The organism is Corynebacterium sp. 11A, from assembly GCF_008930935.1.
GTDB lineage: Bacteria > Actinomycetota > Actinomycetes > Mycobacteriales > Mycobacteriaceae > Corynebacterium > Corynebacterium megadyptis.
In genome coordinates this window covers 1-57,671 of record NZ_PQMR01000013.1, presented here as the reverse complement: position 1 = coordinate 57,671, position 57,671 = coordinate 1, and the positions used below count along the sequence as shown (strand labels likewise).

Genomic DNA, 57,671 nt, shown 5'->3' with positions numbered 1-57,671 from the left:
CCTCCTCCAGCGGTGCGTAGTACTGGCGCGGGCGCTCCCCAGCAGGCTGCTGCTGGCCGCCCTGCGGGCCGAGATACTGTGTCTGATCGGTGCGCGGCGGCTCACCCGGTGCGCCACGATACTCGCTCGTGGCGAAGTCCTCGGCATCGTCGTAGTGGCCATAGGAATCCCCGCGCCCTTGGGGCGAGGTGTCGCGCGGAATGAAGCGAGTGGGCTCGTCGTCGTAGTCCTTCCACGAGTCTCGGTGGCGATCGTCGGTCATCATCTGTCCTTTCCGCACGCGCCGAGGCTCTATCGGCGGCACATCGCTGTCATTAGGCTCGAAGCCATCGTCTCAAGGGTAGTGGGATACGCCAATATCTACCAAGCACCTGCCCGCCGCGAAGAGCGCTGCATTCCCTGCGGGCACGGCCGGCGCGGCTGTGGCAAGGAAAAAACCGCAGACCGGACGATGTCCGGCCTGCGGCCTCTGAAGAGTCGGACTGACAGGATTTGAACCTATTTCAGGATAAACGCAGTTGAGGACGTTGAACCTAGGTGCTTAAACTATCAGTCGATAATATCCACTGCGACCTCATCGGATAGGCTCGCTAGGATAGACTAACAGCGTTTCAATAAAAATACAAGATCGAAAAAATGGAAGAGCCAATAGTGACTTCAGACGCCGAAACTGTTCTAAATGTTAACCGTCACGAACTCGAAGAAAGGCAGGTCGAGGAATATAGAACAATGGACCTCAAAAAGATTCCATTTCGCCGTGTTATGAAAGACCCGTCCAATGTTCTACTTACCTTTCGGGGCCTTGTCGTATCATTTAATCTAGGCGACTATGTGCATGGGATGCGGTACAAAATTGACCTGTCTGCCGAAGACAGAGTTCTTTTCCAAGATTATATTGATCGATGTTCTGCCGTCGCGCAATTCGACCCTCTTTGGGATGGCTGGTCTTCCGTCTGGAAAAGTTCTTACAACAAGGCTTCGCGCAAATATTCCAACATATCGGATCAAGATATGCGTAATCTCTGCTTGTCGTTTCGGAAAATACATTCAAATAGCGAGCCTGGGGGAAATTATCGAACTTGTGCGAACCGGGTTCAAAAGTTAGTCCACGAACAGACTCCCGAGCATGTAGAGCAGATTAAATCGCAATATTTGGTGCCAATCCAAAGTGCGGTCAAGTCATTGAACTCCAAAAATTTTGAATATTTTTTTCAGAAAGAGCTGGATCCAAGCTATCCGGAAAAATTGCTGGATGCCACCATTTGTGGCTACTCGCCGGAAGAGATTATCTCTATCATGTTTTACGGTGGCTACATACATCGCGATCGCAAGCAAAAGGAGTTTCAGCGACTTGCTGCGAACCCTGAATTATTTCAACAAGTTCGGTTCAAGTTCATTGGACAAACTCGTGCACAAGCGTTGACCTATATGATTTTTGCAGAATTTATCCTTGTACTAGCAAGAGGTAATGGATTGAAGCGTCCACGCACTAGAGACCAGCATCAAACGGAGTTTGTTTTCGAGAACTAAATGGTGGGTAGAGACGCTATATATAAGGCCGCTTAGTGGGCTGCGGATCATTCAATGTCTCACTTCATCAGTATTAGGCAGTATGTAGAGATGAGAGGTTTTCCTAGCGACTGGTCGCCCCCTCGGTTTGTTACATTGTAGAGGCTGAAGTTGGAAAAACTTCTAAAACCTTCGGAAGTACGATTGGGTATTGCCAGCCCGACTGCGGTATCTTAGCTGACGGTTTTCTCTCACGTATTTCTATGTAAAACATAAATTTCCTAGAGAGTTAGAGCGGTAAACACAGCGCTCGTCGGGGCTTGATCAGGCCAGATATTACCTGGACAATACGGGGCAGATATGGAGTGTCGGGTAAAACGACTCATTGTAAATGAGTATCTCTTCAATTCGGTTCACGCATCCGGACGGTGGGATATAACGAGGGGTTTATCGGACCTGCGCCTCTTATTCTAGATATTGTGGGTTACGTCCTTGTCTGCTGTTCGACTCAGGCGTTTAGTTACTGCGTTTAGAGAGGTCCAGTCTAAGTTAAAAACTCCATGGTGATGTACCCTCTTCCCCGGCCTTAAATATGCTCGAGGAGCTCCTGCGCCTTCAACAGGTCGTTCTGCTTCTTCATAGCCTGCGCGTTTTGTGGCTTCAGCAGGAGCGTCTAGCCTGCCTTCATTTAACTTCTAATGACAATCGTCCGTTAAGGCGACGGTTCACTCATTCTCGGTGGGCTCGCGACCACTGATAGATAAGAAACGTTGCGGGGAATTGTGCTTACGCTTCAGGTGGATAGTCAAGCTGGTGGCGCCGGTGATTTTTTTGGTACCGATCAGAGCGTCGTGAAAGCCGTCATGCTGGTCCTTTTTCGTCTGGCGGTCGGCTAGCAGTTTTTTCACGGGGCTCAGCGGCGGTAATGCGCTTCAGACGTGTCCCTACCTCGTAATCGTGAGCGTAAGCGTTCTGATTGCTCGAGTCTTGCCCCATGACTCCCCCTAGATTGTCCAAGATGGCCAGTGGGCGCGGTACACGGCCTTGTGGCGGCCTCTCCGCTTGTACCGTGCGGAACTTTTATGCTGCTGAATTGACCTCGTCTAGATTTGCCACACAGGTTCAGATATTTTGCGCTAGGGGTTGAGGCGCCGGGAACGGCGAGCAAAATCTATGCCTTTGCATCCTATGGTGCTCAACTGGCTCCGTCGTAAAACCCTAGTTGACATGCGAAACCCCGTTAACCGAGACGGTTAACGGGGTTACTGGTCGGACTGACAGGATTTGAACCTGCGACCCCTACACCCCCAGTGTAGTGCGCTACCAAGCTGCGCCACAGTCCGATGTTGTTCACCCGCGCCACGGGGGCGGCGTGTTCCAACAGCGAGTAGATTACAGCAGTGTTGGCTGGAGAGTCCAATCAGCAGGTCAGAGGCATTCTCTTGGTGTAGAACCAGAGCCCGGCGCGGCGGCGGAACAGAGATCGTTCCCGTTGAATAAAGGGGCCGTTCGGGCCGCGATGATAGGCGGCAAAACTGACCGTTCCTACATCGTCCATGGGGCCGCCCTGGGTGGTCTCGAGAATGTCGAGCCGGTAGAGCCTCACCGATTCACCATTAAGCGATAAACGCGCCGGCGTATCCTCTGGTGCCCAGGTGGCGAGTAGATAGTCGCCGTGGCCTACAGCGAAGGCGGTGAAGCGGGCGCGCATGGTGGCCTCGGCCGTGGGGGCCGGCGGCGCACAGGTAACATCCCAGGAGCACCTGATTCCGTGGTAGATACCGCAGCACTCGCCGTAGTTCTGCCCAGAGCAGCAGGGGCAACGGTCATCCGCATCAAGGATGCGACCCGGCGCGTTAGTCATCGATATCCTCGATCCGGACGTGGGAGAGCATGGCGGCGACAGGGGAGTTGTCGCGCGCAGCGAGCAGTTCTGCGCGCTGCTCATCGCTGAGATTGCCGATCAGGGAGATATTGCGGCGCAGCACCGGCTGGTCGGAGTCGGCCCCGACCACCGTGGTCACGGAGACCCGGACGTCCTCCAGCTCGCGAATGCGCGACTCGCGGGCAGCGGCGCGGATTTCCTCGGAGGTGGCCGCGGCGAGCGCAGCAATGAGCAAGGAGCTGGGCGCGATACCGAGGTTTTTGCCGCCGAGTTCCTTTTCGCGGTCGGTGGTGAAGCTGCGTGAGCCGGTGTGGACCAAGTCCGTGAATGCTCCGGCGGGAATGGACTGTGCTTGGGCCACGCCCTCGGGCAGGACATCCTCGGCTTCGGAGTCGGCCGTCGATTGCAGATAAGGGCTTACCCACGTGGCGATGAGATGCGCGGCGCGCTGCGCGGCCCCAGGGCGGGTGGCCAAGTGATCGACCTTATCCAACGCCACCAGTGACTTCGGGTAGCGGGCGCAGAGGAAGATCTTCTGGGCATTATCAATGCCCACCGTCTGGTCCACGGGGGAGTGCAGCAACAGCAGGGGCACCTTGAGCCGGTGCAGGTAGCTTTCCGGATTGACCTCGGCGAGATCCTCGAGGAATTCGCGGGAAATAGTGATATCGCGCCCGCCGAGCTTCAGGGTCACTGCGCCATGCTCATCCACATCGCCGATACGGTCGGCGAAATGCAGCACGGCGTGCGCGGGGTCGAAGGGGGCGCCAATAGTGGCCACCGCGCGGATTCCGCGCATGCGCTCGATCGTGCTGGCGGATACGGCCCGCAGTGCGGCCGCCCCGCCGAGGGAGTGCCCCACTAGTAATTGCGGTGCCTCGTAGTTGCTCTCGAGCCACTCATAGGCGGCGCGGATATCGGCGACATTTGAGCTAAACGAGGTGCGGGAAAACTCGCCTTCTGATTGTCCCAGGCCCGGGAAATCGAAGCGCAGGCAGGCGATGCCCTCATCGGCGAGTGTCTTGGACACTCGAGAGGCCGCCGGGGTGAAACGGGAGCCAGTGAAGCAGTGGACAAACATGGCGAAGGCTTTGGGAGTGCCATCGGGAAGGTCGAGGGTTCCTGCCATGAGCGAGCCGGTGGAGGACGGTAGTTTCACTGAGACTGAGTGCATGCTGCCCAGTCTAATCAGTGTTCGCCGCGGCTTCACCGACGCCTCAGCGCCTCTCTATAAAGGCCTTCCGAGCTGGGTATTTAGGCAAGCAATGGGCGGCTGAGTGGTGCCGGATTTCTTGGAGAGGTGGGATGAGTGCGTCTGGGAGGCTGCCGAGAGTGTCTGGGGCGAGCGCTAAGCTGGAACACCGATAGCACGCGATGACTTCTGGGGTGGGCCCACGGCCAATCTTGGGAGCTGTTCGAGGAGGATGGCCAAAAACAGTGGCTGGCATGAAGTGGTTTTGGAAGGCGCTCGGAGCGAAGGAGACCAAGCACGAGAAGAAGAGCTTGGGTATAGCCGAGCAGGCGCAGCAGATTCTGCGCAGCGAGGGCTCCGCTCTTGGCGGCGACCATGCCGCGGCGGTGGCGGCGGAGTGTTTATCCGGCAGCCCGCGTGCCGCGGGTACCACGATCAGCGATATGCCACGGCTTCTCGCCGCCATTGGCGCCTGCAGTGCCGCTGCCCATGACGAGGAGCCGTTTATCTCGCAGTACCAGGCCGCGCAGCGGCTGCTGGCCGGCGATGTGATCCAGATGGCCACCGGTGAGGGAAAGACGCTGGCTGGGGCCATGGCGGCGGTGGGCTTTGCCCTGCAGGGCCAGCGGGTGCATGTGATCACGGTCAATGACTATCTTGCGCAGCGCGATGCCACCCGGATGGAGAGCGTGTTCCGCCCCTTTGGAGTGAGCGTGTCGTTCATTTCGGAAAAAATGACTGCAGCGCAGCGTCGTCACGCTTATGCCGCGGACGTGGTGTACAGCTCGGTCAATGAAATTGGATTCGATGTCTTGCGGGATCAGCTCATCACCCGCGCCGAGGATGCGGTGCAATCGGGTGCGGATGTGGCGATCGTCGACGAGGCCGATTCGGTGCTGGTGGATCAAGCTCTGGTGCCGCTGGTGCTGGCGGGCACGGATCAGTCCACGGCGCCGACCGGGCGGATCACCGAAATAGTGCGTCGACTCAAAGAAGGCGAACACTTCGATGTCGATGATGAGCGGCGCAATGTGTTTCTCAATGACGCTGGCGCGCACTATGTGGAAGAGGTCCTGGGCATTGACACTCTCTACGACGAGGAGCACATCGGCACTACCTTGGTGCACGTCAATCTCGCGCTGCACGCCCAAGCGCTGCTGATTCGGGATGTGCACTATATCGTGCGCGAGGGCAAGGTTTCGCTTATCGACGCCTCCCGCGGGCGCGTCGCCGACTTGCAACGATGGCCTGACGGGCTGCAAGCCGCAGTGGAGGCAAAAGAAGGTCTAGTGGTGTCTGATGGCGGGCGCATCCTCGATACCATCACGCTACAGGCGCTGATGAAGCGCTATCCGCTGGTTTGCGGCATGACCGGCACCGCGGTGGAGGCCACCGATCAGCTGCGCCAATTCTATGACCTGCGGGTATCGGTGATCGAGCGGGATACGCCGCTGCAGCGCTTCGATGAACAAGACCGTATCTATGCCACCATCGCCGAGAAGAACACGGCGATTGTGGAGGAGATCGACAAGTTGCATCGCCGGAACCAGCCGGTGTTGGTGGGCACCCACGACGTGGCCGAATCCGAGGAGCTGGCCGCAGCCCTTGCAGAGCGCGATATCCCGGTCAGCGTGCTCAATGCGAAAAACGATGCCGAGGAGGCCACCATCGTCGCTGAGGCCGGCGATCTCGGGCGGGTGACGGTCTCCACCCAGATGGCCGGCCGCGGCACCGATATCCGGCTCGGCGGCGCCGATGAGGCCGATCACGACGCCGTGGTGGAGCGTGGCGGACTTGCCGTGATCGGTACCGCGCGGCATCGCACCGCCCGACTCGATAATCAGCTGCGCGGGCGTGCCGGACGCCAAGGTGATCCCGGTAGCTCGGTGTTTTTTGTTGCCCTCGACGATGATGTGGTGCATGCCGGCGGCGGGGGCACGCAGATCCACGCCCGCCCAGATGCTGCCGGGGCTATTGATTCGAAGAAGGTGCGCGACTTTATCGAGCACTGTCAGCGCGTCACCGAAGGCCAGCTGCTGGAGATCCACGCCCAGACCTGGAAATACAACAAGCTGCTGGCAGATCAGCGGGTGATCATCGATGAGCGGCGCCAGCGCCTGCTGCATTCCGAGCAGGCACTCGAGGAGTTCCGGCAGCGCAGCCCCCAGCGCACCGCTGAGCTGGAGAAGACAGTGGAGCATGAGACGTTGGTGCAGGCTGCCCGCGAGATCATGCTCTATCACTTGGACTATGGCTGGAGTGAGCATCTCGCGCTTCTCGACGACGTCCGCGAATCCATTCACCTGCGGGCGATTGCGAAAGAAACACCCATCGACGAGTTCCACCGCATTGCCGTTTCCGAGTTCAAACAGCTCGTGCAGCAGGCCGTGGATGATGCCGTGCAGAGCTTCGAGGACGTGCTGATCGATAACGAAGGTGCGCACCTCGGCGATGAGGGGCTCGTGCGCCCCTCGGCCACATGGACCTACATGGTCAATGACAACCCCTTGTCCGGCAGCGGTAAATCGGTGATGGGCGGGATATCAGGAATGTTCCGATAACTCCCCTCATCACCGGCGTGTGATGAAGCTCATAGGCCATGTCGGCCGTGGGGGAGGCTGCCCAGCGCGCTAAGGTTTTGTTACGCAATCGTAACGGGCTCAGGCACTGGGCTTACACACCCAAGAGCTACTACGCCACGTATGATGTAGACATTACGACCCTGCAGCGACGAGCTGTGCTTGATAGATTCCGTAGGGCAGACGATTTTGTTCACCCAGCGCTACGGCAGCCACCGCACCCGCGGTGAGGGGCGAAGACACACTGTGCTCGAGCAACCGGAGGTTTTTCTCAATGAGTGACAACACTGACGTTTCCCAGAATCAGGTGGAGACTACATCTGTTTTCCGCGCTGATCTGCTTAAGGAAATGGAGTCTGGTGCTCAGGCTGCACCGGCGAATGCTGGCGCGGGCAACCTGCCCGAGGGGGCGGCATTGCTGGTGGTTAAGCGGGGCCCGAACGCGGGTTCGCGTTTCCTGCTCGACCAGGAGACCACCACCGCGGGGCGCCACCCAGAGAGCGATATTTTCCTTGATGACGTCACCGTGTCTCGTCGCCACGCCGAGTTCCGTCGCGATGGCGAGGGCCAGTTCGAAGTAGTAGACGTGGGAAGCCTCAACGGCACCTACGTCAACCGCGAGCCGAAGAACGCTGAGGCACTGCACACGGGTGATGAGGTGCAGATCGGCAAGTTCCGCCTCGTTTTCCTAGCAGGTCCGAAGAAGTAGTAGCGCCCCAGCCCTCGGCTAGGCTACAAAGGATGCATACGGGTCGTGTCGCCGGCGTAGATGCGCTAAGCGGCACCACGTGAACCGAAAGATCAAAAGAAGAAACCTAAGGGTAAAAACAACGTGAGCGCACTACGGGATTCTAAAGACGGCAGCGTGAAGCCACTGCGTCATGCGCGCCAGCAGACCATGTCCATCGGCGTGGTGCTGGAGCGCCTGCGGGGCGAGTTCCCTGATGTGACGGTGTCTAAGATTCGCTTCCTCGAATCCGAGGGCCTCATCACACCCTCCCGCACTCCCTCCGGCTATCGCCGCTTCACGGACAAGGATGTTGAGCGTCTCCGCTACATCTTGGTGACACAGCGCGATAACTACACGCCGCTGAAGGTCATCCGCCAGCAGCTCGAGGCCATGGACTCCGGCGAGGTGACCGCGCTGCTCAGCGCCACGAAGGTGGAGCCGATCATCAGACCGGAAGAGTTCCGGGCCCCAGCCATTACACGGCTGACCGACGATGACGTCGCGGCGCAGGCCGACGTAGACAAGGAATTTGTCCGCGAGCTCGCCGGCGCAGGCTTGATTAGCGCCGATCCCGCTGGTTTCTTCACCGCCGATGATGTGCGTGTGGCCTCCACCGCGCGGGCGCTCACGGAATTCGGTTTCGATGTTCGCCACCTGAAGTCGGTGCGTCATTCGGCGCGCCGCCAAGCAGATCTGATTTCCCAGGTAACCACCCCAGTCGCGCAGTCGGGCTCGGACGTGGCCAAGCACAAGGCCCAAGAGATTTCCGAGCAGCTCACCGCCTTGGTGGTGTCGCTGCATGCGAGCTTGGTGAAAAACGATCTTCGCTCCTAGCCGCACCGAGAAACACCACCATGAGAGTCACGGAGTAGCGCCGCTACATCGTGGCTCTTTTTTAGCAGTGAGTATAAGGACGCTACTCCCATGAATGATCGCAGTTTTATTGATCTCGTCTATCACGGTGTGTTCGTGATTCCGCCCGAGGACTATAACGTCATATTCCTCCGCGTCGTCGGCACCACCCGCATTCTTCCCATCTGGATTGGCGAGGACGCCGCAGCTGCCATCGCCTCGCGCGAGCAGGGGAGAGCACCGGTGCGTCCCCGCGCCCATGATGTGCTCTTACAGCTCGCTGACTCGCACGCCGGCTCCGCGATGGAGGTGCGTATCGACGGCTATGTCCGCGGTCGCTTCACCGCCAGCTTGGTCTGTGGCGATGGCACCGTGCTGGATATGCGCCCCTCGGATGCGATCTTAGTGGCTCGAGAGGAAGAGCTCCCGATCTCCGTGGCCGAGGATGTGCTGTGCCGCACGGGGGTGTTCGTCTCCGCCGATGATCTCTCTCGCGGCTTCGGCATCGACTGCGATGATGTCAGTGATACCGCGGATGAATTCTCCTCGGCCTCCGGTGATGCCCAAGCAGATGCAGACTTTGAGTCCCTGTTGCGCTCGATGGGAGTCGAAGAATCCGACCTGCGCGGCGATAGCAATGGGGACGATAAAACTGACCGCTAGTGTGACAAAAGGTGACAAAGTGATTCAGGCGGCCTAAGCTTAAACTAAAGGTTTAGAGTTTCGGCGTGTCTCCACTGTGGCTCACGGTGTTCTCAGTATTCTGAGTAAGCACTCCTGATCCGGAGGCATAAGAGCGAAACGTGTGTCTCATAATGAACGCGGGCTGTACCTGAACACTATGGGACACGTATCCTGAGAGAAAAATAACAAGGGAGAAATTACACATGTCTGAATCCACCACCCACGGCGTGCAAGAATCCCTCTTCACCATGGGGCCCGACGAAGAGGTTGGCTACCGCGTTCCTATCGCCTGCCAGGTAGCGAATATCACCTACCGGCAGCTGGATTACTGGGCGCGCACCAAGCTCGTGACCCCGTCGATCCGCAGCGCCCGCGGCTCGGGCTCACAGCGTCTGTACTCCTTCAAAGACATTCTCGTGCTGAAGATCGTCAAGGGACTGTTGGACACGGGTATCTCCCTGCAGAACATCCGCCTCGCGGTGGATAAACTCCGCGATCTTGGCGTGGACGATCTCGCCACCATTACTCTCGTCTCCGACGGCACCACCGTCTACGAGTGCCGCTCCTCGGAGGAGGTTATCGACCTTCTCGCCGACGGCCAAGGCGTCTTCGGTATCGCCGTGCCGGGCATCATGAAGGAGCTCACCGGCACCATCTCTGCATTCCCGTCCGAGCGCATCGATGGCGATGCCGAGCTCGAGGTGGAAGACGAGCTCGCTATTCGACGTCGCCGTCGCAGCTCCTAAACACTCGTTTAACGGCACACAGCCCAGGGATAGTTGGTGGATTCTATCCCTGGGCTGTGGCATGTCCGCTTATCCCAAAAGCATACGCAGTAGAGTCACTCTGCTGCGTAGTAGCCCTGATGTGTCTGTGGCTTAGGGGCGCTCGATACCGAAGGACTGCTGCAGCCCCTCGGCGATCTCGGGGGTGTCGGTGGCTGTGCCGACATGACCGCCGGTGCTGCGCGCGAAGTCGGTGACCACTGTGTCCTCTGCTCCGCCACCGACGGTGAGCACGTCGAGCTGCACATTGGCGTCCGCGTAGCGCTGCAGGATCGTGCGCAGCTGCTCATCGTTCATCGGATCGACGGTGCCGGAGGTCACGAGCACGATCTGCACGGCCTCGCCGGTGCTCGCGGCATAGTCGGCGGCGGCGGGCAGGGCGGCGGCCAGGGCCTCGCGGGTCTGGGGCTTCCCACCGGTGCCGAAGCGCTTCATGGCGTCGATGATGGCGGTGCTATCGCTGCTGAAGGCGATGTTATTGCGCCACCCCTTGGTCACACCGGGGTTGAGCGGGGACGAGTAGTTCCACAAGGCCACCGTGCCGCCGCCGCGGATCGCGGAGACCACCAGGGGATCGGCGATGCGGGCGGTTTCGGCATAGAGGGAGTGCCCAGAGGGCGAGGCATTCATCGCCTCGGAGGTATCGAGCAGTAGCAGGGTGTGGTTGATCGGCTGCGTGGTCGAGCCGGTGGATTCTTCCGGAACCTGGGCATAACGCTCGCTGAGAATATCGGCGGTGGTGGCCCAGGTGACGGACTTGTCCTCGGCGCCCTCATTGTGGGCGGTGACGAACTTGGCGAAATGCGCCCCGGCGCGGGACTGTTCCTCCGAGATGACGTCATGGGTCACCAGCGGCACCACGAAGGTAGGAACCTGGGTGTCATCGGGGGCGAAGAAGTCCATGCCCTCGGGGGTCTCAGACTCGGTCACCGCGAGGAGTTGGCTCTCGGCTGCGGGCTCGAAAGAGGGCAGGGTATTGTCCTTGAGCAGCTGTGCACCGGTATCGGGGTTTGCTTTGGAGACAGCGGCGGCGACTAACGCGGCGGCCGGATTCTGGGTCGGCTCGGGGTAGAACACACGCTCGGCGGGCTGGGCATCCCAGCCCTGAGTCGGGGCCGGGGAATCGGGCTTAAAGGCCAAACCAACCGGGGTGCTTGCAGCGATGGCCCAGGTATCGCTGGCGGGAGAAAGCCGTGCAGCATCCAGCTGACGTTGCACCTCGCCGCGGGTTCCGGTGGAGATGAACACGGCGGCGCTGGCGGGATCGTCGACGGTGTTCAGGCTCACGCAATGATCTTTGACCACGGGGCTGCTCTGCGCGTAGTCGTCGACAAGCGAGGAGACCACCGCATCGGGGGTGGAGGAGCTGACCGCTACGGGCACCGGCAGATCGCCCTCGATGCACTCTTTGGCGAAGCTACTATCAGCGCTATCGGCGGATGAGCGCACCGCAAGCCACACGACGAGAGCTATGACCAGTGCAATCATCACCGCGGCTGCGGTGATGAGCTCCTTCGATAGCCGGTAATTAGATTCTCCGGATGCGTGACGGGCCACGGGTGCACCTCTTCCTCACATTGTGATTAGTGTGAACCTTTAGCTGTGGTTCAAGACTCACTCATTAAGTGTAGTGGCAAGAGCACGCTCGACGTAGTAACGCAGACGGTGTCGGATCGGCTCGGCGGCGCGAGACAGCGCGCGCTGGCGGGCCACATACTCGGCTTTGCCCGCGGCGGTTTCCACGGCAACACTGCCGAAGCCGAGGCCGCGGCAATCATAGGGGGAGGCCTCCATGTCGAGGGTGCGTGCCTCGCAGGCCAGCTCGAAGGCGTCGATAACAAGCTCGCTGGGTACCACCGGCAGCATCTTGAAGGACCACTTATACAGGTCCATGGTGGCGTGCAGACAGCCGCGCTGTTCGCAGCTGAGTTGATCCTCGCGCTGCAAGGGCCGGATATTCAGTGGGCGCGCCGGCGGGGTGTAGAAGCGGAAGGCATCGTAGTGGGTGCACTTCAGCGGGCCATGGGCCTCGACCACCGCATCTGTGCCGGCAGCGCCCAAGCGGAGCGGCAGCTCGTGGCGGGCCTCATCGGTACGATAGACCATGGCCCACTCGTGCATGCCAAAGCAATCGAAACGGGCGGGGTTCGTCTCCTCGCGCTGCAGCAGCTCGGCGAGGAAGCGCCAGAGGCGGACCCGCTTAGGGGCAAGGGCAGACAGATTCACGCTGGTGCGGGCCTCATCCCCAGCGCCGGTGGAGCGATAGAAGGACCACTGGGCGTGCGGGGCATCGCCTATCAGCGCGCAGTCCATCCCCGGATGCCACCGGCGCATCTTGCCGGGGGAGAAGGGATAGTAGTCGAACATGAAGTCCCACACTGGGTGCTTTTCCTGCCGTGAGCGACGGCGCAGGTGCTGCTCGGTGAGCGCGTCGACGCGACGCTCATGCTCCCTGCGTCGCCGCTGCCACTCGGCAGTGGCGAGCAGATCAGGCATCTGCGGTGTCCTCGTGGGTCCAGTCACGCACGTTGCCCACGTACTCCTCGATGAGATCCTCGAGGGTGATCACGCCGATGAGCTGGCCGCGATCGCGTACTTGTGCCATGTGGGCGGAGCTACTACGCATCCGCCGAAGGGTCTGATCCAGCACGCCGGAGGCGTCGATATTGATCAGCTGTCGGATCTGGGAGCGTGGGATCACGTCCTGCTGCGAGGAACGCGAGGAGGCGAGGCGATCAAGCACGTCCTTGATGTGGACATAGCCGAGATAGTTGCCCGTGGCCCCGGTGATGGGGAAGCGGGAATAGCCGGTCTCATTGACGGCTTCCTCCAGCTGCTGCACGGTGGGGCCGCGCTCGCCGAAGGGAATAGCGTGGACATCTTCCTTCCGGATGAGCACCTCGCGCACCGAGCGCTTATCGGTGCGTAGAGCCTTGGCGAGGCGGGCATGCTCCTCGGCGTCGAGAAGCCCTTCGGAGCGGGACTCAGAGACCATAATGGCCAGCTGCTCGGTGTCCACTGCGGAATCCAGCTCGTCTTTTTGCTCGATGCCGAAGAGTCGCAGGGTGTGCCGTGCCACCCAATTCATGAAGTTCAGGATGGGCAGCATGATCTTCACAAAGAGAATGTGGGCCGGAACCAGGATCATGGCCAGAGTTTCGGGGCCGGCGAGGGCGATATTCTTCGGCACCATCTCGCCAACGAGAATGTGCAAGAAAGTGATGACCGCCAAGGCGATCGCGAAGGAAATCGCGTGCAAAAAGGATTCGGGTACACCGAGGGCACCGAAGGGGCGTTCCAAAAGGTGCGCGATTGCTGGCTCGCCAACTTTACCGAGCAGCAGCGAGGCGATAGTGATGCCCAGCTGCGCGCCGGCAAGCATGATGGAGAGATGCTCCGTGGCGTATTCCACCTTCTTTGCCCGCGTTTTTCCTTGGGCAATGAGCGCGTCGATGCGGTCCTTGCGCGAGGAGATGAGCGAGAATTCGGCGGCGACAAAGAAGCCGTTGAGAGCTAAAAGGAAAATGGCGAAGATGATTGCTTGGATTCCACTCATGAGGCGTACTCCGCTGCTTCTTCGTTGCTGATAGAGGTAAAGAATGCGCGTTCGACGCGGCGATCGTCCATGGCCGCGACCGAGGCGATCCAGCGTCCGGTCATGCCGGTTTCAAATTCATCGCGCATATCGTGCTCCGTGAGCGGGAGCAGAACGACGTCGCCCGGCTGGGGGATGCGACCCAAACACGTCATGATGAGCCCGCCGACAGTTTCATAGCGGTGATCATCGGGGGCGGCATAACCAATGGCTTCGGCGAGCTCGTCGACGCGAACCAGCCCGGCAACCTCCCAAGAATCGCCAACGCGGCGGAAGTCCTTTTCTGCCTCGGCATCGTCGTGTTCGTCGTAGACCTCGCCGAGCAGCTCCTCGACCACATCCTCAATCGTGACGATGCCGGCGGTGCCGCCATACTCATCGGCGACCAACACCATTTGGGAGCCGGCGGAGCGTACCGCATTGAGCACGGCATCCCCATCGAGGGAATCGGGCACGGTATTGACTTCGCGGGCCAGCTGCGCCACCGGCACCTCGGGGCGCCGGTGCGTGGGGATGGAGAACGCGTTTTTGATGTGCACGACGCCGATGGTGTCGTCGAGATCGTCGTCCACCACGGGAAAGCGGGAATGACCGGACTCCAGCGCCAGCTGGACCAAATCCTCCACCGAGTCCGTGCTGTGCAGGAACAAAATAGTAGAGCGGGGAGTCATAAACTCCTCGGCGGTGGCTTCACCGAACTTCAGCGCCCGATCAATCATGCGCGCCTTGGACACATCGAAGGTGCCAACTTGGGCGGAGTTACGCACCAAAGCGCCCAGCTCTTGGGCGGAGCGGGCGCTGGCCAGCTCATCGGCGGGCTCGATACCGAGCTTGCGCACAATAAAGTTGGCCGAGGAGTTCAATGCGGTGATAAACCACTTGAGTGCCTTGTTAAACCACTGCACAGGGGTGACCACCACGCGGGCGGTGGCCCACGGGTCCGTGATCGCCATGTTCTTGGGCACGAGCTCGCCATAAATCATGGACAAGAAGGTGGCCACGATCAGGGCGAGGATCAAAGCTATGGGCGAGGCCGCCCGCTCCGATAGGCCGACTAATTCCAGCAGCGGGGTGAAGAAGCGGGCTAAGACCGGCTCCGCCAAATAGCCCGTTGCCAGGGTGGTGATGGTGATGCCCAATTGGGCACCGGAGAGTTCGAAAGAGAGATTCTCGTGGGCATCGCGAACGCGCTGAGAGACAGCGTCTTTTTTGTGCGCGACGTGGTTATCGATGGTGGAGCGCTCGAGCCCGGTGAGAGCGAACTCGATTGCCACGAACAGTCCCGTGCCGGCGGTCAATGCCACAAAGCCGAGGAGAGCCAGAATGCTGAAAAGTATATCCATAATTGTTGATCGGCTAAAACAATACCGAACTGTCTATCCTACGTGGGAATATGTCGGCGTGTCGTCACAGAGCCTTTGCCCCAGGCGCCGCCCTTTTTCTTCTTCGGCCGAAACCCGCGGCGCCCACCCTGCGCGGGCTGCTGCGCGCCGCCGCGCGAATCCGCAGCAGAGCGGCGGGAGCCAGAGCTCGACTTCTTGCCCGCGCGCCCTCCTGACTGCGTACGTGCAGATTCGCTCTGGGAGGGGCGGGTCTGGCGAAGTGGACCGATCAGCGAGGCGAGCTCGGCGGAATCGAGTTCCAGCTGGCGGGGAGTAACCCCGGCGCTGCGGAATTGCTCCTCGGCGCGGCGCTGGCGGTTAGCGTCGATAATGCTCAGGCTATTGCCTGTCGCGCCGGAGCGAGCGGTACGGCCGGAGCGATGCACAAAGGACTTCGGGTCGAAGGCCAGACCGAGGTGCACCACCAGGTCAATATTGGCGATATCGATGCCGCGGGCGGCAATATCGGTGCAGATCAACACGGGCGCCTCGCCGGAGGAGAAGCGCTCCACGGCCGCGGTGCGCTGGGCTTGGGTGCGATCGGAGTGTACCGAGCAGGCGCCGGTATCGCGGGCGTAGCGATCGACGTCTTCCTTCGTGGAGCAGAAGATGATCGTGCTCGCGCTCCGGCGAGCGAGGCGATGAATGAGCGCGTCGCGTTGCTCCTTCGTGCGCACCATCACCAACCACTGGCTCAAACCCTCGACCGCGGCGGTGGCCGCGCCATCAGAGAGCTCGTGGACGCGGGCATGCGGAGCCAGCCGCCGGGTGCTCTGATCCACCGTGGCGGAAAACACCAGCCTTTGGGCGCTCTCGGGTATCCGGGCCGCGATGGCATCAAGCTGCGGGGCAAAGCCCACCTCGGTGAGGTGATCGGCCTCATCGACGACGAAGATCTCCACCGCATCTAGGCTCAGTAACTTCCGTCGGCGCAGATCGAGCAGCCGCGCGGGGGTGGCCACGGCGATATCCACTGGGGCGGCCAGCTGGGTACGGTGGGTGGCGATGGGCACTCCGCCGCTGAGCACGAGGGTGCGTAGCCCCACCGCGGCAGCAAGATCCTCGATACGATCGGTGATCTGCTGTGCTAATTCGCGGGTGGGGGCGAGAATGAGTGAGCGTGGCTGGCCAGGCACGGAGGTGCGAGAGAGCCGCTCATCGGTGGCGAGCCGCGTGATCAGCGGCAGGGCAAAGGCATAGGTTTTCCCCGATCCGGTATGGCTGCGGCCGATAACCGAGGCCCCCGCCAGCGCATCAGGGATCGTCGCCTCCTGGATCGCCGTCGGGTGGGTGAGCTCACGGCGGGTGAGCTCGTGAACGAGCTGATCGGGTAAAGCGAGATCCCTGAAGGTGCGCACAGTACTCCTAGGCTTCGACCTCGGTGCGGTCACCGCTCCAGAGGGTGTGGAAGCTGCCCGGACGGTCGATGCGCTCATAGGTGTGGGCGCCAAAGTAGTCACGCTGCGCCTGAATGAGCGCGGCGGGTAGGCGCGAGGAGCGCAAAGAATCGTAGTAGGACAGCGAGGAACCGAAGACCGGAATGGGCAGACCCAGCTGGGTGGCGATAACCACCACGCGACGCCAGGCATCCATGCTCTGCTCCATCTCTGCCCGGAAGTAGGGATCGAGCAGCAGCGAGGTCAGCTCCGGGGTGGAGTCATAGGCCTCGCGGATACGATCCAGGAACTTCGCGCGAATGATGCAGCCATCGCGCCAAATGGTGGCGAGATCGCGGGGGTCGACGTCCCAGCCGTGCTCGGCGGAGCCGGCCTTAATCTCGTCGAATCCCTGCGAGTAGGCCACCAGCTTGGAGGCGTAGAGAGCGGAGCGGACATCGTTAATGAAGTCCTCGCGCGTCACGCCGAGATCCTCGAGGGTGCGCAGGGAACCGGAGGCGAGCTCACCGGAGGTCGCGGCACGCATCGCGCGATCGCCGGAGAGGGCGCGGGCGAACACGGCCTCGCCAATACCAGTCACGGGGATTCCGAGATCGAGGGCGGCCTTGACGGTCCAGCGGCCCGTGCCCTTTTGCCCGGCGGCATCCACCACGATGTCGACCAAGGGGGTGCCGGTCTCGGCATCCACCTGCTTGAGCACCTCGGCGGTGATCTCCACGAGGTAGGAGTCCAGATCGCCGTTGTTCCACTCAGAAAACACCTCGGAGATCTCCTGGGGAGTCATTCCAGCCGCGTAGCGCAGCAGGTGATAGGCCTCGCCGATGACCTGCATATCCGCGTACTCGATGCCGTTGTGCACCATCTTCACGAAGTGGCCGGCACCATTGGGGCCGATATGGGTGCAGCAGGGCACCCCGTCCACGTGGGCCGAAATGGACTCCAGCAGCGGGCCGAGCGATTCATAGGATTCGGCGGAGCCGCCGGGCATGATGGCCGGCCCATTGAGAGCGCCTTCCTCGCCGCCGGAGATGCCGGCGCCAACGAAGTGCAGGTTGCGGGAGCTGAGCTCTGCTTCACGACGGATGGTATCGGTGTACAGCGCATTGCCACCATCGATGATGATGTCGCCTTCATCCATGGCGTCGGCAAGCTGCTCGATCACGGCATCGGTGGCCTTACCGGCCTGCACCATGATGATGGCGCGACGGGGGCGCTCCAGCGAGGCTACGAACTCCTCGATGGTGGCGGCGGGCAGAAAGTCTCCTTCATCGCCGTGGTCGGCGATGAGGGCCTCGGTCTTGTTGTAGCTGCGGTTATACACCGCAACGGTGTGACCCTTGTGAGCGAAGTTGCGGGCGAGGTTGGACCCCATTACTGCAAGGCCAACGACACCAATGGGAGCGAGTTTTTCTGCATTCGACATGTGCTCAATCGTAGACGTCACGTGACAGGAGAGTCATATCGAGCGCATCGACGCTAACGCGGAGAGAGCAAGGACGGGCATCTCCGCGCGGATTCGGTTGCAGCACCATTGACTTCACGGGGTAGGACGTGTGGCGTATAGACTGGTCGTATGTCTGTCGCAGAGTTGTTGAATACCGCTATCACCCGTCCGCTCACCGATGCCGAACTCAGCGAACTCAATGAGATCAACACGGGGCTTGATACCACCCTCGGGGTGAACTACACCGTGGTCTCCCGCAAGCAGGTGCGCGCCCAGATTTCTGTCGCCGAGGGGCATCTGCAGCCTTTCGGTCTGGTCAACGGGGGCGTGTTCTGCTCCCTCGCCGAGTCCACCGGCTCTCTTCTCGCTATGATTCTTGCCGATGGCCAGCCCGTAGCTGGGGTGAATAACACCACCGATATGATCTCCTCCGTCAAGGCTGGAGTAGTGACGGTGATTGCCGCCCCGCTGCATAACGGCGCGACCACCCAGCTGATCGGCGTGGAATGCTTCCAGCGCGATCGGCTTGTTGCCCGTACCACCCTGCGCACAATCCGCCTCGAGGGATAAACCTCTCGCGGCCGCCGCCCATTGAGTAAAGGACGCTATGCCCACCTGGCACGAGATGCTCGCCTCCAACCCTGACCATTCCGAGAACTACGCCGCCCGCTGGCGCGCCTTCGCCGCAGAGGGGCGCGATATCGTGGGCGAGGCACGCACCATCGATGCGATGGCCGAGCGCGGCTCGCGCATTCTCGACGCCGGCTGCGGCACCGGCCGTATCGGCGGCTACCTCGCGGAGCGCGGCCACACCGTCGTGGGCGTGGACCTCGATCCGGTGCTCATCGATTACGCCCGCAAGGACTATCCCGACGCCGAGTGGCATGTCGGGGATCTTACCGCCGGCGAGGTACCCGCTGGCCCCTTCGATCTCATCGTCTGTGCCGGCAATGTGATGGGCTTCCTACCGCCCGAGGGTCGTCTCCCGGCGCTTGAGGCCATGCATGGTGTTCTGGGCCCGCACGGCCGCGCCGTGATTGGTTTTGGGGCGGGCCGAGGCTATGAATTCGACGACTTTTTCGCCGATGCCCACGCCGCAGGGTTCGTCGACTCGCTGCGGCTCGAAAGCTGGGACCTCAAGCCCTTGCGCTCCACCTCGTCTTTTGTCGTGGCTGTGCTCAGCCCGCGCATGCAGCTGCCGGGATTCAGCGGCTAGCGGGTTGCTGGCTGCGGAACGATAGCGAAGGCGCGAGCAGGAAAACCCGTGCCGTGCAGCGGCTTCGGCCACGAGGCCACGATGAGCGCGCCCACCTCAGGGACCTGATCTAGGTTGCACAGCATCTCAATCTGCCAACGGTCATGCTGTAGCAGAAGTAATTCGCTGGGCAGCTCGCCGCGGCTGACCCGCGCCCCGAGGTCGGTATCGGTGGTTTCGTGCCCGAGCGCGGTGATATTCCGCGCGGTAATAAGCCACTCCACGACGGCTGGGTTCCACGCGGGATAGTGGTTGATGCCCTCCGCATCGGCGTTATTCATTGCCTTCGCATCGGGCCAGCGCTGCGACCAGTCAGTGCGTAGTGCCACAAAGCTGCCCTCTGGGATGGGCTGGTGGCGCTTCTCCCACGCCAGGATGTCCTCGACCGTGGGGCTGTAATCGGCATCCGCGGCAGCCTGCTCATGGGCGTCGATCACCACCAGCGGCAGCACCATCTGTTCGACGGGGATCTCATCCAAGGGTCGAGCTCCAGTAACAAAATGCACCGGCGGATCTACGTGCGTGCCCCATTGGCCCACAACGCTATAGCGATCGATTTCGAAGCCATGCTCCTCCACGGTGTAGAGGCGCTCGCGAGTCTCATCGGGCAGCGCCCCGAAGTGAGGCTGGCCGGCATGGAAACTGTGGGTGAGATCCACCCAGCGATAGTCCTCGCGCAGCGAGCGGGCTAGGGTCCATAGTTCAGGAAAAGTAGACATGTAGACAGCATAGTCTATTTTTCGCTGGGGGTGCAGACAGGCGACGCCCACTCACGCGGTGTGGCGCGCAGTGGGCGTCGATAAGCCTTGTGCGTAGTAGCTAAAACAGGCCGATAATTTTGTAGATCACGGCCGAGATCGCGACGATGCCGGTGACAATCACGAACCAGTTCGAGGCGTACTTTCTAAAGGGTGCGAGGGCATCGACCTTATAGATGGCCACCATCGGCATGAGGTACAGGATCGAAGCGATCACTGGGCCGGAAAGCGTCTCAATGACCTCCAAAATGGAAGGGTTGAGCACCCCTGCGATCCAGGCGGTTATGGCGATAAAGACGTTCACGGCGATCATCAGTGTGCGCTCGCCGAGGCGATCGACCATCTCGGGGCGGGCATGGCGCACAATGCCGGCGGCCCCCTCGGCGGCGCCGAGGGTATGGCCGAAGAAGGAGGAGACGATAGCCACGATGGCGATCGCCGGAGCCAGGTAGGAGATGATCGGGGCGTCGTGCACATTGCCGAGATAGGAGAGCACCGGCAGGTTTTCCTCGCGGGCGGCGGCGAGGCCGTCCGTGCCCAAAGACAGCACACAGGACCACACAAAGAGCATGGTGAACACCGTGAGCAGCATGGCGGTGCGACGCAAGACGATGGAGGCGTTCTCGGCGCTGCGGGGGCCGTGGGTACGTTGCATGGCGAGCGAGAACTGCGAGATCGCAGGGGAGTGGTTGAAGGCAAAGACCAGCACGGGAATGATCAGCCACACGGAAACGAGGAAGTCCCCAGCACCAGGCATCGCGGTGAGTCCGTCCAACTTCCAGGTGGGAATCAGATAGAGCGAAATGCCCAGCAAAGCGATGATCAGCGGGTAGACCAAGAATTGCGTGACAGCCAGCATGAGCTTTTGGCCGACGACCATGGGCACCATCATCGCGGCCACCAGCACCCCAGCGAGGATCCAGCGATCGATGGCGGGGCCGCCGAGCTGATTCTGGATAAGGCTATCGACGGAGTTGGTGATCGATACCCCGTAGATGAGCACGATGGGGTAGATGGCGAAGAAATAGAGGATGGTGATCGCCCAGCCCCACGCCGAGCCGAAGTAGTCGGTGGCGACGACAGTGATGTCCTCGCCCTGACGGGGGGATTTACAGACGAAGCGGGCGAGCGCTCGGTGGGAGAAATAGGTCATCGGGCCGATGAGCACAGTGACGATGAGCAGCGGCCAGATGCCGGCCGCGCCGGCATTGATAGGAAGAAACAGGATGCCGGCGCCGACAGCGGTACCAAAGAGGCTCAGCGCCCAGCTGTTGTTGATGCTGCGGGCCTCCGTGGCGCTCTGCGGCGCCGACACAGTAGTGGGAGCGGTCATACTCACATATCCCTTCTGGAAAAGGCCTCGCGAGGCCTTGGCGATAGGATCGTGGGCCGAACACTCACACAGCTGGGTTCAGCCCAATTGTTATAACTTTCACGCTAGCAACCCTACTGTTGCGTAGACCATGAAAATGGGGTCGTTGTGTCTTGGTCTTAAGACTTGATTGATAGTGAGCAATAGAATCGCGGATTGGGTGTATCGACGCAGCTCATAGCTCATAAAAATAACCGCCACCGCAACCGAGACGATGCCGGTTGCGGTGGCGGTAATAATGTCTACACCCGCGGGGAGTAGCGGTGCTAGTACACCGTCAGACCGCGGGAACGAAAGACTTCGCGAACCTCCTCCACGGCAGCCGCCGAAGGCGGCTTGACCCCGGAGAGCTCATAGGGCAGGCCCAGTTTTTCCCACTTGTCTTGGCCCATGTTGTGAAAGGGCAGGACCTCGACGCGCTCGACGCTGGAGGACCAGCGGGAGACGATATCGGCTACTTTCGCGACATTGTCGGGATCGTCGCTCCAGCCAGGTACGAGCACGAAGCGGACCCAGATGGCCACGCCCTTCGCGGTGAGACGATCACCGAAGTCAATGGTGGGTTGGAGTTCGCGACCACCAGTCACAGCCCGATAGGTATCTGGGTCACCGGATTTCACATCGAGCAGCACTAGGTCGATGTTGTCGAGGTCTTCATCGCTGAGCCGAGCCCCCAGATACCCGGAGGTGTCGATGGCGGTGTGGATACCGGAGTCGTGCACGGCACGCAGCACCTTGCGGGTGAACTCGATCTGGAAGAGCGGCTCCCCGCCGGAGATCGTCAGTCCGCCGCCGGAGGCGCGAAACACTGCCTTGTAGCGGCGCACCTTGGAGACGATCTGCTCCACCGTGTGCATGGTGCCTTCTTTCATCCCCATAGTGTCGGGGTTGTGGCAGTACACGCAGCGCAGCGGGCACCCGGAAAGAAACATCGTCATCCGAGTGCCGGGGCCGTCCACGGCGGTGACCAGCTCCCAGGAGTGCACCAGTCCGGCATTGCCGGTGCGGCGCGCCTCGAGCAACTCGCTGCGCTCCTCGCTATCGAGCTCGGGCATGCCCAAGCCATGGGCGCTTCCGCGGTGGCGGGGGCCCTGCTGAGGGGAGAGGGTTACTGCCGAGTTGAGGCCGTCGGCCATGGGGTGGAAGCTCCTTGGGTGCTGGATCGTGGTGTCAGGCGCGCTTAGGCGTTGTGGTGGAAGGTACGAGCCATCACGTCGAGCTGCTGCTCACGGGTGAGCTTGACGAAGTTCACGGCGTAGCCGGACACACGCACGGTGAGGTTGGGGTAGTTCTCCGGGTTGTCCATGGCATCCTGCAGGGTCTTGTGGTCGAGCACGTTAATGTTTGCGTGGTAGAGCCCAGAGCCGGCATTGTGCTGGGAACGGGCAGCCTTCATCGCAGCCATGCGCTCGTCGAAAGTCTTGGTGGACATGGTGTTACTCCTTGGATAGTGGGTGGTGAAAGGTACATTCTTGGGCCCCGCCCCAGGGGATCCGAGGCGAGGTGGGGTGGTATTAGGCGGGGCAGGTGGTGTCGTCGATGATGAAGCCGGCGTCGAGAATGCCCACCAAGTTGCCCACCTGTTCGGACTTATCGCGGCCCAAACCGGAGGGGGTGATGGTGTTCGTCAACGAGATGCCATCGAGTGCGTCCTGGTAGTCCAGCTTGCCCACCGAGAGCATGGAGGCGACCATGCCGTGGGTGTCGGCGCCGTTTTCTGGGTTGGCGCCGGGGCTAAACGGCGTACCGGCCTGGTGCCCGGAGGGGAAGGAGCCGGTGGCCTTGCCGTAGACCACGTTCGAGGTGATGGTGAGCACCGACTGCGTGGGGATGGCGTCGCGGTACATCGGGATGGACTTGATCTTGTCCATGACGGTGTGGACGATCGTGGCGGCGATATCGTCGGCACGGTCATCATCATTGCCATAGCGCGGGAACTCGCCCTCGGTGACGTAGTCCACGATCAGCCCAGTCTCATCGCGCACTGGGGTGACGGTGGCGTACTTAATCGCAGAGAGCGAATCGGCGACGATCGAGAGTCCGGCGATGCCACAGCCCATGGTGCGGATGATGTCGGAGTCGTGCAGCGCCATCTCGACAGCTTCATAGGCATAACGATCGTGGCAGTAGTGGATGATGTTGAGGGCCTCCACGTAGGTGCCCACCACCCAGTCGAGCATCTCCTCGTACTTCTGCCAGACCTCATCGAAGTCCAGCGGGCCATCGCCCTCGATCGGAGTGAACAGGCCCTCTTCGGTGACCTGCTTGCCGCTGACCTCGTCGCGGCCACCGTTCATGGCGTAGAGCAAGGACTTGGCGGCGTTGACGCGGGCGCCGAAGAACTGCATCTGCTTGCCCACGGCCATGGGGGAGACGCAGCAGGCGATGGCGGCGTCGTCGCCCCACTGATCGCGGATCTGCTCATCGGACTCGTACTGAATGGAGGAGGTCTCGATTGAGATAGCGGCGCAGAAGTCCTTATAGCCCTTCGGCAGTGCCGGATCCCAGAAGATGGTGATATTCGGCTCCGGTGCGGGACCAAGGTTACGCAGGGTCTGCAGCAGGCGGAAGGAGGTCTTGGTCACCAGCGAGCGGCCGTCGGTGGCGAAGCCGGCATCGGACCAGGTGGCCCAGTAGGGGTCACCGGAGAAGATCTGGTCATAGTCGATAGTGCGCAAGAAACGCACGATGCGCAGCTTGATCACGAGCGCATCCATGATTTCTTGGGCATCCTCTTCGGTGATGCGGCCGGCGGCGAGATCGCGCTCGAAGTAGATATCGAGGAAGGCAGAGAGGCGGCCGATAGACATAGCGGCGCCGTCCTGGGACTTCACTGATCCCAAGTAGGCGAAGTAGGTCCACTGCACGGCCTCTTGGGCGGTGGTGGCCGGCTGAGAGATATCGAAGCCATAGGCGGCAGCCATATTCTTCAGCTTCTTCAGTGCCTTGATCTGCTCGGAATGCTCTTCGCGGTAGCGGGCCCAGTGCTCGGAGAAAGGCTCATTGGCGTGAGCATCCTTCGCCCGCTGCTTCTCGGCGATGAGAGCATCGACGCCGTAGAGCGCCACGCGGCGATAGTCGCCGATAATGCGGCCGCGGCCATAGGCATCGGGCAAGCCGGTGACGATATGGGAGCTACGGGCTGCGCGGATGCGGGGAGTGTAGATATCGAAGACAGCATCGTTGTGGGTCTTACGGTAGGAGGTGAAGATCTTCTTCACGTCCTCATTAACCTCTTTGCCGGCTTCTTTGATGGCGGTTTCCACCATGCGCCAGCCACCATTGGGCATCATGGCGCGCTTGAGCGGCACATCCGTCTGCAGGCCGACGATCACATCGTCGTCCTCGCTGATATAGCCGGCAGGGAAGGCATCTACATCTGCCGGAGTTTCGGTGTCTACATCGTAGACGCGACGCTTGCGCTCCTCGGAAAGGTAGTTCTTCTCCAAGTGATTCCACACGCGCATGGTTTTATCGGTGGGGCCTGCGAGGAAGCTATCGTCCCCGTCATAGGGGGTGTAGTTGTTTTGGATGAAGTCACGCAGGTTGATCTCGCTCTGCCACGCACCGGCGGCGAAACCGTCCCAGCCAATATTGTCGGGGTTCAGGGTGTCCTGAGACACGCGTTCACCTAGCCCTTCACTATGTTGTGTTCAACGTGCCGGGAGGCCACTGCACACCTTAGTGGGATCCCGACCTTCGTTAGTGGGTATATGTCCATGTCGAATACTACGCCGGTGTAGATAGCCAGTGAGAACATATAGATGCACGCCAGTAATGGTTCCGCCTAGTGGTGGGATGTCAAGTAGACACGAATGGGGCTACCCCAACAAAGGCGCTGGCACAGGGGATTTTCTCAGATTCCAGACAATTTACTTGTGTGGGAAACGGGGGTAGGGGTGAGTGGATGTCGCTGAGTGTGACATAAGCAACGCGGCCACAATCCCCCAATTAGGGGTGTGGCCGCGGGTGCTATCCGTCGCTATAAACGAGGCGCTTAGTTGTCCTTGTTCAGCTGCTTCTGGGCCTGCTCATCCAGCGAGTATTGGCGGGTTTCCGCCGCCTCTACGGGCTGGCCCTGCTCGGCGCTGAGCTGGGCGAGCTTGTTCAGGCCATTGCGGCCATGCAGCTGCTGGCGGGTGGTGGTGATTTGCCAGCGGGCCCGCGAGAGCACGTTGAGGCCCCAAGACATGGCAGCCACAAAACGGTTGCGGAAGCCGACTAGGAACATCACGTGCACGGCCAGCCACAGCACCCAGCCAATAAAGCCGGTGACCTCGATGCGCCCCATCTTCACCACGGCGGAGAAGCGGGAGACGGTGGCCATGGAGCCCTTATCGAAGTACTCGAAGGGCTCGCGGGCGGCGACGGTGCCCTGCTCGGCGGCAATGACATCGGCGGCGTACTCGCCGGCTTGGATCGCTACCTGGGCCACGCCCGGCAGGTTATTGCAGTTCATCATGTCGCCAACAACGAAGATGTTGTTGCTATCGCCCGCGGTGAGATCCTCGTTCACCAGTAGGCGGCCGGCGCGATCGACCTCGGCGCCGGTCTGCGCGGCGATAAGCTTGCCCAGCGGCGAAGCTTGCACGCCTGCGGACCAAATCTTGCAATAGGAGGGGATGGTGGTCTCGGTGTCATCCTGCATGTTCTTGTAGGTGACAGACTCGGCGTCCACATTGGTGACCATCGAGTTGAGGCGAACCGACACACCGAGCTTCTCCAGCTGCCGCTGTGCCTTGCGGCCCAAACGCTTGCCGAAGGGCGGCAGCACCTGCGGGGCGCCGTCGAGAAGCAAAATGCGGGCGTTGGCCGGATTGATATTGGTGTAGCGGCCGGCAAGGGTGCGGTGGGCCATCTCGGCCAGCTGTCCGGCCAGCTCCACACCGGTGGGGCCGGCGCCGACGACGACGAAGGTGAGGTAGCGCTCGCGCTCGGCCGGGTCGGTGGCCAGCTCGGCGCGCTCGAAGGCGCCGATGATGCGGGCGCGAATTTCGAGGGCATCGTCAATGGACTTCATTCCCGGCGCAAACTCGGCGAAATGCTCGTTGCCGAAATAGGACTGGCCGGCGCCGGCGGCGGCGATGAGGGAGTCATAGCTATACACGCGCTTGATTTCGCCGAGCTCGGCGGTAACCGTCTGCTCCTCGGCGTTAATATCGGTGACCTCGCCCTTGACAATATTGATATTGTCCTGGTTCTTCAGCACCTGGCGGTTTGCTGGAGCGATCTCCCCCGAGGAGAGCAGGCCGGTAGCCACCTGGTACAGCAGCGGCTGGAAAAGGTGGTGGTTGGTGCGGTCGATGATGGTGATATCAACATCGGCCTCCTTAAGGCGCTGAGCAGCGAAGATGCCGCCGAAGCCGGAGCCAATAATCACCACGTGGTGGCGGCCGCTCTCTGGGCGGAAGGGCTGGTCAGACATAAAGATAAACTCCTTGAAACAAAGAATAGATTTTCGCGCGCCCAGCATGACATATATAAGGGCCCTGTGCTGGGCGGCCGCAGGAAGCGGCGCGAGCGCAGAGCAGGGCGCGCATAGATGCTCAGTTTATACCTCCGCCGTGGTGATAGAAAACACAGCCATGTTGAGGTGCGCCATTATCCCTTATGGTATTTGCCGCGGTGGGTCTTAACTGCGGCCCCGCCTCCCCGAGCGAAGGTAGCGAGAGTTCTACCATGAATTCATCAATGCTGATGGAGCAATGAGGCGTCGTTGCAGCCATCCTCCCGCTCCTCGCCGCCGCGGCGTCGGCCGTGCTCAGGCGCTGGGGAGGGGAGCGCACACGCGCGTCACCTTAAGATCGTGCGTCACATCGAATGTGGAAAGGGAGCCGAAAGAATCTATGCCCCGTTATAAGGCCAGCCACCTAGCGCATGTGGATGCGCAGCGGTGGCCGGGAGTGGCCACGGTGCCGGTCGCCTGGGGCGATCGGATTGCTTCGTGGCGGCTGCGGCGCGTGGAGGCTCACTTCGCTCGCGCTCTCGCCGACGCTGGACTCAGCGTGGGCATTTCTCTCGAAGATTCCGATGTGGTGGTGGAGCACGAGGAGCTGTTCTACCGACTCTCCGATGGTGGCTGGCTCGGCTTGGCCGAAAGCTACATGGCAGGGGAGTGGCACGCCCGCGATCTCGGTGCCGTGCTGAAGGCCCTGCTGGGCACCACCTTCGGTACTGCCCGCCGGTTGCCGCAGCGCGGCCGTTATGAGGGCGGTGAACTTCCGCCGGCGCTCAGCGAGTTCACCTCCACCGACAGCATTCATGATGGCGGCGGCATGTTTGCCTCCGGGGTGGCCACGACCGAAAGGATCACCCGCAAAAGCTATACCCACAGTTCGCGGCCGAAAGCCGAATCCTCGCACCACTTTGTGGATGACACGCGCATCTCCCCGCCGGCCGAGGTGGGGCGCGCGGATCTCGCCGATGCGCAAAACCGCGCTATCGACCGCCTACTCGACGCCGCGCAGGTCGGCGGCGGCCGCGATGTTTTGGAATATCCCCTCTCCCGTGGCGCCCTAGCGATTCGTGCCGCCCAGCGCGGGGCCAGTGTGGATGCGCTCAGCCCCGACGCGGAGTTTGTGGCGGCCGTGGATGAGAGCGTGCAGCTCGCCGGTGTGGCCGATTCCGTGTTTATTCACACTATCGAGCATCCCATCGCCACCCGCGAGGACTGGCGTTCGCGCTATGAATCCATCGTGAGTCTGGACAAGCTTGTGCCCATGGGCGCCGATGGGCAGCGGGAGTTCTTCCGCGCTATCGACCGGATGTTGTCCGTCGGCGGTGTCGCCGCGATCCAAACCCTCAGCGAAGGCAGCAACTTTTCTGCAGTCACGCGCCAAGCGCTCGCCGTGGAGCGCGCCTATATCTGGCCGGCCATGGACTATCCGAGCATCGAGGAGCTGCACAAGACGGTCGATCGCGATACCTCCTTGCGCATCATCGGCGAAACCCACTTCGCCTCCCACTACGCACAGGTTGCGGCGATACAGGGCGAGCTTTTCGACGCCAACTCGCGTGACGCTGCCGCCGCCGGCTTCGATATCACCTTCCGGCGGTTGTGGCGTTTCCACCTCGCGCTGCAACAAGCACTGCTGGAGGAGAATCATCTCGATGCGCTTCAGCTACGGCTGACCTCGCGTAGTCGGGCCAGCCGGCGCAGCTAGTACTGTCTAGTGCCCCGAGAACGCATCAGAGCACGACGAATCACACGCCCCTGACCAGTATCTGGCCGGGGCGTGTGTGTGAGTTGATGCTCGCTATTTAGATAGCGCCGAAGATCTGTCCGGCGCCGCCAAGGATCGTCTCGACGATGGCGACAGAGAAGTCGAGTGCATCCTGGTCAAAGTAGCCAGGGTGGGGTGCGGGTCCGGTAGGCATAGCTATGTCCTTACTGTGTAAAAAACGTAATGGGAAGGGGTACTAGCGGATGGTGATGGTGGCGCCGGGATCAGTGAGGTTGGTGTACGCGGCCAGCGGGGCCACGCGCTCACATTGCAGAACGCAGCTCGGATCGGCCTTTTCCGGGCGACCATCGCGGCGAACATCCTCGGCGTTGTACACGGTGGGAACGGCGATGACCTTTTCCCCAGGTACCGCACGGCTCGGGATGAACACGCGCAGGTTGGAATGGATCTTGCCCTCTGCGGTGGCGCGATAGGTCAGCCAGGTGTAGACGCCCCAGTCGCGGCCGGTGCCCGGCTCACGGAGGGTGACGCGCACCGTGTAGTACAAGCCGGGGGTGAAACCGGTGCCGGTGAAGGTTACGCGAGCCCAGTCGCTCGGGCTGACTTCCTTCGCAGCGGAATCAGAAGCGGTAAAGGAGACGCCCTCCACCGCACCTTCAGCACGGTTCGGGTTGACGGGGGACTCGATCACCTGCGTGGGATCCCACCATGGGCGATCCTGAACAGCGTTGGCCGTACCAACGCCGGCACAGAGAGTGCTCACGGCGATGACGCAGGCGCTAATACCTTTGGTCAATGAACGCATAATATTCTCTCGGTAGAGGTTATAAGTGGGAAGAAAAAGCGGCGAGCCGGGAAGGTTCGGCCCGCCGCTAAGCACTGAGAACGGTGCCTGTGTACTACACGACGCCAGCTGCGAAGCCGAGCATCGCCTTGGTGGCATCAACTAGTGCAGGTCCAACCTCTTGGAACCAGTGGACCACCGGCATGGGGTCGCTGGGCGGGTCGAGCGGAATGCCTGCATTGGGGTCGTGATCTGCACCCATGATGTAATCCTTTCGGCTGAAAGTGCATCGGAGGTGCTGGGCATAACCCAGCACTGCGGAGTCTTAGGCCAGCTTGCCCACGAGGCCCAGGATGGCGACGGTCAGGTCGACAGCGTTGGAGAAGAAGCTGTCGACGTTGTCCACGCTGATCTCGGAGGAGAAGGCATCCAGGCTAGAAGTGTCAGCAACACCGGTGGTCTCGCCGGCGCCCGGAACCTCGTCTACCGGAAGATCGCCAGCGGGGGCGTCAACGGCAGGGGTGTCCACCTCGGGAACCTCGGTCTCCGGGGCGTCCACGACGGGAGCCTCGGTCTCAGGAGCGTCAGCCACGGGGGTTTCGGTCACGGTGGTGGTCTCGTCAATCACGTCGTTCTCAACTACTGCATTGTCCATGAAACAAACTCCTTATGAGTTGGATCTCGATTTCACGAGAATCTTCAGAATGTGGCACATAACGCGCCTTGTACACGTAACTCGCTAGGTGTGAAGTAACTCTCTGTAACGTCCCACCAGCTCGTTACGATGAACACTAACGGACGCAGCAGAAAACCGCTAGCACCTCGAAAAATGCGCCAACTTACGCTCCTGACAAGAAGCTAAGAAAAAGCTGAATATAGCGATTCTGAGAATGATTGAGCGGCTCAATTCACATCATTATTCGGAATGCTTAAGACTTGTTGAATAGTGCAACAAAATGATGTGCTACTGGAAGAGCTTTTCTATTAAAACCTATGGAATAACGGGTGTATGTGGTCTGATGACGGACATCGGCGAGGTGGTGGACGCAGCAAGGATGCTGGGTGCTGAGCAGTGATAATCCCTACTTGTCCGTAGGTTAGGGGAGTGAGGTGCACCTTGTCCATGGCCGGAGTTATTGATTCACCCTATGGCGACATGAGGCGTTAACCGGCCGTGTGTGGGGCGCGGGGGTGGTAGGATGCGTACAGACTTGTGGCCACCTCAGCAAAGGGTGCACTGCACAGATTCGCTCGCCAGTGTATGTGGGGACGCGTAAATGTCGACGTCTGTCGCTTAACAAGGGGTCATAGCGGCCGATTCAGGGTAGGCTAATCTGGGGGTGATGTCCGATGTCGGTCGGGGGGGTTATGTGCCGCCATTCTGAGTACTTGTACACAGTCCACTAAGTGCGTGCTGTGACTCGCATGGGGCGCTGTGTCTGGGTCTGAGTGTGGCGTGAGGCGTGCGGTCGCCACTGAGAGCAGGGTGCGAGACGAGGACGTGGCCCCAGCGATAGCGGAATGGGGAATCTAGGGGCTGGGGGGCCGGGTGCGGAGGGTGGCCGAGACCGCTAGGTCTCGCTGGAGTGTGGAGCGCGATGCGCCGCCAACGCTGAGCGGGGAATGGGGAGCATCGCTAAAGTGACATAATGTATATTATCGGACAAATATCGATGCTGGTGGGTGCACGCTGTTGTTATGGCTTCCGCCGTCAGGTCTGTGGCTGAGACTATTGTCCTCACGCGTCGCTATCTGCGGTTCTGTGCGACCTACCGCGGCGTCGCTTTTCGACTCTTCGCTCACTGTGTGAGGTTTAGCCGCATCGCCTGCGGTGTCCGTGGTGTGTGCTCCGTGCTCAGCAGTTCTGGACGGCTCGGTTGCCCACGTGCTCATCTGCGCTGTGCGGCCTCGCCACCCACACGCTCACGCGCCACTGAGCGTGCCGCGCTCATTCCACCATCGCTCCCGCTATGGACGCGAAAGAATGCGCCACTGCGTAGTAGCGCGCGCCCAGGTGGCCATCGGCGCGCCCCTCTGCCCTTACACAGATATGCCACCTATTACGTCACAGTGACGAAATAAGTGGCATTCCTAGGGCTGTGGGATGAAGCGGCTATCGCTGTTTATAGGCTGTGACCAACTGCCAGATGGTCAGTGCAATCAGTAGCACTGAGAAGCCGGCCAGCCAAGCCAAGCCTTCGGTGTACATGAAGATGCCGAAGATGATGAGTACGACGAGGCGCACCCACATGGCGGGAATCAGCTTATTCACCATGGCGCGCTCCTAGCTGTCTTTCTGCATGCTGATGCGGATATTAAGCTCGCCGTCCTCGGAGATCTTCGCAGCAATGAAGTCTGGGGTCTTGACTCCAAAGTCCTCGCGATTAAAAGGAATGGTGCCCGCCAGAATGATGGATTCGCCGCTGCGCAGCACATCGAACTCGGCACTCACCGGGTTGGTCACGCCCTTGATGGTGAACTCGCCATCGAGCTGCACGGTGGCCGGAGTGCCATCATCAGGAACCTGTGAGAGATCCGCAGGCTTGGTGAGTACGAAGCGGGCATCGGGATAGAGCTCCGTTTCCAAGAGCTTGCGGCGCACGTTCACATCGCGACGCTTCTGATCGGTCTCGACCTGTGTGAGGTCGGCCACCATTTCGGCGCCGGCCTGGACGGAATTATCACTGACCGCCGCGGAGCCGGTGACAGCTCGTGTGGAGCCAGAGGTACTACGGCGCTCCCCCGGCAGGATCTCCTCGAAGGTATAGCCTACCGAGGTGGTGTTTCCCTCGGCGCTGGGAACGACAGTCCACTCGCCATTGACGTCCGTGCTGGCCGCGTTGGCCTGCTCGGTAGAGATACCCCCAGTCTGTACTCCGGAGTTCATCACGGCCTTGTACACCACGGGCGCCACGGCAAGCAGCGTGAGAACGACGATGACTACAACGGCACCGACGACGACGGCTTTATTAGCCCCTTTGGAAGCCCCAGTATTCATGTCTTGCATCCTAACCCAATTTTAGAAACGGAAATGTTCAATGGCCCGAGCCATGCGCTGCAGCTCCTCGCACAGTTCGTCGATGTCCTCGGGCTCGGCATCCTCGGCCACCGCGGTGGCGATATCCTCGGCGGCGCAACGCAGCTCATAGAGCGAGTCCGTGAACTGGGCCCGTTGCTCGGGGGTGATCACCACTGCATCGCTAGGAAGCTGTCGACTCTCCGCTAGTTGTCGGTGCTCATAAGCACGTTGCCGACACGAGGCGCTGCAGTACTTCTTTGGTCGCCCCCTGCCGCTAGTGGCGAATTCCTTTCCGCACCACTGGCAGGTGTGGGTCACAGAATCGCGTCTAGTCACGGCTGTATATATTAGCGCACCCCGCCCTGTGTGAGGGCGGGAGCATCCGCGTGGCTAAAATGTGTCTGACGAACTACAACCGCAGTGCTCCGTGGTGGAACTAAATGCACGGCATGTGCGTTGTACCTAAAGCAATACAGCCGCAAAGAAAAGGACGGATTAAAACATGGCAGATCGCGTACTGCGCGGCAGCCGCATGGGTGCTGTGAGTTACGAAACCGATCGAGATCATGATCTCGCACCTCGGCGCATGGTCAAGTACAAGACGGACTCGGGAGAGATTTTCGAGGTTCCCTTCGCCGACGATGCCGAACTCCCCGAGGAGTGGCTGTGCAAGAACGGCCAGATGGGCACCCTCATGGAAGGCGAGGGTGTTGAGGGTAAGCCGGTGAAGCCGCCGCGCACCCACTGGGACATGCTCTGCGAGCGCCGCAGCATGGAAGAGCTCGATGAGCTGCTCGATGAGCGCATCGAGTATCTGCGCAAGCGCCGCCGCAACGCCGCCAAGCTGCTCAAGCAGCAGAAGGAAGAAGAAGAGCGCGCTAAGCAGGAGGCTGGCAAATAAGCCCAGCGCCGTGCACAGATAGACCACGACCCGAGAACCATTACGCAGCGGTTCCCGGGTCGTGGTCTTTTTCCTTATAAGCTAGTCCCCTAGTGCCCGCCCCCACCGCGAGCTGCGGTGCTCGTGGCGGGACGCTATAAGGCACTTAGTGGTTGAACTTGGGGCGCGTCTTGTGGCGCTTGATTTCATACTGCACCTGTTTGCTGGTCTCGTTGTAGAGATCGCGGAGCTGCTCGGCGCGGTGCTTGAGACCCCACAGCGTGACCTGGGACAGCGAGCTGGTGACGAAGCTGCCGTCCAGCTTGGATTCGCCGATCTCGCGTTCGGTGAAGGTGATCGGGACTTCCTGGACATCGAAGCCCGCCTGGACGGCGCGGAAGGCGAGATCCACCTGGAAAATATAGCCGGCGTTGGACAGTTCCGAGAAGTCGATCGCTTCGAGGACCTCGCGTCGATAAGCGCGATAGCCTGCGGTCATATCACTCAGACCTGCGCCGAGGGCGAGCGAGATGTAGATATTGCCGCCCTTGGACAGCACATAGCGCTTCTTGGGCCAGTTGACCACGCGGGCGCCCGGAATATAGCGCGAGCCGATGACCAGGTCGGCCCCCTCATCCACCGCGTTCAGCAGCAGATGCAGCTGCTCGGGGGCATGGGAGCCATCCGCATCCATTTCGCAGAGCACGCTGTAGTCGCGCTCCAAGCCCCAGTTAAAGCCCTCAATATAGGCGCCGAGCAGGCCTTCCTTGACCTGGCGGTGGCACACAAAGATCTGATCGTCCTGTGCAGCGAGCTCATCGGCGACCTTGCCGGTGCCGTCGGGGCTGTTGTCGTCCACAATGAGGATGTCCACACTCGGTGCGGCCTGGCGGATACGAGCGGTGATCAGCGGGGTATTTTCGCGCTCATTGTAGGTCGGGATAATGACCAGTGTCTTCTCACTCGGCTTCGTCACAGATGTCGCTACTTTCCATTGCTACGGGACGCATCCGCACCACCACGGTGAGAAAGCGCCACTAGGGGCTGACTTCAGGCGCTGCGACCACGCACTATACCGGCCGCAGCGGCTAACACTCCAATAATAGTGAGTCCGGCCTCGATCTGACCACCATGGACGGCTGCGATCGTGCGCGTGGCCCGTAGCGGTAGCGTGTCCACCAGGTGATCTGCGGTGAAGATATCGGTCTGTTCCAGCACCTTTCCACTCGGGCTCACCAGGGCGGAGACCCCAGAGGTGGCGGCCACCACAACTGCCCTATCCAGCTCCTTGGCACGGAATCTGCTCATCGCCAACTGTTGATAGGTCATGTCTGTGAAACCGAAGGTGGCATTGTTGGTGGGCGTGGTCAGGATCTGTGCGCCGGCCAGTACAGCATCGCGGCCAGCGCGGTCGAAGGCCACCTCGTAGCAGGTGGATACACCCACCGCGATGTCGTTCATATGCACCACGCCCGATCCCTCGCCGGGCTTGAAATCTCCGGCGAGATCAACGTAGTCGGAGAAGTGCCGAAAGAAATCTCGGTAGGGCATGTACTCGCCGAAGGGCTGTAAGTACTTTTTGTGATGGTGCTCGCCCACTGTGCCATCGGCGTTGAACACCACCATCGTGTTGCGCGCGCCGGCCTTATCGCGGGTGATCGTGCCCACCAGTAGTGGTGCGTTGACGTGCTCGACCGCCTCTGCGATGCGGGCTCGGGCAGATGCGTGGGCGAAAGGATTGACATCGGAGGCGTTTTCCGGCCAGATCACGAGATCGACGGGGCGCTCAATGCGTTCGGTTTCGGCACTATGGTTGTTCAACACCGCCTCGCGCTGGGCGTTGAAATCCAAGCCCATGCGCGGCACATTGCCCTGCACGGCGGCAACCGTCGCCTCCCCGAAGGAGGGGCGCTGGTCCAGCGAGGAGCTATACAGTGTGCCGCTGAGGAGTATCACGGCAACGGAGGAGAGTGTGAGCATCGACGACAGTCGTGCACGCAGAAGTAGTCCGGCGAGTCCGGCGCCGATGCCTACGGTGGCGGCACTCACGAGCGCCGGCCCACCCACCGGGGCCAGAGCACTGAGGGGCCCATTGATTTGTCCCCAGGCCACCCGCACCCATGCGAAGCCGCCGAAGGGCCATGTGGAGTGCAGCCACTCCACGGCCACATAGAACAGCGTGAAGGCCAGCGGCCCGAGGCGCGGTGCGATAGTGGAAAACAGCAGGATATAGAGGGTATTGACGATAGCGAGCGCAATATAGGGTGGGGTGCCGACGAACTCGCCCACCCAGGGCAACAGCGGCAGATAGGCGCATAAGGCGTGGGTGGCGCCGATGAGGAGGCCGCTGCGCCAGGTGATCGGGCGGGCCATCCAGCGGCGCCAGGGGTGCAGCGCGATATACAGCAGCGCGAAGCTCAGCACCCCGGCGAACCAATAGCCGTGGGGCTCGAAGGAAAAATACAAGAGCAGCCCTGAGAGGGCTGCGCAGGCGAGGTGGAGAAGCAGCGGCATTACTGAGATTCAGGGCTATCGCTATCGTTGCTCGGGCCGTTGCTGCGGCCCTTGTTCTGGCCGCTATTCGGGATGTCGAAATCGTCGGGATTGACGTTTTCTGTCCACTTCTTGATTTCTTCTTCGTCGATCACCGGCGCGAAAGAGCCATAGGTGCCGCGCTTTTGGGTCATCGTGAAGGTCTTAACGCTCAGCTTATCCAGGCGCGCCATGGTGGTGCGCGCCATGACCCGTCGGATCACCGCGCGGGTGGGCGGCAGAATGCAGAGCAAACCGGTGATGGAGGTGATGTATCCGGGCAGAGCGACGCCCACCAAACCGGCGAAGAGCAGGCCATAGTCCCCTACCACCTGACCGGGGCGGGCCGCCGTGGGGTTGCTGGCGGCGCGGCGCACGATCGCGCGCATCTCATAGTTGGCGAACACAAAGCCGAGGATGAACAGCAGGCCAAGGAGCAGAATCGCCCAGCCGAAGCCAATCCACCTACCGACGAGGTAGAACGCGAGGATCTCGCCGACGATGTACAGGGGGAAAAGTAGTCCTAAACGCACGGTGGTCGAGTCTACCTGAGCCTACGGGCACTCGGGTGGAGCCAAGCGTACACGCCGCTACCCTCGTGGTGCCTCCGGGCGGCTGAGACGAGAACACCCTCCCGCGGCACTGCGTGGGCAGATGCTCGGGAGGGTGGCTGGTGCGGCTAGCTCTGGGAGTCGCCGCGAGCCTCGATATCGCCTTCCATCTCTAGGAAGGTATCGCGGAGCAGATTAAGACGCTCTTGGTCCGGCTCCTCCCAAAGGTTGCGGTCGGCAGCTTCGAGCAGACGCTCCGCGATATCCTTCAGCGCCCAAGGATTGGACTCTTGGAAGAACTCGCGGTTGGTCTCGTCTTTTACATAGGTGTCTGTGAGAGTCTCATACATCCAATCGTCCATGAGACCGGTGGTGGCGTCATAGCCGAAGAGATAGTCCACGGTGGCGGTCATTTCGAACGCGCCCTTGTAGCCGTGGCGGCGCATCGCCTCGATCCAGCGCGGATTGACGACGCGGGCACGGAAGACGCGCCGCGATTCCTCGTGCAGGCTGCGGGTCTTCACCGTTTCCTGGCGGGTGGAATCGCCGATGACGGCGTCGGGGTTCTCCCCTGTCAGAGCGCGAATCGTGGCCACCATGCCGCCGTGATACTGGAAGTAGTCATCCGAATCGGCGATATCGTGCTCGGCGGAGTCAATGTTCTTCGCCGCTACCTTGATGCGACGGTAGGCGGCCTTCATCTCCTCATCGGCCTTCACACCGGGCAGATCACGGCCATAGGCATAGCCGCCCCAGGAGGTGTAGACGGCCGCGAGGTCTTGATCATCGCGCCAGTTGCCGGATTCGATGAGCTCAAGCATACCGGCGCCATAGGTGCCGGGCTTGGAGCCGAAGATACGGCGTGGAGTGAGACCGGAGTCCACATCGGCCTGGGCGTGAGCGGCCACATAGTTCTGCTCGTGGGGCTCGTCCAGGCCGGCGACGAGCTGGACGGCATCGTCGATAAGCGTGATGACGTGCGGGAATGCATCGCGGAAGAAGCCGGAGATACGCACGGTGACATCGATGCGAGGGCGGCCGAGTTCCTCCAGCGGGATCACGTGCAGATCCACGACGCGTCGCGAGGCTTCGTCCCACACCGGGCGCACACCCAGCAGGGCGAATACCTCGGCGATGTCATCGCCGGAGGTACGCATGGCGGAGGTACCCCATACAGAAAGCCCCACCGACTCGGGATAGGCGCCGTCGTGATCGGACTGGTAGCGCTCGATGAGCGAATCGGCCAGGAGCTGGCCGGTTTCCCACGCGAGGCGCGAGGGGATGGCTTTGGGGTCCACGGCGTAGAAGTTGCGGCCGGTGGGCAGCACATTGATCAGACCGCGCATCGGCGAGCCGGAGGGCCCAGCCTCGATGAAGCGGCCATCGAGAGCGCGCAGGATCTGGGTGATCTCGCGCGGCGTGGCCGCCAGTCGCGGCACCACTTCCTCAGCAGCGAAGCGCAGCAGGTGCGCCAGCTGCTCCGGCTTGGCGGTCTCCGGCAGCTCCACGCTGCGCAGCACCTCGTCTACTGCGTCTGGGTCCCAGTTGTGATCGGAGAGGGAGCGGATCAGCGAGACGGCCAACTCCTCGATGTTATCGACGCGGGTGCGGCTCTCATCGCCCGATTCGGAGAGCCCGAGGCTTTCGCGCAGGCCCTCCACCGCGCTGGAGCCGCCCCACAGCTGGCGGGAACGCAGCATCGCGGCCACCAGCTCTACGAGCTCCTCGTCCTTGCTGCGCTGGCCGAGCACGTGCAGGCCGCCGCGGATAGCAACGTCTTTGATCTCGCAGAGCCAGCCGTCGACGTGCATGAGCATGTCATCGAAGACCTCCTCGTCGGGGCGAGAGTCCCAGCCGAGGTCTTGGTCCATCTTGGCGGCTTGCAACAGCGTCCAGATCTCTTGGCGAATGGCCGGAAGTTTGGCCGGGTCCATCGCGGAGATGTTCTGGTGCTCGTCGAGAAGCTGCTCGAGGCGGGTGATATCGCCATAGGATTCGGCGCGCGCCATGGGCGGGATCATGTGATCGACCAAGAGGGCGTGGGCGCGGCGCTTGGCCTGGGTGCCCTCACCGGGGTCATTGACCAAGAAGGGGTAGATCAAGGGCACATCGGCGATGGCTTGATCCGGATAGCACTCATTGGACAGGCCCACGGTTTTACCGGGGAGCCATTCCATGTTGCCGTGCTTGCCCATGTGCACAATGGCGTGGGCGCCGAAGATCTCTCGCAGCCAGTAGTACACGCCCAGATAGTGGTGGTTCGCGGGCAGATCGGGGTCGTGATAGATGCCCACGGGGTTTTCCCCGAAGCCGCGCGGCGGCTGCACCATCAGCATGACATTGCCGAACTTCAGGCCGGCGATATAGAGCTCGCCGGTGTCGGGATGCACGTAGTGCTCGCCGGGCGCCTGGCCCCAGTGCTCGATCATTTCTTCCTGCATTGCCTGCGGCAGCGTGGAGAAGAACGAGCAGTAGTCCTCCTTAGAGAGCTTGAGCGGGTTTGTGCGCAGCACCTCCTCGGTGAGCCACTCAGGGTCGTGGCCACCGGCGTCGATCACGGCGTGCATGAGCGCATCGGAGTTGCCATCGGTGAAACCGGGGATCTGGGTGGTATCGCCGAGATCGTAGCCGGCCTCGTCCAGGGCGTGCAGTACCCGCAGCGTGGAGGCGGGGGTATCGAGGCCTACCGCATTGCCGATGCGGGCGTGCTTGGTGGGATAGGCGGAGAGCATGAGCACGATCTTTTTCTGCTCATTGGGAATCGAGCGCAACTTGGCATGGTTGACGCTGATCGACGCCAGCCGCGCGCAGCGCTCCTTATCGGCCACATAGGAGATCAGGCCATCATCGTCGTATTCCTTGAAGGAGAAGGGAACGGTGATGATGCGGCCATCAAACTCGGGCACGGCCACCGAGTTGGTGACATCGAGCGGAGTGAGGCCATCGTCATTGTCCACCCACTGGCTGCGCGGCGAGGTGGTGGCGATGCCCTGAATAATCGGCACATCCAAGGCGGCGAGTGCCTTCACATCCCAGGAGTCATCGTCGCCGCCGGCCTGCGCGCTCGCGGGAGCCTTTCCACCGGCGGCCAGCACGGTGGTGATGATGGCATCCATGGTGGAGAGCTCATCGAGCAATTCCTCGGAGGCCTGGCGCAAAGACGCGGCAAAGAGCGGCACGGGCACGGCACCCGCGGCCTGGATGGCGCGCGCGAGTTCCGCAATGTAGTCGGTATTGCCGGCAAGGTGCTGGGCACGGTAGTAGATGATGCCCACCCGTGGTGCCGAGTCTGGCGCCTTAGCGTCCTGCTCTGCCTCGTCGAGGTGGCCCCACATGGGCATACGCGCCGGCGGCTGGAAGCCAAAGCCGGTGAGCAGCACGGTATCGGAGAGGAAGTGGTGCAGCTGCACCAAGTTCTTCGCCCCGCCCTCGGCGAGATAGGTGTGGGCCTCGGTGGTCACACCCGCCGGTGTGGTGGAGGTGCGGGTGAGCTCGGCGTCCACGGCCAACTCGCCCGAGACAAACACGGTGGGCTTGTTATGCGCGAGCACGGTGGTGATGAGGTCTTCCCACCAGCGATAGCCACCCAGCAGCCGGGCGACGATGATCTCGGCGTCGCCCACCAGCTCATCGATGCGTTCAGAGCTCAACCCAGTGGGATTGGCGTAGCGGAAATGAACATGATCCTCGGAATTGGCCGCCTTTGCGGAGAGCAAATCCGTATCAGACGTGGAGAGCAACAGAATCATGGAGAAGATGACTCGCTTTCATCGTGTGTGGGTGTGCGCGCCCACGCGAACAATGGGGGTACAACAGCGGCAGCGGCCTTGAGGTCTGGCTATCACAGTGGCGCGACCGCGACCGGAGTTGCACCGGTTTCCCAAGACACTGACTGTGACCTAACCCTACACATATGTGATGTGTCTCAAGGGCACTAGCCGGTCGATCTACCGCAAGTTTTTTTCTCTGCGCCATAGAGATGACTGCACAGCCACTGGGCATGACGACGCATCGTTAAGGCATAGGTGCCAAAGTGGCCCACAGTGAAGTGAAAGATGGTGGGCAAAAAGGCATACACTCGATAATCCAGAAACTCCGGGCTGAGCCTGGCCCAGCCGCGCGCCACTTCCTCTACCTGTGGGAAAGGGATCACATCGTCATAGCGGTTGCCCCACAATAGCGTGGGGTGATGCAGCGGCTGGGTGCCTAAACGATGCCGCTCCAGCTCGGCGGTGAGCGCCGCAGACTCATCAAGACTGGCGCTGAGGCGTTGGTCATTCGTAGTCCAGTGCCTACTACCACGCCAGCCGCCGCGCAGTGCCGCGCCGAAGGCAGAGAGCAGCGCTGTGGCCCGGATCTGTTCCAGTCCGTAGTCACTGACATTCGCCAACGCCGCACGCACCGTCTCCGGATGAGAGGTATAAAAACCGAGCACGGCAAAGGAAACAATGCCGGTGAGAGTGTGGTGATCCACAAAGCGCAAGACCTTCACGAGGTCCGAGGGCGGTGCCCCCACCACCGCCGCGCGTGGCCGCGGCTCAGCTGTAGCGGCCAGTTCGCAGGCCTTGCCTACGGCTCCCCCGCCCTGAGAAAATCCCCACCATCCCACCGGGGCGGCTGCGGGAAAGAAATGGCTACTGCAGGCGCGGACGGCGTCGATAAGCGCATAACCGCAGGCGATGTTGTTAGCGTAGAGCTGAATGCCGGTGCGTGGATCGCGGGGATAATCGATGACCACTACCCCCATGCCGCGGGAGACAAAATGATTGATCACCGGCAGCTCATAGGCAAAGATCACATCCTCGATACGGCGGCCGCGGCGCCGCACCGCCCAGCCGACCGGCGCCGACTGCGAGGGGTCAGAGGAGGCCCCCATGCCCTGGGTGGAGGGAGCAAACGCCACCACTGGGCGCGGCCCAAGCCCCGTCCACGGGCGCAACGGGCGGATATACAAACCCGTGGCGGGAATGACACGGCCGGTCGAATCGTCGGTGGTATAGCTAAAACGCCAGCTGCGCGCCGGGATAGCACGCCCACCCACCCCGACAGTGGAGGTGGGTTGGGCATCAATGAGGACTCCTCGCACATCCGGGTGAGGCTGGGTGCGCACCTCGACCGCAGGGGCGGCAGGCGGCCGCCGGAGCGCATGGCCAACCAGACCGGCCACCACCCGCAGCTGCGCGGCCACTCCCCGACCCGCAGGCATGCTGCGCCGCCGCTGCTCGCTAGGAGGAGACTGAGGATCATCCATGCCAGATAGGATAAACCCATGACTGAATTTGACCAGAACATTGCTCTCGGGAGGGAGCTTTTCGGCGACACCCTCGATAGCTATGAACGCAGCGCGGAGTCCCTGTTGGAGTCCTGGGACCAAGACTTCAGCGATGCCGCGCTCAAGGAGCTCGACCAGATTCTGCTGCGCGCTTATGGTCTCGAGAGCGACTACGCAGATAAGGTTCTCGGCGCGTTGGGGCTGCCCGTTCCCGAGGAGGCGGAGTATGTGACTATGCTGCTCGGACAGGCCCTCGTAGCCACTGGGCAGTGGGAATGGGCGCTCGTGTGGGCCCCGCCGAAGATCCCGGGCGAGATCACCTTCACCTACTGTCTCGCTCGCGCCGACCACGAGCAGCTGCTCTTTCCCGGATCCTGGGTAAAAATGGCCGTATTCGGCACCGCCCCCGAGGAGCCGCTCGACGCCGCGCCGGGGCTGGCATGGGCTCTGGGCTCGGCACGGGACTATCTTTAAAGCTATGGAGAAGTTCGATCACGTCCCCTCTGTCGCCGACACGCTCGGTCTTGGCAATCGCCAACGCGGTGATGGCTGCCCTGGCGCGTTGAAGATGCATGAGGCCGCCGATGGTTTCATCGGTCGCATCCGCATCGCCGGTGGTCGCGCCAGCTCGGAGCATCTTGCAGCGCTCGCCCACCTTGCCGAGGAGCATGGCGATGGCGATATTCACGTCACCACCCGCGGCAACGTCCAAATCCGCGGCATCCGCCAACGCGAGGCGTTTTCCTCGGCGGTGTGCGAGCTCGGCCTGTTACCGAGCATCGCCCACGACAAGATCCGCAATATCATCGCCTCTCCCCTCTCTCGCGACCTCGACGCGCTCGTCGCCGACCTCGATCGCGGGCTCCTGGCCAGCAAGGAAGTCACCGGCCTCTCCGGCCGTACTCTCTTTGGCCTCGATGGCGGCGACGGGGGCATCACCGCCCAGCACCCCGACTTCGGCATCCAATTGATCTCGCCGCGCGAGGCCATCGTGATCCTCGGTGGTCTCCCCACTGCTCTTTCGGTGCTTATCGACGCCGCCCCGCAGGTCCTCATCCACGCCGCTGAACAATGGCAACGAATCCGCAGTGAGTGCTGGCGCGTGCAGGAAAGCCCAGAGTTGCGTGCCCAGCTGCTCGACTATCTGGCGGAGCTGCCCGAGTGCAGCCCCACGCGAGAGACCGTGCAGCTGACTAAGCGGGCCAAAGCCGAGGACGCCCCCATCGGCTGGCTGGAGCGCAGCGATGGCCGGGTGGATCTCGGCGCCTCCTTGCCTTTTGGCGTCCTCAGCGCCCGAGTGGCGCTGATGCTGGCGGCTAGCGACAAACCCGTTCGTATTACTCCGTGGGCCGGCGTGGTGGTGTGCGATCTCGACGAAGACGAAGCCGAGGCCGCGGCTAAGGTGCTTGCTCCTCAAGGGCTGGTATTTGACCGCCACTCCCCATGGCTGCGGGTCAGCGCCTGCACCGGGCTTCCCGGGTGCAGCAAATCCCGCAGCGATGTGCGCGGCGATGCCCTGAGCGCGATCCGCACCCAGGCCCTGCCCGATCCCTCCACCGCCGACGCGGTGCACTTCTCCGGCTGCGAACGCCGTTGTGGGCACCCCTTGCACAATTACTGGGACTATGTGGCCGAAAGCGATGGTGACTATGACGTCACCGTCGCCAGCGGCACTCCCGCTACCGCGCGCACCTTCTAACCCCGAGAGGAAACCCTGTCAGGTGTACACCTACGAAACAGACGGCAACGAGATTTACCGGCAGTCCTTCGCCATGATCCGCGAGGAATCCGATCTCTCCCCCTTCGATAAAGAGCAGTCCCAGGTGGCGGTGCGCATGATCCACGCCGCCGGTGCCACCGATCTTGCAACAGATATCGAGTTCTCTGCGGGACTTGTCCCCGCCGCGCGAGAGGCACTACGCAGCGGAGCTCCCATCATTAGCGATGTGAACATGGTGCGCTCAGGCGTGACGCGCACCCGGCTGCCCGCGGACAACGATGTTGTCTGCATGTTGCGCGATGAGGAGACCGTAGAGCTTGCCCGCAGCAGAGGAACTACGCGCTCTGCCGCGGCCGTGGAACGCTGGGAGCCGATCCTCGGAGGCGCCGTGGTGGCCATTGGTAACGCCCCTACCGCACTATTCCACCTGCTCAACTGGCTCGCCGAGGATCCTCAGCGACCTCGCCCAGCAGCCGTGCTCGGCATTCCCGTCGGTTTCGTCGGCGCCGCCGAATCCAAGGTGGCCCTAGCGGAGTCCGCTGCCGATCTCGGAATCGAGTTCCTCACCGTTCATGGCCGCCGCGGCGGCTCTGCCATCACCTGCGCCGCCCTAAACGCCCTAGCCACCGAGAAGGAGATCATCTAACCGTGGCTTCCGGAACACTCATCGGCATCGGGGTCGGCCCCGGTGATCCCGAACTACTGACCCTCAAGGCCGTCGCCACGTTGAAGCAGGCCGATGTGGTGGTCTATCACGCCGGTCCGAAGCGCAGTTCGACCGCGCGAGCCATCGCCGCCGACTACCTGCCCGAGGACTGTGAAGAGGAACTGCTCGCCTACCCAGTGACCACTGGGATTACCAACCACCCCGGCGGCTACGCCGGGGCCATGGCCGAGTTCTATAGCGAGGCCGCCGAAAGGCTCAGCGCGCATCTCGCCGCCGGCAAGACCGTGGTGGTGCTCAGCCTGGGCGATCCCATGCTCTACTCCTCGTATCAGCACCTGCACCGCCTGTTGGCGAGCGACTTTGAGGCAAAAATCATTCCCGGTATCCCGTCTATTACCGCCTCCGCTGATGCCTTGGGGCTTCCCCTCGCCGAGGCCGAGGACATACTCGCTGTGCTGCCCGCCACCGTGGGCGTGGAAAACCTCAAGCGTGCACTGAGCACCGCCGATACAGCCGTGATCATGAAGTTGGGCCGCACCTTCACCGCCGTCCGAGACGCCTTGGAGGCCACCGGCCGGCTGGAGGACTCCTATATCGTCTCCCGCGCCAGCATGGAAGGCCAGCGCATCCTGCCCGTGCTCGAGGCTGATCCGGAGAATATTCCCTACTTCTCCTGCGTTGTGGTGCCCAGCCAGCGTCAAGGCTTTGTGCTTGAGGATCAACAGCCCTCCCATGGTGAGGTGGTAGTGCTGGGACTCGGCCCAGGCGACTCTGCGTGGACCACTCCCGAGACGTCATGGGAGCTTGCCAGAGCCACCGATGTGGTGGGCTACTCCACCTATGTGCGGCGGGTGCCGCAGCGGGCCGGACAGCGCCAGCATCTCTCCGATAACAAGGTGGAAGCCGAGCGCGCCGCTATGGCCCTCGACTTGGCGAAGGAAGGCAAGCGCGTGGCCGTGGTCAGCTCCGGTGATCCGGGAGTATTCGCCATGGCCTCAGCGGTGCTCGATGTAGCCCAAGACCCGCAATGGGCCGATGTGTCGGTGCGGGTCGTGCCGGGAATGACCGCAGCGCAGGCTGTGGCATCGCGCGTCGGCGCCCCTTTGGGGCATGACTTCGGCATGATCTCCTTGTCCGACCGACTAAAACCGTGGGAGGTTATCGAGAAGCGGATCCGTGCACTCGCCTCCGCCGACATGGCCTTCGCGGTCTACAACCCGGCATCGAAGACCCGACGCGAACAGGTGGCGAAACTCGCCGAGATCGTCGGTGAGTACCAGTCGCCCGAGCTGCCGGTGATCGTCGCCCGCGCCGTGGGCTCCGAGCAGGAACGGGTGCAGGTGACTACGCTCCGCGACTTCGACCCAGAGATCGTGGACATGCGCACCATGGTGATTATCGGCGCCTCCACCACCACCGTGTATCGCGGCGGGACGGAGAAGGCCACGAGGGTGTTTACCTCTCGCCGCTACGCCACCCAGGACCCGTTGAATCTGTTTTAGAGCCTGATTCCGCAATAATGAAGCCAGCTGCGCACCTCTCAGGGTGCTGCAGCCGGCTGTGCTGTGTGGCGAAGCAATAAGGGCCTAGTTTTTCTTCGATTCCTGGCGCTTGTCCGGGGTTTGGCGAGCCCACGTGCCGATGGGACCGGCCACACGCGGAGTTTGTTTGCCCAGCAAGGCGCGTTTATTCGCGTCCTTTTCCTCCGGCGCAAGTACGGAGATGACGGGCCCCTTCCCCTGTGCCTTAGGGTTGCGGCCCCCAGTGGGACCGAACGCCGCCATGGGGCCGCGGCCAGGGCTGGGCTTGCTGTTGCTTGTATTCTGCCCCAGAACCGCCGGCGGTGGCGTGGCGGCACCGCGTGGCGACGCCGTCGTGTTCGGGGAGTGATTCGGAGTAGAAGTAGCCGCGGGAGGGATCAGCGGCTGAGCAGAGCGTGCCAAGGGGGCCGCTCCTGCCCCACTGCTACTACGCAGGGGCGCACCTGATGCGGAAAGCCCAGCGTGCCGGGGCGTAGTGGATGTCACCCTGCGGGCCGAGCCGGTGGCGTGTGGCACCGCTCCGAGTGGCTGCACTGGGCTGGTTGCGGTGTGGCGGCCGGCAGATGCTGGGGATGGCGAGCCCAACGTGGTGGGCGTGGTGAGCGCATTGGTGAACGTCTGTGGACTTCTCGCGCCGCCTACCGTGCCGGCGATCGGGGATGTCTGCGGTGAAGAAGGATGGAGCAGGTTCTGGGACAGCTGTGGTGCGGCCGCTGAGGTGCCGGGTGTCGTAGTGGTGCCGGCGGTCTCCGTAGAGGGCGCGGCGATACTGGAGAGTTCGTTGAGAGCGGCGTGGGCACGCGCCATAGAACCCGGGTGATTGCTGGTGCTGTTGTGGGTGATGGCGTCGAGGGTCCGGAGTGTTTTAGGAACGTTGGCTCCCGCCGCGTCAACGGCGTGATCCATTCCCGTGGGAATGAGGTGGGCGTAGCCGCCTTGTGGCGGAGTGGCCATGAGATTGCGGAGAACCGGCACACCCATGTGGAGTGTGGGCGGAAAGAGCGTGGTGGTGAAAGTTTTGACGAAGGCGTCCTCGGCCTGAGCCTTGAGAGCCGGATCAGTGATGTGGGCGGTCCGCGCTGCCGCCTCGTTGACGAGGGAGTGGCCGTAGCTATGGATGGTGTGCAGGTTCTGCACCGTCATGCCCATTGCCTCGGCGTTGACGGAGAAATTCTGGGCTTGTTGCGCAGCTTCTCGGATGGTGGCTGCAGAGGCTTCGATCGCTTCGCCCTCATTGGTGCCGGCAATATCTGCAGCTATGTGATGCAGATCAGCGGAGATGGCGGCCGATTCAGTAGAGATCCATCGCCAGAGGTCCGCTGTAGTATCAACAAGGTTGATCCGTGTTGCGGCGAAGGCCGCCTGCAGGGCTTGCAAGGAGGTAGCTGGATTAACCACCGCTGGCGCGAAGGGGAAATCACTGTAGAAGATGCTCGGTTTCGGTGGAAAAGTTCCTAGGACTTCCTCAGAGGATGTTCCGTAGAGGCTTTCACGCATAGCCTCATCCTGAAACTGGAATCCGCCATTTGTTGCATGCGTGGCGTCGCTGAGCCAGTGAACGTGCTTCGCAAAAAGCGAAGCGACCTGTGTCAAGCTGCCTGGAGTGGACAGAAGAACATTCGCATGCTGTATGCCCAGCTGGTCTAGCCCGGAGACTTCGGTGAAAGTTTTTATTATGGATCCATTGGCTATATGAAGATGCATAAATTCCATCCGTTCTAGGCATGAACTTATTCGATCCCCGTTGAAGCCAAGATTTCCAGTGCAGACGTCCATGGTGATTACCCCTTCGTCTTTTGAGATATATGTTTTAGTACGTTATATGCGAGGTTGCATGCATCGTTTTGTGTGTACTTAAAAAAATGTGTTGTGGAAATAACCGACACCCGTCCTTCTGGGGTGAAACTTCCCGCTCCACAATGCGTTGATACCGAATCTGGAAGCTCAAAAGTGTGAACCTTCTTATCTGTAATAAACTTCCCTTTCGGGTGGATTCGTACCCTGCCTTCTAGGCTCTCGAGGGTGTTTGGGTCCGTCATTGTTAAATAAGACGTCGATTCCGACAGTTCGGTATGGTATATGCATGAATCAATGCCGTCATTGAAAATATGGGAAACAAATTTACGTTTCTTTAGTCCGAGCTTTTTCATGTCTGCCGGCGAAATTACTTCACAGGTATTGAAGTAGGCGAATCCTGGTGCCTGGTAGTCGAAGTTTTCTGATGTGGCTTCGAACCAGTCGGATAATTCAGTTCCCGCTTCCTTAGTTGTTGTTGGGTTCTCCTCGGTGGTACTGCGTGTTGCCTCCTCAGTTTCCGGTTGTCCAGTCGCTGCTGTGCAGCCGCTGGTTGTGATCAGCGTTAGGGCTAGGGCGGTGCCGAGGGCGCGGCGGCGTTGTACTGCGGAGTATCGGTTGCTCCTCATGGGTGTCCTTTCATTAGGTGTGTGAAACTAAGAGTGAATGAGGATGGACAGTTGTGCAGTACAACTCACTGCGGGTGCCCTTTTAAGGGGTGGCGAAGTGGTTGCGGAGACGACATCCCCCGAGGTCATCTCTGCACCACTCCGCCGATATCGCCGCCATTGCCTAGGGATGTGACGGCGACGGGGCGCGCTGCTCAAACAACCCCTAAGTTTGAGCACGCAGCCGATGCTGCCGAGGTGTGCGTCGCCACGATACGGTCGCCGCTGAAAGCGGATTCCGCCGCTGGGTGTGCGGTGGCGAGCACGCGCCTTTTCGGAGAGATGGCCCTCGCCGGGATCGCCGGCGTGAGGCTTTCTCCTTAGGCGCACGCTGCGGTGAGAGGCAGTTTCTTTCGAGTTCCGTTCCCACATCAGAGCCGCACCAAAGCGAAGCGAACGGCGGAGCGCCGCCGCGTCACTCTGCTGCGTAGTAGCACCACAAACCATGTGTGCTGCTTCCCCCTTGGTCTCAGATATTGGTACGTTCACTCGGCCACAGCGCTGCAATACAGTGTGGTTGCGAGCGCATGGTTGACGCCCTAGTGCCATGCGTGGGACACCGCGCGCACTCATGCGCTCACAGGGAGTAGACGTATCCACGGGGCGGCGAGGTTCCCTTGGCCCCTTTAGGGGGTAATAGCCGATAGAAGGCAGAATAAAGACCCCTCTCCCCTGCTGCTGTGATGCAGGAGGGATGGAGAGGGGTCGGAGAGGTATCCTTTAAAGGAGCCTCGGGCATCGGCCGAGGTAGGGATACGAGCCGGCCGGCTAGACCAGCCGAGCTTCGCGCATCGCGTCGGAGGCGTTGTCCACCACGATCACGTTGGAGCCGCCCGGTAGCGGGGGTCGTTCGACCATGACCACGTCGATTCCGAGCTCCCGGGCAGCGTCGAGCTTGGCACGGGTGTAGTTGCCGCCGGAGTTTTTGGTGACGACAACGTCGATCTGGTTGCCGATCATGAGTTTTTTCTCCCCAGCGACGTCGAAGGGTCCGCGGTCAAGGAGAACGCGATTGCGCGGCGGTAGCGCTACTTCTGGCGGGTCGACGCAGCGGATGACGTAGAGGTTGTGGGTATCGGCGGCGAAGTGCGCGAGTTTCTGTCGCCCGATAGTGAGGAAAATATGCGAGTAGTCGCGGGCAACCACCCGCGCTGCCTCTTCCACGCTGTGCACGGAGTGCCAGCGATCCCGCGGCTGCGGGGTCCAAGCGGGACGGTGAAGAGCGATGAGCGGGCGGCCAGTGGCGCGGCTTGCCTCGGCAGCGGATTCGCTGATGACCTCGGCGAAGGGGTGGGTGGCATCGATGAGCACGTCGATATCGTTGCTCACGATCCACTGCGCCAGCCCCGCCGGCCCGCCGAAACCGCCGATACGCACCATGCCCACAGGCAGGCGTGGATTCGCTACGCGGCCCGCCAGCGAGGTTGTGACCTCCCAGTTCTCGGCGAGCATGCGCTTAGCAAGGTCACGTCCCTCCGAGGTGCCGCCCAAAATTAGTGCACGCATGGAATCGTCCTTCCGTGTTCATCGCGGGGCCGGTCATCCGAGTAGAGGAAGGAATCCGGGAACTGCTCGGCGGCGAGAACTTTGCCGACGATAATCATGGCAGTGCGGGTAATTCCTGCTTCGCGGATGGCGGCAGCGATCGTCGATAAGCGCCCGCGCACGATCTGCTCGTCGGGGCGGGAGGCATAGGCCACCACGGCCACCGGGCAGTCGCCATAATAAGGCTCGAGGGTGGCCACAACCTCGTCGATTACGTGGGCGGCGAGGTGAATGCACAGGGTGGTGCCGGTGCGGGCGAAGTTCTCCAGCTCCTCCCCTTCGGGCATCTGGCTGGCGCGACCATTGATGCGGGTGAGCACCACGGACTGGCCCACGGTGGGCACCGTCAGCTCATGGCCGAGGCTGGCGGCCGCAGCGGCGAAGGAGGGCACCCCGGGCACGATCTCGTAGTCGATCCCGAGCGCGCTCACACGCCGCGCCTGCTCCGCTAGCGCCGAATACACGCTGGGATCCCCCGACTGCAGCCGGGCCACGTCCTTGCCCTCCTTGTGGGCGCGCTCGATGACCTCCATGATCGCGTCGAGCGGCATGCGGGCGGTATTAATCACCTCCGCGCCGTCTGGGGTGTGCTCCAGTACCTCCTGCGGCACGATACTGCCGGCGTAGAGGCACACGGGGCAACGCCGAATGAGGGCATCGGCCCGCAGCGTTAAAAGATCGGCGGCACCGGGGCCAGCGCCAATGAAGTACACAGTCATAGGGGTTGTCTTTCTATTTGCTTACACGCCACTGCCATACAGGATAGGCCGGCTTATAGGCGGTGAAGGAACCGATCGAGGTTTCGTTTTCAATCGCGATGCGCCTCAGCGTGCCGCCGTACTCTCGTTTCAGCTGCCACAGCTTGTCGACGCTTTCTGCCGTCACCGCATTAGCCACCAGTCGCCCGCCTGGGCGCAGGGCCGTCCACGCCGCCTCCCAGACCCCCTCGGCGGTGAGCCCGCCGCCGATGAAGATGCAGTCGGGAGAGTCATTACGCAGTAGAGCATCGGGGGCGGCGCCGCTGATTTCTAGCTGGGGCACGCCGAGGGCGCGGGCGTTGGCCGCGATGCGCTCGGCGCGCTGCGGATGGCTTTCGAAGATGCGGGCGCGGTTACGGGGATCGAGTCGCAGCCATTCGATACTGATTGATCCCGATCCGCCGCCAATGTCCCACAGCAGCTCCCCTGCTCGGGGCGCGAGCGCGCACACGGTGAAGGCACGAATATCTTGTTTGGTGAGCTGCCCGTCATGGTCGTAGCTGTCATCGGGCAGCCCGGGGGCGAGCGTGCGCGCTGCCCGTGCCGGCGGTTCGACCGCGATAACGGCAAGGCCGCTGTCTTGTGCCGGTGGCGCGGCGGCAGTACCGGTGGTGATGCACTCGTGTGCCGCCCCGAGATCAGCGAGCACCGTCACGGCCGCGTCCTCGAGGCCGCGTTCGCGAAGATAGTCGCATATCGTGGCCGCGGAGGAGCGATCGCGCCCGAGCACGAGGAAGGGCCGGGCCTGATCCACCAGCACTCCGATGCTCGCGACATCGCCGGTCACCAGCGAAGTGTGCGGGGTGTTCTGCTGCGCCCAGCCAAGACGGGCACAAGCCATAGCGAAGGAGGACACCGCCGGATAGATACGCAGCTGCACCCCAGGGACTTCCCGCTGCAGCGTGCTGGCAATGCCGTGGAAGAGCGGATCACCGCTGGCGAGCACGGCGACGCGCTGCTGCTGCAGCTCGGCGATCATCCCCGGTAGCGCAGGAACGAGCGGTGAGGGCCAGGCGCGGGTGGCGGGTGTATCGACCAGCGCAAGCTGGCGCGTCGAGCCCAGCACAATCTCGGCGGAGTCGAGGGCGGCACGGGCGGCGGGGCTGAGCGAGGACATCCCCTCGGCGCCGATTCCGATGACATCAATGATCACAGAGGATGACCTTTCTTAACGCGGCATCCGCCGCCACACCGGGCGCGGAACCAGAGACATGATCCACGCCAGCAGCCGCAGCCGACGCGGCACCCACACCGTGGTGCTGCGGCCGCGGGCAGCCAGCACCGCCTCGGCAACATGATCGGGGGTGGATGACAGCGGCGCCGGCTTCATGCCGGTGGTCATGGACCCGATCACAAACCCAGGGCGGGCAGTGAGCAGATGCACCTTCGTGCCATGCAGCCGATCAGTGAGTCCTTGGCAGAAGGCGTCCAGGCCGGCCTTGGTGGAACCGTAGACGTAGTTGGCGCGTCGGGCCCGCCAGCCGGCGATAGAGGAAAAAGCGTAGATGGTGCCCGAGCGCATCACATCGGCCAGCACGGTGAGCATCGATACCTGCGCCACGTAGTCGATGTGGGCGATCTCGGCGGCGTGCTGTTCTTCGTGCTCTGCGCGTTCTTGTTCGCCGAGAATGCCGAAGGCGACGATGGCATCGGTGATCGCCGCTCCCCCTGCCTGTTCAACGAGGCGGCGGTGCGAGTCCAGCTCCGTAGCATCCCACTCGATGATCTGCACGCTGGCGGCTCCCAGCCGGCGGAGCCGCTCGGCTACCGGCTCCATTCTTTCTGGGGATCTCCCGGCCAGCACAACGGGTCGTCCGCGGCAGAGCCGGGACGCCATCTCGCCGCCAATATCAGAGGTGCCGCCAAGCAGCAGAAGGGTCTCTGACATCAGTGATCCTCGGGGTGCGCGCCGGAGCTATCGGGGTAGAGATTCCGGGGGCGTGTGTTGAGCACGCGGACCCCGTCATCGTCTACCGCCACGATGTCTTCGATGCGGGCGCCGAAACGCCCGTGCAGGTAGATGCCCGGTTCCACAGAGAAGCACATACCCGGCTGCAGCACGAGATCATTGCCCGCGATGATGAAGGGCTGCTCGTGTACCTCGAGCCCGATGCCGTGGCCGGTGCGGTGGAAAAAGGCTTCGCCATAACCCGCGGCCTCGATGATGTCCCGCGCGGCGGCGTCGATGTCTGCCGCGCGCACCCCAGGCGCAATGGCGGCGATGGCGGTGCGTTGCGCCCGATCCAGCACGGAGTACATCTCCGCGACGTCGGTGTCGATTTCGCCAACTGCGTAGGTGCGGGTGCAGTCGGAGTGATAGCCGCTGGGCATAGTGCCGCCGATATCCACGACCACGATGTCGCCGTCCTGCAGCCGGCGATCGGAGAAGCTGTGGTGGGGATTCGCGCCATTGGGCCCAGAGCCGACGATGACGAAGTCTACGGTGCTATGCCCTGCGCGGAGGATGAGCGTGTGCAGCTGCTCGGCGATAGCGCGCTCACTCACACCCTCTTGAAGCAGCGCGGGAACCTGGGCGTGCACCGCGTCGATGGCGGCTGCGGCCTCGGCGAGCCACTCGATCTCGATGTCTTCTTTGACCACACTCAGCTCCGGAAAGGCGCTATCGACCCCACGGATCGGCCGGTCCATAAAGTGCGCTGCATGCGCGAGGGGCATCTGCTCACTCAGCGCCAGCGGAGCGTCGCTGGCGGCATCGTCGAATACTGCGCGAACCATGCCGTAAGGGTCCTGCCCATCCCGCCACCCGCGGGCGGTGACGGAAGCGGGCGCCACGTGGGCGTCTACTTCGGGGATCACCACCACGGGCTCGCCGTGGGCGGGAATCACCAGCGCGGTGAGTCGCTCGTGGGTATCGAGCCCGAGACCGGTGAAGAAACGAAACTCTCGCCCCGGACTGGCCACCAGCGCGGCATAACCTTTCTCCGCGATGAGCGCCTGGGCGCGTGCAATACGTGCTGAATAATCGATACTCACTACAGCCTTCACCTTCTTCTTCATGGGCACGGGGATAGTGTGCGGTGCTGCCTGCCCACTACCTTAGGCGGGCGGCGTCGACAAGCGTGCTAGGTGCCCACCGCCACCACGCCGCGACGCATGGCGTCGATGGCCTGCCGTGCAGCCCGCTTGGTTTCCTCGTTATAGCCGGTCTTGCGCACCTGCTCGAGCAGATCCGCGACCTGGCGCACCTGGCGCACGAAATCGCCGGGGGTCAGCTCGGCGCCGCACTCATTGGCCGCGGCGAGGCAATAATCTAGGGGCGCGCCGGCGCTCCACTGATGGATCGCCAAGGCAAAGGCCGCATCCGGTACCGCCGTTTGATCGAGCTGGTGGCGCTTTTCATCCACAACCAGCTCATCCCACACCCGCATCGTGCCGTCGATAGCGGCCGCGAGCGCATCGGTCGGTGCTTGCGGGCTGCCCTGGCCCGGCTTGCGGTTTTCGAAGCTGGCACAGCTCGCTGCTCCCGCCAGCTCAGCGGGGTCGAGGCCATCCCAGATTCCGCGCCGCAGACACTGGGCCACGAGCAGATCGGATTCGCTGTGGATATGCGCGAGCTTCTCGCCTTCCTCGGCCACCACTGGCTCCCGGGTCTCGGGATCGAGTTCGACATAGTCCAGCTCGGTGAGCAGCCCGAGAATCCGGTCGAACTTTTTGCCGAGGCTGTCGGTGGCGGTATCGATGCGCGTGCGCAGCTTATCGACGCGACGCTGCGCCTTCGCCGACTCCATGGCGATCGCCACTAGGTGCTCGCGCTCCGGATAGCGATGTGCGGGATGCTCAGTCAGCGCCACGCGGAGAGCATTAACCTTCTTATTCGGGCGGGTGCGCACCCGCATGCGCTTGGGCCGGGCAAAACCGCCGTGTCGCAGCTGCCCAGTCAGCTGGCTGCGCTGCTTCTTCGAGGCTTTGCCGTGCACGATCGCCCGCGGCAGCCGCATAGTGCCCAGCCGCTCCGGCGCCATGCCCACTGCCTCCGAGTCGATCCGACCCATCCAGCCACTTTCCAGCAGCACCAGCGGGGCCGGGTTATTAGCGAAGCGGGCCTTTTCGATCACGACGGCGAGCAAGGGCTTCTTTTGCCCCGGTACGGCGATGACTTCGCCCACCTCGAGCCGCCGCAGAGTGGCGTCTGCCTCCTGAAAACGATCCAGCAGGGAGGCACGTTTGGCCTGTTTTTCCTCTTCACTCAGTCGCTGCCGCAATGCGGCATAGTCGCTGAGCTGCTGGGCGGCCTCTGCCGCGGGAATGTCGAGCTCGACATCCTCGAGGCTGCGTTCGAGGGTGGTGCGCGCCTCCTCGAGGCGCTTTTCTGCTCGCTGTAGCGAGCGAACTTCCTCCACCACGGTGCCATCGGCTTGGAACTGGGCAAAGGACTGTTCGATGAGGGTGAGCGCTGCCTCATAGCCTTGGGTGGCCAAGAGGTTCACGCTCATGTTGTAGCCGGGTTCGAAGGTGGAGTTGAGCGGATAGGTGCGGGTGGAGGCCAGCCCTGCCACGCGGTGCGGATCCATCGCGGGCTGCCACAGCACCACCGCATTACCCACCGTGTCGATACCGCGGCGACCGGCGCGGCCGGTGAGCTGAGTGTATTGGCCAGGGGTGAGATCCACATGCCCTTCGCCGTCGAATTTCACCAGCTTTTCCAGCACGACAGTTCGTGCCGGCATATTGATACCAAGCGCCAGGGTCTCTGTGGCGAAGATGGCTTTGAGCAGCCCCCGCGAGAAGAGATCTTCCACGATGTGCCGGAACGCGGGCAGCATGCCGGCATGGTGTGCGGCAAAGCCCCGAACAAGCGCCTGCTTCCAACGGCGAAACTGCAGGACTTCGAGATCGTCGGCGGGAATATCCGCCACGCCTGCATCCACGGCCGTGGCGATGGCCTGTGCCTCCTCCTCATCGGTGAGCACCAGCTTGGAGCGCAGGCACTGGTAAAGGGCGCCATCGCAGCCGGCACGCGAGAAGATAAAGGTGATCGCGGGCAGCATATCGTGATCCTGCAGCACCCGCAGCACCTCGGGACGACCGAGGGGACGATAGGCGTCCTGGGAGCGCGTCTGGCCCGAGCGGCGGGCCGAACGGGCGGGCGCACCGCGGGAGCTCGCCCGATTCCGAAAGGAGCCAGAGCGCGGAGCAGCTGGGGTGTCGGCGCGGGACTCGAGCTTGGTGATTTTTTCTACGAGGCCGCGATTGACCTCGGGGTCCTCCGCGCCATCGCCTTTTTCGAAGAGCGGAAACAGCCGCCGGCCCACGAGCATCCACTGATCCAGAGGCACGGGGCGGGAATCAGTGACGATCACATCGGTATCGCCGCGTACGGCGCGCATCCATTCGCCAAACTCTTCCGAGTTGGACACGGTGGCAGATAGCCCGATCACGCTCACCCACTCGGCGAGGTTGAGGATCACTTCCTCCCACACGGCGCCGCGGGAGCGATCGGCGAGGAAGTGGATCTCATCCATCACCACATAGCCCAGCCGATCCAGTGCTGGGGAGTCGGCGTAGAGCATATTGCGCAGCACCTCGGTCGTCATCACGAGGATGTCTGCGGAGCCGTTGATAGACACATCGCCGGTGAGCAGCCCCACCTCTTCTTCGCCATGAATGGCGACGAGATCGTGGAACTTTTGATTACTCAGGGCCTTGATGGGAGTGGTGTAAAAGCATTTGGTGCCGCGAGCCAAGGCGAGAGAGACGGCGAACTCCCCCACGATCGTTTTGCCCGCGCCGGTGGGTGCACAGACCAGCACGCCACGCCCGGCCTCGACTGCTTGGCAGCCCTCGATCTGGAAATCATCGAGCTCGAATCCGAGTTCTGCGGTGAACACGTCCAGATGAGATAAAGGATCAATCTTTAGCGCCATGCACCCCACTTTAAGGCATGCCCGCGACACCAGCCGCGGGCACCCAGTGCCTCGCGGGGCTAGAGGACGTCATCGAAGTGCGAGGAGGGCGCACTGCCATAACTGGAGGAGGGTTCTTGGTTTCCCAGCTGGCTGGGAGTGACCTGTCCCGGTTGGGCGATGGGATGCGGCTGGGCGACGCCACCTAGCTGCGAGATAGGACCAGCATTGTGCACCGGCGCTGTCGGCGCTGTGGGGCGCACCTGCGCGGTGGCGGAGGGATCCGCGATCGGCTGCGGGGCGTCTACCCCACCAGGCTGGGTGGACAGCGTCGAGGCGTGTTCATCGTCCACATCCATCCAGTCGGGGCGTTGCTTTTTCCGGCGCTTGTCATTGAAGCGGGTGAACTGCAGCGCTCCCTCAACGAGCAGGATGAGACTCAGGGCGAGAACCACCATGGAGAAGGGATCCTGGCCAGGGGTCATCACAGCCGCAAAAATGAAGAGCAGCACGATGATGATACGGCGCTTATCTTTGAGCTGATCATAGGAGACCACGCCCATGATGTTGAGCAGGCCCAGGATGAGAGGCACCTCGAAGCTGATTCCGAAGATCAGCACCAGAGCCAGCAGGAAGCGGAAATACGAGTGGGCGTTCAAGCCCGCCACAGCAACATCGGAGGCCATGGTGATGAGGAATTCAAGCCCGATGTCCACGATGAAATACGCCAAGCAGGCACCCACGATGAATAGGGTCACGGCCAGCACCACAAAGGTGACCGTCCATTTGCGCTCATTCTTTTTCAGTCCAGGGGTGACAAAAGCCCATAGCTGGTAGAGCCAGACCGGGGAGGCCAACACGGCCCCAGCCAACGCACCGACCTTCATGCGCAGCAGGAACATCTCGAAGGGCGAGGTTACCAACAAGCGACATTCATCTCTCATGGTAAAGTCCGCCCGCAAGTCTGGATCCACGCTGCAGTAGGGGCCGCGCAGGATCTCACCAAGAGACTGGATCGGCCCCACACTCACTTGGAACCAGGCGAAGCCCACCACCGTGCCGATGCTGAATGCGATCAGCGAGATGATCACGCGCGTGCGGAGCTCGCGGATGTGATCCGACAGCGACATCGTGCCGTCGGGGGATTTCGGTGGTTTCCGGCGCTTCGTCTTGGTGCGGCCGGCAGTACTCACCGCGCGCCGCGGAGAGCCGGGAGTGGAGCTGCTCATATGGATAGAATTCCTCTTCAACCCAGATAATGAACAACCGCGCGCACCACCACCACAGCTACTGGTGGCGGTCGCGCGCGGCGGCGGTTAACTAGCCCTGCTGGTTCGGGTATTGCTGAGCGGCAGGGTCGGGCTGCGGCTGCTGCACCGGCTGGGGCTGTTGGACGCCCTGGGGCTGCTGCATATAGGCACCATTGACCGGCTGCTGACCCTGCTGCGGCAGCTGCTGTTGCTGGGGCTGGGC

At 61.8% G+C, this 57,671-nt stretch carries 50 protein-coding genes and 1 tRNA gene (1 of these 51 running past the window's edge); 14 read left to right on the top strand and 37 right to left on the bottom strand.

Going from position 1 to position 57,671, the window contains the following annotated elements; all coding sequences use genetic code 11:
- Positions 1-265, bottom strand: the 5' end (the start) of a protein-coding gene (locus GBB18_RS09300) for a PASTA domain-containing protein (protein WP_151641483.1). It extends 572 nt beyond the left edge of the window; the window shows 265 of its 837 coding nt (coding positions 1-265); it begins with the start codon at positions 263-265; its stop codon lies off the left edge, out of view.
- A 386-nt stretch (positions 266-651) separates the two neighbouring features.
- Here GBB18_RS09300 and GBB18_RS09295 point away from each other — a divergent pair, with 386 nt between their 5' ends.
- A complete protein-coding gene (locus GBB18_RS09295) occupies positions 652-1,530 on the top strand; it encodes a hypothetical protein (protein WP_151641482.1) in 879 nt (292 codons plus the stop codon).
- Between the two features lie 704 nt (positions 1,531-2,234).
- Here GBB18_RS09295 and GBB18_RS09290 read toward each other — a convergent pair.
- From GBB18_RS09290 to GBB18_RS09275, 4 genes are all read right to left on the bottom strand, one after another.
- On the bottom strand, positions 2,235-2,417 hold the full coding sequence (locus tag GBB18_RS09290) for a hypothetical protein (RefSeq protein ID WP_151641481.1): 183 nt from the start codon (positions 2,415-2,417) through the stop codon (positions 2,235-2,237).
- Positions 2,418-2,775: 358 nt separating this feature from the next.
- A tRNA-Pro gene (locus GBB18_RS09285) sits at positions 2,776-2,852 on the bottom strand.
- A 77-nt stretch (positions 2,853-2,929) separates the two neighbouring features.
- Positions 2,930-3,373, bottom strand: coding sequence for a YchJ family protein (locus GBB18_RS09280; protein ID WP_151548527.1), 444 nt, complete (start codon positions 3,371-3,373; stop codon positions 2,930-2,932).
- Positions 3,366-4,568 (bottom strand): alpha/beta fold hydrolase, encoded by a 1,203-nt coding sequence (locus tag GBB18_RS09275; protein WP_151548528.1) that lies wholly within the window; start codon positions 4,566-4,568, stop codon positions 3,366-3,368. The genes GBB18_RS09280 and GBB18_RS09275 overlap by 8 nt, the downstream gene beginning before the upstream one ends.
- Before the next feature lie 263 nt (positions 4,569-4,831).
- Here GBB18_RS09275 and secA2 point away from each other — a divergent pair, with 263 nt between their 5' ends.
- The 5 genes from secA2 (at position 4,832) to GBB18_RS09250 (ending at position 10,177) form a co-directional block, all read left to right on the top strand.
- On the top strand, positions 4,832-7,147 hold the full coding sequence (secA2, locus tag GBB18_RS09270; RefSeq protein ID WP_192796005.1) for an accessory Sec system translocase SecA2: 2,316 nt from the start codon (positions 4,832-4,834) through the stop codon (positions 7,145-7,147).
- A gap of 292 nt (positions 7,148-7,439) precedes the next feature.
- Entirely contained in the window at positions 7,440-7,874 is a 435-nt protein-coding gene (gene odhI, locus GBB18_RS09265) for an oxoglutarate dehydrogenase inhibitor Odhl (protein WP_151548530.1), read from the top strand.
- A gap of 189 nt (positions 7,875-8,063) precedes the next feature.
- Complete coding sequence (locus tag GBB18_RS09260; protein WP_151641497.1) at positions 8,064-8,729, top strand: MerR family transcriptional regulator; 666 nt, start codon at positions 8,064-8,066, stop codon at positions 8,727-8,729.
- A 90-nt stretch (positions 8,730-8,819) separates the two neighbouring features.
- Complete coding sequence (locus GBB18_RS09255) at positions 8,820-9,410, top strand: bifunctional nuclease family protein (RefSeq protein WP_151548531.1); 591 nt, start codon at positions 8,820-8,822, stop codon at positions 9,408-9,410.
- Positions 9,411-9,634: 224 nt separating this feature from the next.
- A complete protein-coding gene (locus tag GBB18_RS09250; protein ID WP_151528825.1) occupies positions 9,635-10,177 on the top strand; it encodes a MerR family transcriptional regulator in 543 nt (180 codons plus the stop codon).
- 132 nt (positions 10,178-10,309) lie between these two features.
- Here the strand turns inward: GBB18_RS09250 and GBB18_RS09245 are convergent, their stop codons facing one another.
- From GBB18_RS09245 to gndA, 6 genes are read right to left on the bottom strand one after another with little or no spacing between them, the layout of a single operon-like run.
- Positions 10,310-11,773: a hypothetical protein gene (locus tag GBB18_RS09245; RefSeq protein WP_151641479.1), complete on the bottom strand. Its 1,464-nt coding sequence runs from the start codon at positions 11,771-11,773 to the stop codon at positions 10,310-10,312.
- A gap of 57 nt (positions 11,774-11,830) precedes the next feature.
- The gene (locus tag GBB18_RS09240) at positions 11,831-12,712 is read right to left on the bottom strand and encodes a 3-methyladenine DNA glycosylase (RefSeq protein WP_151548533.1); all 882 of its coding nucleotides are present in this window, start codon (positions 12,710-12,712) and stop codon (positions 11,831-11,833) included.
- Positions 12,705-13,772, bottom strand: coding sequence for a hemolysin family protein (locus GBB18_RS09235; RefSeq protein WP_151641478.1), 1,068 nt, complete (start codon positions 13,770-13,772; stop codon positions 12,705-12,707). Before GBB18_RS09235 ends, GBB18_RS09240 begins: the two co-directional genes overlap by 8 nt.
- Positions 13,769-15,154, bottom strand: coding sequence for a hemolysin family protein (locus GBB18_RS09230; protein ID WP_151548535.1), 1,386 nt, complete (start codon positions 15,152-15,154; stop codon positions 13,769-13,771). The genes GBB18_RS09235 and GBB18_RS09230 overlap by 4 nt, the downstream gene beginning before the upstream one ends.
- Before the next feature lie 38 nt (positions 15,155-15,192).
- Positions 15,193-16,551, bottom strand: coding sequence for a DEAD/DEAH box helicase (locus GBB18_RS09225; protein WP_192796004.1), 1,359 nt, complete (start codon positions 16,549-16,551; stop codon positions 15,193-15,195).
- A 7-nt stretch (positions 16,552-16,558) separates the two neighbouring features.
- On the bottom strand, positions 16,559-18,013 hold the full coding sequence (gene gndA / locus GBB18_RS09220) for an NADP-dependent phosphogluconate dehydrogenase (protein WP_151548537.1): 1,455 nt from the start codon (positions 18,011-18,013) through the stop codon (positions 16,559-16,561).
- 150 nt (positions 18,014-18,163) lie between these two features.
- Here gndA and GBB18_RS09215 point away from each other — a divergent pair, with 150 nt between their 5' ends.
- Complete coding sequence (locus GBB18_RS09215) at positions 18,164-18,604, top strand: PaaI family thioesterase (RefSeq protein WP_151548538.1); 441 nt, start codon at positions 18,164-18,166, stop codon at positions 18,602-18,604.
- A gap of 37 nt (positions 18,605-18,641) precedes the next feature.
- Positions 18,642-19,250: a bifunctional 2-polyprenyl-6-hydroxyphenol methylase/3-demethylubiquinol 3-O-methyltransferase UbiG gene (locus tag GBB18_RS09210; protein ID WP_151548539.1), complete on the top strand. Its 609-nt coding sequence runs from the start codon at positions 18,642-18,644 to the stop codon at positions 19,248-19,250.
- On the opposite strand, the gene GBB18_RS09205 is transcribed toward GBB18_RS09210, so the two are convergent.
- The 6 genes from GBB18_RS09205 to GBB18_RS09180 form a co-directional block, all read right to left on the bottom strand.
- Positions 19,247-20,008 carry a cyclase family protein gene (locus GBB18_RS09205; protein WP_151641476.1) on the bottom strand — a complete coding sequence of 254 codons (762 nt, stop codon included), beginning with the start codon at positions 20,006-20,008 and terminating at the stop codon, positions 19,247-19,249. The two genes, GBB18_RS09210 and GBB18_RS09205, sit on opposite strands and share 4 nt — an antisense overlap.
- Positions 20,009-20,108: 100 nt before the next feature.
- Entirely contained in the window at positions 20,109-21,380 is a 1,272-nt protein-coding gene (locus GBB18_RS09200; RefSeq protein WP_151548540.1) for an amino acid permease, read from the bottom strand.
- A 305-nt stretch (positions 21,381-21,685) separates the two neighbouring features.
- Positions 21,686-22,555, bottom strand: a complete 870-nt coding sequence (gene pflA, locus GBB18_RS09195) for a pyruvate formate-lyase-activating protein (protein ID WP_151548541.1) — start codon at positions 22,553-22,555, stop codon at positions 21,686-21,688.
- A 44-nt stretch (positions 22,556-22,599) separates the two neighbouring features.
- On the bottom strand, positions 22,600-22,851 hold the full coding sequence (gene grcA2, locus GBB18_RS09190) for an autonomous glycyl radical cofactor GrcA2 (protein ID WP_018019663.1): 252 nt from the start codon (positions 22,849-22,851) through the stop codon (positions 22,600-22,602).
- Between the two features lie 82 nt (positions 22,852-22,933).
- Positions 22,934-25,042 carry a pyruvate formate lyase family protein gene (locus GBB18_RS09185; protein WP_151548542.1) on the bottom strand — a complete coding sequence of 703 codons (2,109 nt, stop codon included), beginning with the start codon at positions 25,040-25,042 and terminating at the stop codon, positions 22,934-22,936.
- Positions 25,043-25,416: 374 nt separating this feature from the next.
- On the bottom strand, positions 25,417-26,844 hold the full coding sequence (locus tag GBB18_RS09180) for an NAD(P)/FAD-dependent oxidoreductase (RefSeq protein WP_151550498.1): 1,428 nt from the start codon (positions 26,842-26,844) through the stop codon (positions 25,417-25,419).
- A 421-nt stretch (positions 26,845-27,265) separates the two neighbouring features.
- Here GBB18_RS09180 and GBB18_RS09175 point away from each other — a divergent pair, with 421 nt between their 5' ends.
- Positions 27,266-28,582, top strand: coding sequence for a cyclopropane-fatty-acyl-phospholipid synthase family protein (locus GBB18_RS09175; RefSeq protein WP_192796003.1), 1,317 nt, complete (start codon positions 27,266-27,268; stop codon positions 28,580-28,582).
- 256 nt (positions 28,583-28,838) lie between these two features.
- Here GBB18_RS09175 and GBB18_RS09170 read toward each other — a convergent pair whose 3' ends face one another.
- The 6 genes from GBB18_RS09170 to GBB18_RS09155 all read right to left on the bottom strand — a co-directional run bounded on the left by GBB18_RS09170 (position 28,839) and on the right by GBB18_RS09155 (position 32,742).
- Entirely contained in the window at positions 28,839-29,408 is a 570-nt protein-coding gene (locus tag GBB18_RS09170; RefSeq protein WP_192796002.1) for a hypothetical protein, read from the bottom strand.
- Positions 29,409-29,502: 94 nt separating this feature from the next.
- Positions 29,503-29,649, bottom strand: a complete 147-nt coding sequence (locus tag GBB18_RS10685) for a hypothetical protein (RefSeq protein WP_192796001.1) — start codon at positions 29,647-29,649, stop codon at positions 29,503-29,505.
- A gap of 63 nt (positions 29,650-29,712) precedes the next feature.
- Positions 29,713-30,042: a hypothetical protein gene (locus tag GBB18_RS10680; protein ID WP_192796000.1), complete on the bottom strand. Its 330-nt coding sequence runs from the start codon at positions 30,040-30,042 to the stop codon at positions 29,713-29,715.
- A gap of 1,458 nt (positions 30,043-31,500) precedes the next feature.
- Positions 31,501-31,662, bottom strand: coding sequence for a hypothetical protein (locus GBB18_RS10675; protein WP_192795999.1), 162 nt, complete (start codon positions 31,660-31,662; stop codon positions 31,501-31,503).
- Between the two features lie 9 nt (positions 31,663-31,671).
- Positions 31,672-32,385 carry a YceI family protein gene (locus GBB18_RS09160; RefSeq protein WP_370513272.1) on the bottom strand — a complete coding sequence of 238 codons (714 nt, stop codon included), beginning with the start codon at positions 32,383-32,385 and terminating at the stop codon, positions 31,672-31,674.
- A 21-nt stretch (positions 32,386-32,406) separates the two neighbouring features.
- Positions 32,407-32,742: a hypothetical protein gene (locus tag GBB18_RS09155; RefSeq protein ID WP_192795998.1), complete on the bottom strand. Its 336-nt coding sequence runs from the start codon at positions 32,740-32,742 to the stop codon at positions 32,407-32,409.
- 166 nt (positions 32,743-32,908) lie between these two features.
- Between GBB18_RS09155 and GBB18_RS09150 the strand changes: the two genes are divergently transcribed.
- Positions 32,909-33,307, top strand: coding sequence for an RNA polymerase-binding protein RbpA (locus GBB18_RS09150; protein ID WP_151528807.1), 399 nt, complete (start codon positions 32,909-32,911; stop codon positions 33,305-33,307).
- A gap of 145 nt (positions 33,308-33,452) precedes the next feature.
- On the opposite strand, the gene GBB18_RS09145 is transcribed toward GBB18_RS09150, so the two are convergent.
- The 5 genes from GBB18_RS09145 to GBB18_RS09125 form a co-directional block, all read right to left on the bottom strand.
- Entirely contained in the window at positions 33,453-34,262 is an 810-nt protein-coding gene (locus tag GBB18_RS09145) for a polyprenol monophosphomannose synthase (protein WP_151548547.1), read from the bottom strand.
- Positions 34,263-34,336: 74 nt separating this feature from the next.
- Positions 34,337-35,800, bottom strand: a complete 1,464-nt coding sequence (gene lnt / locus GBB18_RS09140; protein WP_151641473.1) for an apolipoprotein N-acyltransferase — start codon at positions 35,798-35,800, stop codon at positions 34,337-34,339.
- Positions 35,800-36,351, bottom strand: a complete 552-nt coding sequence (locus GBB18_RS09135) for an FxsA family protein (RefSeq protein ID WP_225990275.1) — start codon at positions 36,349-36,351, stop codon at positions 35,800-35,802. Before GBB18_RS09135 ends, lnt begins: the two co-directional genes overlap by 1 nt.
- 146 nt (positions 36,352-36,497) lie before the next feature.
- The gene (gene cobN, locus GBB18_RS09130) at positions 36,498-40,118 is read right to left on the bottom strand and encodes a cobaltochelatase subunit CobN (protein ID WP_151641472.1); all 3,621 of its coding nucleotides are present in this window, start codon (positions 40,116-40,118) and stop codon (positions 36,498-36,500) included.
- 185 nt (positions 40,119-40,303) lie between these two features.
- Positions 40,304-41,620, bottom strand: coding sequence for a lipase family protein (locus GBB18_RS09125; RefSeq protein WP_151641471.1), 1,317 nt, complete (start codon positions 41,618-41,620; stop codon positions 40,304-40,306).
- An 18-nt stretch (positions 41,621-41,638) separates the two neighbouring features.
- Between GBB18_RS09125 and GBB18_RS09120 the strand changes: the two genes are divergently transcribed.
- Genes GBB18_RS09120 through cobJ form a run of 4 tightly spaced genes read left to right on the top strand, consistent with a single transcriptional unit; the run spans position 41,639 to position 45,530 of the window.
- Positions 41,639-42,115, top strand: a complete 477-nt coding sequence (locus GBB18_RS09120; protein WP_151641470.1) for a hypothetical protein — start codon at positions 41,639-41,641, stop codon at positions 42,113-42,115.
- 4 nt (positions 42,116-42,119) lie between these two features.
- Positions 42,120-43,340 (top strand): precorrin-3B synthase, encoded by a 1,221-nt coding sequence (locus GBB18_RS09115; RefSeq protein WP_151641469.1) that lies wholly within the window; start codon positions 42,120-42,122, stop codon positions 43,338-43,340.
- A 22-nt stretch (positions 43,341-43,362) separates the two neighbouring features.
- Positions 43,363-44,007 carry a precorrin-8X methylmutase gene (locus GBB18_RS09110; protein ID WP_151641468.1) on the top strand — a complete coding sequence of 215 codons (645 nt, stop codon included), beginning with the start codon at positions 43,363-43,365 and terminating at the stop codon, positions 44,005-44,007.
- 2 nt (positions 44,008-44,009) lie between these two features.
- A complete protein-coding gene (gene cobJ, locus GBB18_RS09105; RefSeq protein ID WP_151641467.1) occupies positions 44,010-45,530 on the top strand; it encodes a precorrin-3B C(17)-methyltransferase in 1,521 nt (506 codons plus the stop codon).
- 84 nt (positions 45,531-45,614) lie between these two features.
- On the opposite strand, the gene GBB18_RS09100 is transcribed toward cobJ, so the two are convergent.
- The 9 genes from GBB18_RS09100 to tatC form a co-directional block, all read right to left on the bottom strand.
- Positions 45,615-47,066: a hypothetical protein gene (locus GBB18_RS09100; RefSeq protein WP_151641466.1), complete on the bottom strand. Its 1,452-nt coding sequence runs from the start codon at positions 47,064-47,066 to the stop codon at positions 45,615-45,617.
- A 284-nt stretch (positions 47,067-47,350) separates the two neighbouring features.
- A complete protein-coding gene (locus tag GBB18_RS09095) occupies positions 47,351-47,992 on the bottom strand; it encodes a hypothetical protein (protein WP_151641465.1) in 642 nt (213 codons plus the stop codon).
- Between the two features lie 807 nt (positions 47,993-48,799).
- A complete protein-coding gene (locus tag GBB18_RS09090) occupies positions 48,800-49,537 on the bottom strand; it encodes a cobalt-precorrin-6A reductase (protein WP_151641464.1) in 738 nt (245 codons plus the stop codon).
- Positions 49,525-50,295 carry a precorrin-4 C(11)-methyltransferase gene (cobM, locus tag GBB18_RS09085; protein WP_151641463.1) on the bottom strand — a complete coding sequence of 257 codons (771 nt, stop codon included), beginning with the start codon at positions 50,293-50,295 and terminating at the stop codon, positions 49,525-49,527. The genes GBB18_RS09090 and cobM overlap by 13 nt, the downstream gene beginning before the upstream one ends.
- A 13-nt stretch (positions 50,296-50,308) precedes the next feature.
- Positions 50,309-51,487, bottom strand: a complete 1,179-nt coding sequence (gene cbiE, locus GBB18_RS09080) for a precorrin-6y C5,15-methyltransferase (decarboxylating) subunit CbiE (RefSeq protein ID WP_151641462.1) — start codon at positions 51,485-51,487, stop codon at positions 50,309-50,311.
- A gap of 15 nt (positions 51,488-51,502) precedes the next feature.
- On the bottom strand, positions 51,503-52,222 hold the full coding sequence (locus GBB18_RS09075; protein WP_151641461.1) for an SDR family oxidoreductase: 720 nt from the start codon (positions 52,220-52,222) through the stop codon (positions 51,503-51,505).
- A complete protein-coding gene (locus GBB18_RS09070; RefSeq protein ID WP_151641460.1) occupies positions 52,222-53,352 on the bottom strand; it encodes a Xaa-Pro peptidase family protein in 1,131 nt (376 codons plus the stop codon). Before GBB18_RS09070 ends, GBB18_RS09075 begins: the two co-directional genes overlap by 1 nt.
- Positions 53,353-53,417: 65 nt before the next feature.
- Complete coding sequence (locus GBB18_RS09065; RefSeq protein WP_151641459.1) at positions 53,418-56,219, bottom strand: RNA helicase; 2,802 nt, start codon at positions 56,217-56,219, stop codon at positions 53,418-53,420.
- Positions 56,220-56,278: 59 nt separating this feature from the next.
- Positions 56,279-57,427 (bottom strand): twin-arginine translocase subunit TatC, encoded by a 1,149-nt coding sequence (gene tatC / locus GBB18_RS09060; RefSeq protein ID WP_151548561.1) that lies wholly within the window; start codon positions 57,425-57,427, stop codon positions 56,279-56,281.
- Positions 57,428-57,671: the final 244 nt, after the last annotated feature.

Excerpts from the sequence above, each read along its gene's own strand:
- GBB18_RS09280 (WP_151548527.1), bottom strand. The coding sequence starts at position 3,373 with ATGACTAACGCGCCGGGTCGCATCCTTGATGCGGATGACCGTTGCCCC.
- GBB18_RS09275 (WP_151548528.1), bottom strand. The coding sequence starts at position 4,568 with ATGCACTCAGTCTCAGTGAAACTACCGTCCTCCACCGGCTCGCTCATG.
- odhI (WP_151548530.1), top strand. The coding sequence starts at position 7,440 with ATGAGTGACAACACTGACGTTTCCCAGAATCAGGTGGAGACTACATCT.
- GBB18_RS09260 (WP_151641497.1), top strand. The coding sequence starts at position 8,064 with ATGTCCATCGGCGTGGTGCTGGAGCGCCTGCGGGGCGAGTTCCCTGAT.
- GBB18_RS09255 (WP_151548531.1), top strand. The coding sequence starts at position 8,820 with ATGAATGATCGCAGTTTTATTGATCTCGTCTATCACGGTGTGTTCGTG.
- GBB18_RS09250 (WP_151528825.1), top strand. The coding sequence starts at position 9,635 with ATGTCTGAATCCACCACCCACGGCGTGCAAGAATCCCTCTTCACCATG.
- GBB18_RS09240 (WP_151548533.1), bottom strand. The coding sequence starts at position 12,712 with ATGCCTGATCTGCTCGCCACTGCCGAGTGGCAGCGGCGACGCAGGGAG.
- GBB18_RS09235 (WP_151641478.1), bottom strand. The coding sequence starts at position 13,772 with ATGAGTGGAATCCAAGCAATCATCTTCGCCATTTTCCTTTTAGCTCTC.
- GBB18_RS09230 (WP_151548535.1), bottom strand. The coding sequence starts at position 15,154 with ATGGATATACTTTTCAGCATTCTGGCTCTCCTCGGCTTTGTGGCATTG.
- gndA (WP_151548537.1), bottom strand. The coding sequence starts at position 18,013 with ATGTCGAATGCAGAAAAACTCGCTCCCATTGGTGTCGTTGGCCTTGCA.
- GBB18_RS09215 (WP_151548538.1), top strand. The coding sequence starts at position 18,164 with ATGTCTGTCGCAGAGTTGTTGAATACCGCTATCACCCGTCCGCTCACC.
- GBB18_RS09210 (WP_151548539.1), top strand. The coding sequence starts at position 18,642 with ATGCCCACCTGGCACGAGATGCTCGCCTCCAACCCTGACCATTCCGAG.
- GBB18_RS09205 (WP_151641476.1), bottom strand. The coding sequence starts at position 20,008 with ATGTCTACTTTTCCTGAACTATGGACCCTAGCCCGCTCGCTGCGCGAG.
- GBB18_RS09200 (WP_151548540.1), bottom strand. The coding sequence starts at position 21,380 with ATGACCGCTCCCACTACTGTGTCGGCGCCGCAGAGCGCCACGGAGGCC.
- pflA (WP_151548541.1), bottom strand. The coding sequence starts at position 22,555 with ATGGCCGACGGCCTCAACTCGGCAGTAACCCTCTCCCCTCAGCAGGGC.
- grcA2 (WP_018019663.1), bottom strand. The coding sequence starts at position 22,851 with ATGTCCACCAAGACTTTCGACGAGCGCATGGCTGCGATGAAGGCTGCC.
- GBB18_RS09180 (WP_151550498.1), bottom strand. The coding sequence starts at position 26,844 with ATGTCTGACCAGCCCTTCCGCCCAGAGAGCGGCCGCCACCACGTGGTG.
- GBB18_RS09175 (WP_192796003.1), top strand. The coding sequence starts at position 27,266 with ATGCCCCGTTATAAGGCCAGCCACCTAGCGCATGTGGATGCGCAGCGG.
- GBB18_RS09170 (WP_192796002.1), bottom strand. The coding sequence starts at position 29,408 with ATGCGTTCATTGACCAAAGGTATTAGCGCCTGCGTCATCGCCGTGAGC.
- GBB18_RS10685 (WP_192796001.1), bottom strand. The coding sequence starts at position 29,649 with ATGGGTGCAGATCACGACCCCAATGCAGGCATTCCGCTCGACCCGCCC.
- GBB18_RS10680 (WP_192796000.1), bottom strand. The coding sequence starts at position 30,042 with ATGGACAATGCAGTAGTTGAGAACGACGTGATTGACGAGACCACCACC.
- GBB18_RS10675 (WP_192795999.1), bottom strand. The coding sequence starts at position 31,662 with ATGGTGAATAAGCTGATTCCCGCCATGTGGGTGCGCCTCGTCGTACTC.
- GBB18_RS09160 (WP_370513272.1), bottom strand. The coding sequence starts at position 32,385 with ATGAATACTGGGGCTTCCAAAGGGGCTAATAAAGCCGTCGTCGTCGGT.
- GBB18_RS09150 (WP_151528807.1), top strand. The coding sequence starts at position 32,909 with ATGGCAGATCGCGTACTGCGCGGCAGCCGCATGGGTGCTGTGAGTTAC.
- lnt (WP_151641473.1), bottom strand. The coding sequence starts at position 35,800 with ATGCCGCTGCTTCTCCACCTCGCCTGCGCAGCCCTCTCAGGGCTGCTC.
- cobN (WP_151641472.1), bottom strand. The coding sequence starts at position 40,118 with ATGATTCTGTTGCTCTCCACGTCTGATACGGATTTGCTCTCCGCAAAG.
- GBB18_RS09125 (WP_151641471.1), bottom strand. The coding sequence starts at position 41,620 with ATGGATGATCCTCAGTCTCCTCCTAGCGAGCAGCGGCGGCGCAGCATG.
- GBB18_RS09120 (WP_151641470.1), top strand. The coding sequence starts at position 41,639 with ATGACTGAATTTGACCAGAACATTGCTCTCGGGAGGGAGCTTTTCGGC.
- GBB18_RS09115 (WP_151641469.1), top strand. The coding sequence starts at position 42,120 with ATGGAGAAGTTCGATCACGTCCCCTCTGTCGCCGACACGCTCGGTCTT.
- GBB18_RS09100 (WP_151641466.1), bottom strand. The coding sequence starts at position 47,066 with ATGCGTGAAAGCCTCTACGGAACATCCTCTGAGGAAGTCCTAGGAACT.
- GBB18_RS09095 (WP_151641465.1), bottom strand. The coding sequence starts at position 47,992 with ATGAGGAGCAACCGATACTCCGCAGTACAACGCCGCCGCGCCCTCGGC.
- GBB18_RS09090 (WP_151641464.1), bottom strand. The coding sequence starts at position 49,537 with ATGCGTGCACTAATTTTGGGCGGCACCTCGGAGGGACGTGACCTTGCT.
- cobM (WP_151641463.1), bottom strand. The coding sequence starts at position 50,295 with ATGACTGTGTACTTCATTGGCGCTGGCCCCGGTGCCGCCGATCTTTTA.
- GBB18_RS09075 (WP_151641461.1), bottom strand. The coding sequence starts at position 52,222 with ATGTCAGAGACCCTTCTGCTGCTTGGCGGCACCTCTGATATTGGCGGC.
- GBB18_RS09070 (WP_151641460.1), bottom strand. The coding sequence starts at position 53,352 with ATGAAGAAGAAGGTGAAGGCTGTAGTGAGTATCGATTATTCAGCACGT.
- GBB18_RS09065 (WP_151641459.1), bottom strand. The coding sequence starts at position 56,219 with ATGGCGCTAAAGATTGATCCTTTATCTCATCTGGACGTGTTCACCGCA.
- tatC (WP_151548561.1), bottom strand. The coding sequence starts at position 57,427 with ATGAGCAGCTCCACTCCCGGCTCTCCGCGGCGCGCGGTGAGTACTGCC.